Below are 57,671 nucleotides of genomic sequence, written 5' to 3'. Positions count from 1 at the left end.
AGGAAGCAGGCTTTGGCTCCATTGTATTCTTAGCAGCGATTGCGGGGGTTAACCCATCTCTGTATGAATCTGCGGTTGTTGATGGCGCATCGCGCTGGCAGATGATGTGGCGTATTACACTGCCGTGTATCTTACCGACTGTCATCATCATGCTTATCATCCGAATCGGTAACATCCTTGAGGTGGGCTTCGAGATGATCATCATGCTGTATCAACCAGCAACTTACGAAACAGCGGACGTTATCAGTACCTTCATTTACCGTCAGGGTATTCAGGCAGCGCAATATGATTTAGCCGCCGCCGCTGGTCTGTTTAATGCTGTTATCGCGTTCATCTTGGTTATGGCTGCCAACCGCATCAGCCGCCGCGTATCTCAAACATCGCTGTGGTAATGGAGTAAATTATGAGTCAAGCACAAAACATGAACCTCTACTCCCGTGGTGATAAGGCATTTGTCTATCTCAACATGTTCTTAGTAGCGGCGTTCACAATCAGTACCCTTTATCCGTTTATCTATGTCGCATCGATGTCGATAAGTGCGGGTAATGCGGTCAGTGCCGGTGAAGTGATCCTGACACCTGTCGATATCACGTTCGCCGCGTACGAAAAAGTTCTTTATGACCCTGCATTCTGGACCTCATATAAGAACACCTTTATCTATACCTTTGGCGGTACGCTAACCAGCTTACTGATTATTGTTCCGGGTGCGTATGCACTGTCTCGCCCACAACTACTGGGTCGTAAGTTTTGGAACATCCTAGTCGCGTTCACCATGTGGTTTAACGCAGGTATGATTCCGTTCTTCTTGAACATGCGTGATTTAGGTCTATTGAACAGCTACTTCGGTATCATCATCGGCTTTGCTTGTAACGCGTTCAACATCATCCTACTGCGTAACTTCTTTGAAGCCGTGCCTAAGTCTTTTGAAGAAGCCGCGCGAATGGATGGAGCGAACGATTTCCAAGTGCTTTGGAAAGTGTTTATCCCGCTTGCCAAGCCCGCACTCGCAACCGTAACACTGTTCTGTATCGTAGCGCGTTGGAACGGCTTCTTCTGGGCGATGGTATTGCTGCGTGATGAAGACAAGGTGCCGCTACAGGTTTACCTACGTCAGATCATTACTCAGCTGACCGACGATGACACCTTCGCAAGTACCTTGATGACCTCGGTCTACTCATTCGAAACGGTGAGTGCTGCCATCATGGTCTGCTCAATCATTCCAGTACTACTGATTTATCCGTTTATTCAGAAATACTTTAATAAAGGGATTATGTTGGGCGGCGTTAAAGAATAACCCTCACCCAATACTCACGGAGGCGCATCATAGGGGTTGTGCCTCCATAAAATAAAAAAAAGTTAGAAGTAATAATAAAGAAAGGAAACAAAAGATGAATGTAAAAATCACTGCGCTTTCCACTGTGATTGCAGCTACGCTTGCCGCTCCAACTTTTGCCGCATCTCCTGATGGTGCATACAAAGTGGCTGATAAGCCAATCAAGCTTGATATTCACCTGCACCAAAAGAAATTTGTATACAGCAACGATTGGCCGGTAGAGAAAGAAGCGGCACGTCTTACTAACATGCATCTAAACAACGTTGCTTCGATGGCAACGACAAAGAGTGAAGAAGCCTTCAACCTATTGATCGCTTCTGGCGAACTTCCAGCTATCGTTGGTGGTTCAAGCATGAAGAACAACGTTAACACCTACGGTCCAGAAGGCGCATTCGTTCCTCTTAACAAACTGATTGAAGAGCATGCGCCAAATATCAAAGCCTTCTTCGATGCTAACCCTGATATTGCTTCTTCTATCAAGGCTGCTGACGGCAACATTTACTACATCCCTTACCTACCAGACGGTAAGTATGGTCGTGGCTACTTCATCCGTTATGATTGGCTCAACAAGTTGGGTCTTAAAGCACCACAAAACGTCGATGAAATGTACGAAGTGCTGAAAGCGTTCCGCGACCAAGATCCAAACGGAAACGGTAAAAAAGATGAAGTCCCATTCTTTGCGCGCCACTGGCAAGAGATGGTTCGTCTCGTGACACTTTGGGACGGTCGTACATCGGGGTCTGACTCATTCCACGACTTCCACGTTGTAGAAGGTGAAATCCGTCACGGCTATGCACGTAACGAATATAAAGAAGGTATCAAAAACCTAGCGAAGTGGTACAAAGAAGGTCTTATCGACGCAGAAGTATTCACTCGCGGTAGCCGTTCTCGCGACTACCTACTGTCTAACGACACCGGTGGTATGACTCACGACTGGTTTGCTTCAACATCTGGCTACAACGACAAGCTAAAAGACAAAGTACCTGGCTTTGAGTTCAAAGCAATGATCCCACCAGCAGGTATCAGTGGTAAGCGCGTTGAAGAACACCGCCGTGCTAAAGTGAAACCTGATGGTTGGGCGATCTCTTATACTAACGAATACCCTGTAGAAACGATCAAATACTTCGACTTCTGGTTCACTCAAGAAGGTAAGCGTCTGGCTAACTTTGGTATCGAAGGTCAACACTATGAACTCGTTGATGGTAAAGCACAGTTCAAGAAAGAGATCTTAGAAGGTGATACGCCAGTCAACGCACAAATGTGGGCGATCGGTGCACAGGTTCAACGTGGTTTCCCAATGGACTACCAAAACGAAGTGCAATGGTCTAACAAATATGCACTTGAAGGTATTGAGCTTTACGACCAAGGTGACTACTTACTTGAACCGTTCATGGGTGTCTCTCTAAACGCGAAAGAAAAAGAAGTGTTCGATAAGCACTGGGTAACTATCCGTGACTATATGGTAGAGATGCAGCAAGCGTGGATCTTAGGCTCGCGTGATATTGAAGCGGACTGGGATTCTTACCAGAAGAGTATCGAGCGCATGGGCTACAGCAAGGTTATCGACGTGATGCAGTCTGCATACGACCGTGCTTATAAATAAATCCTTAACGTCTATCTGAGATAGTCGATATCAGCAAAAGGAAGAGCCAAGGCTCTTCCTTTTTTTGTTTAACTATAAACTAATTTAAAATCAAAACATCGTTTCATTTATTGCAAAATGCGCCATTTTTCGTTATTGTTTTTGTAGCGAAAATCGTCGAGACAATGGGCGATTCATGCGTCATTCATCACTAAATAAACCAAGGACTTGCTATGATTCTTAACACTTTCGATCTGTCTGGTAAAACCGCTATCGTTACCGGTTGTAACAAAGGACTTGGCCAAGCAATGGCCGTCGCCCTTGCTAGTGCGGGTTGTGATATTGTCGGCGTTAATCGCAGTGCGGCGAGTGAGACACAGCAACAGGTCGAAGCCTGCGGTCGTCGCTTTATCGACAAGCGCGTCGATCTAATGAAAACCGACGATATTCCTTCGGTTATTGAAACCACGTTGAGTGAATTTGGTAAAGTGGATATCTTAGTGAACAACGCAGGTATCATTCGCCGTAACGATGCTGTGGACTTTACCGAACAAGATTGGGATGACGTTATGGACGTCAATCTAAAAACCGCATTCTTCCTCTCTCAAGCCGTCGCCAAGCAATTTATTGCTCAGGGAGATGGCGGTAAGATCATCAATATTGCCTCTATGCTGTCTTATCAAGGCGGTATCCGCGTGCCTTCATACACGGCATCAAAGAGCGGTATTATGGGGCTTACCCGCCTCATGGCCAACGAATGGGCCAAACATAATATCAATGTTAACGGCATCGCACCCGGCTATATGGCGACCGACAACACCGAAGCGTTACGTAACGACAACCAACGCAACCAAGAAATCCTTGACCGCATCCCCGCACAGCGCTGGGGAACGCCCGACGACCTCGCGGGTCCATGTGTTTTCTTGGCATCAGACGCAGCGAACTATATCAATGGCTACACCATCGCCGTTGACGGCGGTTGGCTTGCAAGATAGGTCATGGACATAACGTTATTGCTAGCGACAACGTTGTTCCGCACCAGCACGTCAGCCCATAAGTAACACGTCGTTCCGCAATTACACGTCGCTCCACAGTCACGCGTCATTCCACAATTACACGTCATTTCACAGTTACACGTCATTCCTTCGTAGGAAGGAATCTACCCCAAGCGCATACCGTGCTTGTAACAAGCCCCCCTTCCTTCGAAGGGATGACGGCATATAAATAGTAGCGCTAAAGAGACTGACGAAAAAATAGCCCTATTACACATAGGGCTATTTTAATTTAGTCTGGTGAATCTTAAATCACGCTATTACGACTCAATCAGAGAACGAACATAGCTTGCGATCGCTTCATCTTGGCAGTGAGCGAAGAAACACTCTTGGAACTGAACACTGGTGACCGCTGTTTTAACCAACTCTTGATCAATCGCTTTCAGTGAAGAAACCACATCTTTCGCCACTGCCGCTTTTACTTGGTTTAAAATCGCGGCATTGCGTTGTTGAGGTTCAGCTCGCTCGATTGGGTAGCCGACACCGCGCTCACCCGTAAAAGCTTTTTCAAATATATAGCGAACATTGAGCTCACCAGCCCAACCAAACCCCTTAGCGAACGCTAAAGAAATCGCGTTGCCATTGTTGATTTGATTAAACAGAAACGCATCCGAAGGCTCCAAACAGTAACCGCACACAACACCTGGATGTAAGTTAGACGCCGCCATCGCTCCCTGACCCGTGCCGCAACCTGTCACCACAAAATCCACCGCTTTTGAGTTAAGCAGGATGCTGGCCATAATACCCAAGTGGATATAAGTCAGCGGATGATCATTCTCATCCGTCATGCCCACATTATAAACATCATGACCTAAACCACCCGCAACGGCGTTTAGCTCGCCTGCCACCATTGGGTTTTTCGCCGCTTGGCTGTTTTCCATCATCAGTGCAATTTTCATTTATCTACTCCCGTGGATAGCGCAAGAGTCGCTATCACTCGTTATAAAATTCGTTACCTAACCATAAGTCAAGTTAAACTCGAATCCGCTATTCATCAAGATGCTACCCAGTATACCCAGAAGTGCTCGTTACACAACAGTAAAATAAACCAGCGTTTTATTTTTCTTTGTGTTCATTTTGTTTTTTTGAACTTACTCAAAAGAATAGTTTTAAATTAAATGAACTCCCTTTTTAATTTTTGGCTGACGACATTAGAGATAGCCGTTATAATGACCAGGTTTTTAGTCACGCGAATCAGGGAATATGGAAAAATCAACTCAGCCAGAAGCCGTATCTTCGGTACTTAAAGTGTTTAACATCCTGCAAACTCTTGGTGAGCAGAAAGAGATAGGCGTCTCTGAACTGTCACAACGCTTAATGATGTCCAAAGCGACGACCTATCGTTTCTTACAAACAATGAAAGGTCTTGGGATTGTGGTTCAGGAAGGCGAAGCTGATAAATACGCGTTGACGCTAAAGCTGTTCGAACTTGGCTCAAAAGCGCTTGAACATGTCGATCTTATCGATCTTGCTGACACGGAGATGCGCAAGATAGTTAATGTTATTAACGAGACAGTGCATTTAGGCTGTATTGACGATGGCTCTATCTTGTATCTTCACAAAATAGATTCGACTTACCACCTGCGCATGCATTCACGCGTTGGTCGTCGTAACCCACTCTACAGCACCGCAATTGGTAAGGTCATGATGGCCGACATGGATCCCAACGAAGCGAAGCAATTACTCGAATCGGTCGACTTTATTAAGCACACGGCAAACACTCACGAAACACCAGAGCAAGTGATGGAAGAGTTGGATCGGGTGCGCGTTGAGCGCTTTGGCGAAGACAACGAAGAGCAAGAACCTGGCTTACGCTGTATCGCAGTGCCAATCTATGACCGCTTTGGTCACGCGATTGCCTCAATTTCAGTCTCTTTTCCTACCATTCGATTCGAACAAGACAAAAAACAGGATTACATTGCACTGCTACACCAAGCAGGTAAAAACGTCTCTGAGCAATTGGGTTTTCACCATTACCCTATGCCATTGACTGTCGAATAGACACAAGAGCAATCAATAAAAAACTCGGCATCAATAGCCGAGTTTTTTTATTTTAACGAGTACAAGTGATTAGAATTCATCACCTAAACCTCGAACTGATCACCTAGACAGTAGCATTAACACTGGCTCTCTCTGTCCGCTTCGCGCTTTTCAGCAGCAAACCGCCTACGGTCACAATCACCACACCACAGAACACAAACGCCATACGACCCCAGAATGGATTCGGTATCAATACCATCAGCATCACTAGACTACCGAAGACTAAAATGAGTTTACCCAGCATGTTTCTCTGCTGACGGTCTATCTCATCTTGACCCGCTTCTTCAATCACTGGTGTGTTAACATCATTCCAGAAGCTCTCTAGTTCTACTTTACGCTCACCTTGTGGCTGTTTATAGAACTTCGTTGTTAAGCAGAAGAATCCGCCAGTGATAAACAGGTGACCAACAATACCAAGCATCACCTTAAGATCGGAGGCCTCACGACTAGTAAATGGCACTTCTAAGTTCAGCCAATTGGCAACAACGTCCGCAGTGATAACAAAACTGACAAGATAAGACACCACCATACCGACCGCCAAGGTTGCCCAGCCTGCCCAATCTGGCGTCTTCTTAATAAAAATACCGAAGAACAGTGGGACTAAGATCGGCATTTGCAGCAAGGTACTGACATACATCATGGCATCGAACAGACTCAAGCCGCGCAATGAGTTAATAAATAACGCCACCATAATGATTAAGACACCAAAAACAAACGTCACAAACTGACTCACACGCATCAATTTTTTGTCATCGGCGTGTTTGTCCAATATTGGCGCATAGAAGTTACGGACAAAAATACCTGAGTTACGATTCAGCCCAGAGTCCATAGACGACATCGTGGCGGCAAAAACCGCAGACATCAGCAGACCAACCATGCCCACGGGCATTACATTTTCGACAAAAACCAAATACACCGCATCCGCAGACTTTTTACCCAGCGCTGCGGCATGGATAGTCGCAGCATCAGGATAGAACACGGCTGTAACCCAAGGCGGTAAAAACCAGATGGCTGGACCAATCAGCATTAACACAAAGGCAAGCAGTGCCGCTTTGCGGGCATTGGTTGAATCTTTCGCGGTTAGAAAGCGATAAGAGTCCTGCATGTTGTTAATGTTTTGCAGTTGTTTGACGAACATAAAGATAAACCAGGAGAAAAACAGCAGGCTATAATTCATGTTCGAGCCCATGATGGAATCCGCTGGAAATTGTTCGATAAGGTTTGAAGGACCACCAATTTTAATCAACGCCGCCACCGCACAGACCACGGTCACTGACATAATCACCACCATCTGTACAAAGTCAGACGCCACAACTCCCCACGCGCCACCAATGACCGAAATAAACAGTACAATAAGACCCGTGACAATGATGGTGGTTTGAATATCTACCTTGAATACGGCACTAACAAATAGCGCCAAACCGTTTAACCAAATACCAGTGTAAATAATACTGGTTGGCATGGTCGCCCAAGTAAACACTTGCTCATTGGTTGCGCCAAAACGACGCCTAACACCTTCAATGGGTGTAACAACACGCATTTGTCGAAAGCGATAAGAAAAGAATAACCACGAAAGCAAAAAGCCAAAGGCATTGGCCATAAAGACGACCATGATCGGAAAGCCATCAGTAAAGGCTTTGCCCGCCGCCCCGGTAAACGTCCATGCACTAAACTGTGTCATAAAAGCGGTGGAGCCCACCATCCACCACAGCATTTTGCCGCCGCCACGAAAGTAATCACTGGTAGAACTGCCAGCAAAGCGTTTAAAGATCACACCTATCGTGATCATAAAAACGAAATAAACGCCCACAACGAGCATATCGATATTCATCTGATACTCCTTAACTAAGTATGTTACCGCGAAAGTTGATTTTTAAAATACCGTTTCATTTTTACTTATATCTCGTATAAATAAACACCACATTCATGGTTATGTGATCGTCAAGCATGTATAGAAACAAAAATTCTTAATTTTTAAAACATTGATCGCATTAAAATCAAACCGACGTTTTATTTTTATGGTAACTTTAGTTATCCGCTCTTAACAGGTCGCTTAACTGGGTCACTTAACTATGTCCAATACCTACATCAGTGAACACTTTTTACTCTCTACTCCTCTGGCGATTGACTTATATCATGACTACGCCGCATCCTTGCCTATCATTGACTATCACAATCACCTTGAAGCAAAAGAGATCTGGGAAGATCACTGTGCGACCAATCTTGCTCAAGCTTGGTTAGACAAGGATCACTATGTATGGCGGGCGATGAGATGGAATGGCATTGATGAGCATTGGATTACTGGTGCTGCCAGTGATCAAGAGAAGTTTCAAAAGTGGACTGAGTGTATGCCTTACCTATTGGGTAACCCGCTGTATCAATGGTCACATCTTGAGTTGAAGCGCTTCTTCAATTGCTCAAAAACCCTCAGTCAACACACAGGACAAGCAATCTGGTCAGAGTGCCAGCCTCAATTTAATGACAAGCAGGTCAGTACACGAAAAGTGCTCAAGCAATGTAATGTGACCACGTTATGCACCACGGATTCTCCCTGTTCCGATTTGCGATACCACATTCATCTTCAACAAGACCACTGTTCGACCCAAGTTCTACCGACCTTTCGCGCCGACGAACTGTTTGCTATTGACGATCCACAAGCTATCGAGCAAACCATCGCGCAATTGGAGACGTGTGAACAGACAAAGATTGCCACCCTCGACGACTACTTATCCGTTATCCAAAAAAGAGTGGCGTTTTTCCACTCAACGGGATGCCGACTGGCCGATCTTGGTCTGCCTCTCGTCACCTTTGCTCAATGTAGCAAACAGCAAGCGGAACGGTGCTTCGATCTGCTTCGACGCGGTGGCGACCTGACTTCGGAACAAGTCATACAGCTAAAGAGTTTTCTATTTACCTATCTGGGAAAGCTCTATCACCACAATGAGTGGGCGATGCAACTACACATCGGAGTGCTACCCAACGTGAACGCAAGACGTAAAGCCGCACTCGGGGCGGGAACAGGTTTCAGTGTGATCAATGATCAACGCATTGCGGAAAACTTGACCCGCTTATTGGATTCACTCGACGACACTCGGCAACTGCCTAAAACCATTATTTACAGTGTGAATCCTGAACATAATAGCGTTCTAGCCAGTATTAGCGGCGCGTTTCAAGACAGCGACAGCGCAGCAGGCAAGATTCAGTTGGGTGCTGCTTGGTGGTTTAACGACCACAAGGATGGCATGGAAGCTCAACTGACCACGCTGAAAAACCTCGGTGCTTTAGGTCGATTTATCGGCATGTTAACCGATTCGAGGAATATTTTTTCAATGAGTCGCCACGAATACTTCCGCAGAGTGCTGTGTAACAAATTAGCCGAATGGGTTGACCAAGGTGAGCTCCCGAACGATATGGCATTGCTCAAAATGACCATAGAAAACATCTGCTACTACAACGCTCTGAACTATTTCAATTTCCCATCAGTGAACAAACAAGAGGCGGTTCAATGATTCAATTTACCTCTCAACAAATGACTCGTATTAAAGCTCGCGCAAGCGATGAGATAATACAACAACTTATCCAAGACAATCAGGTGGTACTTGAAAGTGATACCTTGGTGCCCCCTGATGGTCGAGCGACGTGGAACCTTTACTATTTCTGTCCTGAACATGGCGTGCGTTTACAGTGGGATCGTAATAAACCGACCTCGCACTGCTGCCCTATTGATAACAAAGCGTTCACGGGAGAGCCCTATGATGGCGCATGGTGGCGCTGGCTTAATGGATTGAATGCTAAAGCTTGCTATCAATTGGGGCTATTGTGGCAACTGACCGGAGAACAGCGCTATCTTGATAAAGTGACAGAGATATTAATGCTCTCGGCACAATATTACCCCGAGTATCAAGTTCATGGCGGCATCCCGTACAATGGTCCGGGCAAAGCGAATGCACAGACCCTATGCGAAGCCAATTGCCACCTCGATCTTGCCCGCGGCTATGACTTTATTAAATCCGAACTCAGTGACGAGCAGCAAGTCTATATTGAGCAGAGATTATTGCGTGAAGGTGCTGAGTTTTTGATGCAGCACCGCACGAAACAGTTGCATAACCATGAAATGAAGATCAATGCGACCATTGGTGTGATTGGTTTAATTCTTGATGATAATAGCTATCTCGATTTCGCATTAAATACGCCTTATGGCATCCACTACCAACTCAATCATGGGTCAAGTGAGGAAGGAATGTGGTTTGAAGGCTCCATTCACTATCACTATTACGCACTGCAAGCGCTGCTCAACTTTGAAAAAATGGCCTATAACACGCCCTACTCGGTCAGCAGTAATCGCCATTTTTTAAAAATGCTCAAGTTCCCACTCAACTTGGTTTTGAATACCGGAGACTTTCCTCGTCTTAACGACTGCATCGCGGGTCAGGAAAAACTTACTCATAGCCATTTATTTGAGTTCGCTTACCAGCACTATCCATGCGATGAATTTGCCCAAGCACTCACCAGCATTTACCGCAACATCCGCCGCAATAATATTGATGCCCTGCTCTACGGCGTAGATACGCTGCCACAAACCGCAGCGCTACAGTGCCAGTCGCTACACGCAGAACAAGCGGGGATCACCATAGAATATGATTCAGAACATCAGCATACGATGCTGCTCAAGCATTCCCCTTATGGCGGAGAACATGATCACTACGACCGACTTGGATTGATTATCGTCAAACAGGGCAAAGAAATCTTACCGGATCTGGGCACGACAGGTTATGGCGCACCGCTACATTACGGATATTACAAAAACTCCGCGACGCACAACACGCTGGTTGTGAATCAACAAAATCAATCACCGATTAACCCGGAGACACTGTGTTATCGCAACACCGAACAATATAGCCTTATCGATTGCCAAGTCGATTGGAGCAAACCTGCGGCGACGGTTGATAGTCATACCTTAGAACACTGGGATAGTGACGCTTATCAAGATATTCATTTTAGACGTACCATCATCCGTATTGGTGAGGCCTACATTGAATTAAACCAAGTCACTAATCCACATCAGCAACAACTGGATCTGACTTACCATGTAAGAGGTCAGCATCAATTATCGGAACATTGGCAGGTCTGCGCCAACCCATTGTCCGGGGTCTTAGCCAACATGACCAAAACGCATTGTCATCAGAAAAGTCGCCAGCACACCTTACACTATGCGATTGAAGAGCAACCCCATGGCTATCATCAACATATCGCCTGCGCGACAGAGTGTGAGATCTTAGTCGGTTACGCACCGGATAACCCAGCGACTTCCGATTTGGCTTATGCATTACTGCGCTCAACAGCACCACGCCTGCAAGCGATGGTGTTACATGATCTATCGAGTGAGCAATGTTACTCATTACAAGAGGTCATTTGGAAGCATAACGAGGTGCAGTTCACGTTACAAACGGCACAGAAAAAGCAACGTATTTGCTATCAGTTTGCAGAATGTCGGTTAACGATTGAGGCGTAGCGATCAACATATCCATCAAGCCAGCGATGGTGAGGATTAATGCGATTGAGTCACAGAGTTATCATCAGTAACGATGAAACTCTGTGACACCTGATGTGTTGTTAACTGTCATTATTCACTGAAAGTTTCGCCTGTCTTATCAGAGAAAATACGGTCAAAGTAGCGAATAGGGGCAACTCTTGCACTGGCTTTACGTTGCCACTTTGAACTATTCGCCACTAACCATTTTTGTTGGGCGCTGCCTAGTATCGCTTGACTTACTGAGGCTTCTCTTAGCTCATGTTCCATAACATAGTCTTCAAATTGTGTCTCTTCACAAACGGGGGTCAGCTTGGGTACTCGACTGATCGATGCACAGCTAACGATTGCAATATCCGCGATAAACTGGGCAAAAAATGCCTCGGCACCGTCACCGATCACATCACCATCATTGACGCGTATTCGACCACCAGGCAGCCAAGTTTCAATTTGTTCATACTGAGAAAGAATATGCGCCGCATGGAAATTGTTGGTCACGACTCGCAACTCTTTATGCTGACCCAACTGCTCTGCTATAGCGGCAATGGTGGTTCCAATGCCCAAAAACAGTGTACAGCCATCCGGGATAGCATTGACGACCTGCTGAGCTATTCGCTGCTTCTCATCCTGATTCGCTAGGCGACGAGAAACAAAACTGCGATTGCTCAATGTACTTGGCAATCCAACGCCACCATGATGACGTTGAGCTAATCCATAATGACACAGCTCATTGATATCACGGCGTATCGTTTGAGTGGTAACATCAAACTGTGCCGATAACTCTTCAATGGAGCAATATTCTTGTCGCTGAATAAGATCAATAATACTTTGCTGTCTGAGACTCAAGTTATTCATAGTTATGAGTAATTTTGTGATGGCGATAAGTTGATTAACAGATTAACACACTTGATTGATTACTGGCTGATAAGCTTGTGGCCTATCGCTAATCATCATATTCACACCCCAATCCCAATGTTGCTCCACTAACTCTGGAAAATTGGCGGTATAGCAGTAGAGCTGATAGCCCGCTTGTTTCATCTGCTGTGCTTGTTCAGGCAGCAAAAATCGGTAGTCGCAATGGACACTGTAAGCCTCGATACTATCCAGCTCTTCAAGAGCCTTCGGTGGAATAGACTGCCACAATTGTCCACGTCGGATCTGTGGCAAACAACGTTGCATCAACTGCAATGCTTGCCGATCAAAGCTAGAAAACAACAACTGATCCGTCGGTAACTTCGCTTCATCAATCACCTTTGCCACTTCAGCACAAAGTTGCGCCACATCATCTTGTGGGTAAACTTTCAATTCGATATTCACCCTACAACCTAGCGCTTGAACCAGCTTAAGCGTTTCATGCAAAGTCGGGATTTTTTCACCTCGATACTGCTCAGAAAACCAGAGACCCGCATCCAATTTTTTTAGTTGCGTCAATGTCATATCGGCCACCTTACCGCTGCCATTAGTGCAACGATTAACGGTTTGATCATGAATCACGACGGGGATCAAATCCTGACTCAGCTGAACATCTATCTCGATCCATTCACATCCGTATTGCGGCGCAAGTCGAAAGGCGGTCAAGGTATTCTCGGGAGCCAAACTAGACACCCCGCGATGCGCTGTTATGTTCATCATTTTCCTATTTGTTCATTTATGCTCAAGTGAAGAATTACACGGCTACATGACAATTTCATGGCAGAAAATGCGCCAAAAATAGTTTCAATTAAGTTCATTTAACTGTAATTGAAGCGTCATTTTATTCATTTAACTTTCAAGTGAACCTTTACTGGGTCAAGGGTGACCCGAACTAATCGACATCGTTAACCAACGATCAAATATACAAAGGAATCATTATGTCTATCATGCGCCTTACTGGTCTTGCAGTCACAGCAGCACTACTCAGCACACACGCACAGGCAAAAACCGAAGTGGAATGGTGGCACGCGATGGGTGGTGCTTTAGGTCAAAAAGTGAATGAGATTGCCGCGAACTTTAATGCCTCACAAGATGAGTATGAAATCAAACCCGTCTATAAAGGCAGTTACGCTGAAACGATGACCAGTGCCATCGCAGCGTTTCGCGCCAAAGAACAACCTGCCATTGTGCAAGTGTTCGAAGTGGGCACGGCAACCATGATGGGCGCGGAAAAAGCTATCTATCCTGTCTATCAGCTTATGGCTGACACCAAAGAACCGTTTAACTCAGATAACTATCTCTCTGCAGTGACTGGCTACTACACCAACACCCAAGGTGAAATGCTGTCGATGCCATTTAACAGCTCAACGCCTGTGATGTATTACAACAAAGACATGTTTGCTAAAGCAGGCATTGAGCAGGCGCCAAAAACTTGGAAAGAGATGGAACAGGTCTCGCGTAAGCTGTTGGATTCTGGTGCTAAATGCGGCTTTACCACAACTTGGCAATCCTGGGTGCAGATCGAAAACTTTGGGGCGCGCAACAACATCCCAGTGGCGACACAAAGCAACGGTTTTGCCGGGCTTAACACTGAATTTAAGTTCAATGACGCACCTTACGTAAAACATATTGAGCAGCTTGGTCAGTGGTCAAAAGAGGGCGTGTTCAAATATGGTGGTCGCCAATCTGATGGTATGCCACTGTTTTACACTCAAGAATGTGCCATGACGATGGGCTCATCAGCAGGTCTAGCGGGTATTCAAGAGAATATGAAAGGCATCAACATTGGTGTTGCTGAACTGCCTTACGACGATGAGTTGGTTAAAAAGCCTCAAAATACCATCATTGGTGGCGCGTCTCTCTGGGTTCTACAAGGTCACTCCAAACCAGAATACCAAGGTGTTGCTCGCTTCTTTAGCTACCTCTCTAGCCCAGAGGTTCAAGCAGACTGGCACCAATTCACTGGCTACCTGCCAATTACACAGCAAGCTTATGAACTGACCAAACAGCAAGGTTTCTATGACGCTAACCCTGGCACCGACACTGCGGTCGTGCAAATGACATCAACTCAACCAACGGAAAACTCAAAAGGTATCCGCTTTGGTAACTTCTTACAAACTCGTGACATTATCAACGAGGAGCTAGAAGGCGTGTGGTCAGGAAAAACAACGGCTAAAACAGCACTCAACAACGCGGTTCGCCGTGGTGACGAGCAGCTACGTCGCTTTGAGCGCGTTCAAAAGTAATTCACCCGTGAATCCCGCCGTCTCAATTGAGGCGGCGTCTTTACCCAAAATAATTGGAGTTGCCTCAAGGCGACAAGCAAACGAAGTCTCATGAGCTTAGTCCTATTAGCTTAGGTAATTGAGTGATTGGGATGAGTGAGCGCAGTCAACGCAGAAGCAACTTCAAGTATGAAGGGTATTTATTCGGTACCTTATATGTCTTCTCCTGTAGTATTTAACCACCGTTGGCTACCTATTGCCTTAATTACGCCTCAGTTAATCATTACCTTGGTGTTTTTTATCTGGCCCGCGGGTCAAGCGATCTTCCTATCTTCACAACTTGAAGATGCCTTTGGCATGAGCAGTGAATTTGTTGGCTTAGAAAATTTCACCAATCTAATGAACGATAGCTACTACCTCAGCTCGTTTTTCACCACCTTACAATTTAGCGCCTGCGTGGCCATATTAGCCTTAGTCAGCGCTCTTATTCTCTCCGCCTTTGCCGAGCACATCGTACGCGGCGCCACCGCCTATCGAACATTTTTAATTTGGCCTTATGCTGTTGCACCCGTCGTCGCAGGCTCATTGTGGCTGTTCCTATTTGATCCCACGATTGGCGTCATTAGCGAGATTTTGAACCACTTTGGCGTTAACTGGAACCCAACGTTAAATGGCAGCCACGCTATGTGGATGGTGATCATCACGTCGACATGGAAACAGATCAGCTACAACTTTCTGTTTTTCCTTGCGGCTTTGCAATCCGTACCTAAATCATTGATCGAGGCGGCTGCTATTGATGGCAGCGGACCGGTCAAGCGCTTTCTCACGATTAGCTTCCCGTTGATTTCACCGACCAGTTTTTTCCTGCTGGTCGTCAACTTTGTCTACGCCTTCTTTGACACTTTCGCCATTATTCACGCCATGACCCAAGGCGGACCGAGTAACAGCACTTCAACCCTTGTGTACAAGGTTTATAACGATGGCTTTATCGGGCTCGATTTAGGTTCATCAGCGGCGCAGTCGGTCATTCTGATGGCGTTAGTCGCGATATTAACGGTGTTCCAATTTAAATATATTGAAAAAAAGGTGGCTTACTAATGGTCGAAAGACGTCCGCTATTTAATCTATTTTGCCATCTCATTTTGATTGTTGGCATTGTCTCTATTGCTCTGCCTGTTTGGATTGCCCTAGTGGCGACCACACACGACAACACCGTATTTGCTACTGGTACACCACTCTGGTTTGGTGATCTGGGATTGAGTGTGTTTGGCGAGTTGTTGAGCAATGAGAGTTCTTTTAATAACAATGCATTACCTATCACTAGCATGCTAGTGAACTCGTTAATCATGGCGCTATGTATCACGATAGGTAAATTAACTATCTCGATACTATCGGCTTATTCCGTGGTGTTCTTTCGCTTCCCCGGTCGTATGTTGGCGTTTTGGATGATCTTCTTCACCCTGATGCTACCGGTTGAGGTGCGCATCATGCCAACCTTTGAGGTGATCACTAATCTCAACATGCTCAACTCATTTTCGGGCTTAACCATTCCATTGATTGCCAGCGCGACAGCCACGTTTTTGTTTCGCCAATTTTTTATGACGATTCCCGCGGAATTGGTCGAGGCGGCACGTATTGATGGCGCAGGACCCATTAAGTTCTTTATCGATATCTTGTTACCACTGTCACGCACCAATATCGCAGCGTTATTTGTGATCACCTTCATCTACGGCTGGAACCAATACTTATGGCCGTTGCTGATCACAACGGACGCTCAGTACTACACCATCGTCATGGGCATCAAACAGATGTTGGGTGTGGTCGACGGCGTCATTGAATGGAACAAGATTATGGCAACCACCATCATTGCCATGCTTCCCCCTGTAATTGTTGTCTTAGCGATGCAAAAAGCATTCGTTAAAGGCTTGGTAGATTCGGAGAAATAAATGTCTACATTAATGCTTAATAATATCGCCAAATGTTATCCCAACGGCTACCAAGCGATTCACGATCTCAATCTGACCATTGATGATGGTCAAATGGTCGTTCTAGTGGGTCCAAGTGGTTGCGGTAAGTCGACTCTGTTGCGCATGTTAGCGGGTTTAGAAACCATCACTTCCGGAACGCTGACCATCGATGACAAGGTGGTCAATCAGTTAGAGCCTGGAGAGCGCGATATCGCTATGGTGTTCCAAAACTACGCTCTGTACCCTCATATGACCGTGTATGACAACATGGCTTACGGTCTAAAAAACCGCAAAACCCCTAAGCCCGAGATTGAACGTCTCGTCAATGAAGCCGCAACAATGTTGGAATTGGCTCACCTGTTAGACCGAAAACCCAAACAGCTTTCTGGTGGTCAGCGTCAAAGAGTTGCGATGGGACGAGCGATTGTACGTGAGCCCAAAGTGTTTCTATTTGATGAACCTCTTTCCAACCTTGACGCTAAGCTAAGAGTCCAGATGCGTCTGGAGATCAAACGCTTACAACGAAGACTCAACACCACCTCGGTCTACGTCACTCACGATCAAGTAGAGGCGATGACTCTCGCCGATAAACTAGTGGTCCTTAACAAAGGTAATGTCGAGCAAGTCGGTTCACCACTAGAGATATACGACCAACCTGCTTCACTGTTTGTCGCAACGTTTATGGGTTCCCCTGCCATGAATATTGTGGATGCAACAATTACCCCCAACGGCATTGATGTTGGCAACGTCAGTCTAACTTGTAACACTCACCCTCTCGAACTTGGCGCAGTAAAACTTGGCTTAAGACCTGAGCACCTCCAACTGACGACCACGACCTCTTGGTTACAGGTTGAAGTGGAATTAATCGAAGCCCTAGGTGCCGATCTACTCCTTTACTGTCGCACTCTCGATAGCAGTCAACAAAATCTGGTTATACGAGCCGATGGGCACGCTAAGATTGCTATTGGCGACCGATATGGTGTTGAGATAAAACCAGAACATATACACCTGTTTGATACCAGTACGGAAAAGCGTATTAAACTGAAGCAAACACTCACTTACTCGCGAGTCATTGATGCAAAAGAAGTCCAGCATGCCTAAATCACTAAACCAACTCACCCTAGCCGAAGCAAAAACCATAGAGTGGTTATTTACCGATGTCGACGACACACTAACTTGGCAAGGGGCGATGCCACATGAAACTTTCACAGCATTGGCTCGCCTTAAACAAATTGGCATCAAGGTTGTCGCCGTCACCGGAGCTTGTGCAGGATGGTGCGATCAAATCGCGAAGCTGTGGCCGGTGCACGGCGTTATTGGAGAGAATGGTGCTTTCTGGATGCAGAAGCAGATCGATGGACTAAAGATTCATTCGCCACTCCCTCTCGACACCATGAGAGCGCAGCAGCAGCAACTCAAACAAGCGGTTAGCGATATATTGTCACACTATCCTGAGATTACCCTTGCCAGCGATCAGCCGTTTCGATTTTCTGATGTGGCCATCAATATCGGGCAAGACCGTCCTATGCTGGAATCGAACATAATCAATGAATTACTTAACAAGATCGCTTGTCTTAAAATTGATGGGCAATCCGTAACAGCGATGCCAAGCTCAATCCATATCAATGCTTGGGTTGGCGAACATAGCAAGCGAGCCACCACTCAACGGTATCTTGAGCAGCATCAGCATAGTGACTTATCGAAAATCTGCTATATCGGTGATTCCCTAAATGATCAGACCATGTTTGAGTGGCTACCATTGACCGTTGGTGTCAATAACATTCGACCGATACTCAACCAGCTAACCACAGCGCCAAGCTACATTACCCAAAGCAATGGCGGTTTTGGTTTTGCCGAATTTGCCGACTTGCTTATCGCAGCTAAAACTCAAGCGTAATTCAACCAAAACCCTGTTACTATCCATTCCGCTCATAAGACATATCTCTAACCAGCAAGAGCTCTAATGTGCAACAACACTAATGAGCAAGAGTCTAATGAGCAAAAAGAGTAACAGGGCTTGTATGTCACTATTTCACTTTTGAATGACTCGCTGTCCAAAGGTACAGCATCTCCAAAGCAATGGTCGCACCCGCTAACGCCGTGACATCGCTCTGATCGTAGGCAGGTGCTACTTCAACCACATCCATACCAACAATATCGATGCCCTTAAGACCGCGAAGAATCTTCAATGCTTTATCGGTGTTGATACCGCCGCAAACCGGCGTACCTGTTCCCGGTGCAAAGGCTGGGTCAAGACAATCAATATCAAAGGTGAGGTAAACGGGTTTACCGGCCACGGTTTGTTTGATCTGCGCAACAATCTCATCGGCTGACATATCATTGGCTTGCATGCCATTAATCACCTGAAAACGATGCCCTTCTCGGCTGTATTCGGTACGAATACCTATCTGCACCGAATGCTCGGGCGAAATAAGCCCTTCATTAGGTGCGTGGTAAAACATAGTACCGTGATCGAAGCGGCTTCCGTGTGGATACGTGTCGGTATGCGCATCAAAGTGAATCAGGGCCATTTCGCCATGCTTTTTATGATAAGAGCGCAACAGCGGCAAGGTAATAAAGTGATCACCACCGAAAGCCAGCAAGGTTTTACCACTCGCTAAAATGGCATCACAAGCGGCTTCCAATCGCTGAGTGAGATCTTCCGCATCGCCCGTGTCGAACACCAGATCGCCGGCATCGATCACGCTAGTATGGTCGAATAGGTTAAAATCCCATGGGAATTTTTTGCTTTCCCACGACAAGTTAACCGAGGCTCGACGCATTCCATCAGGTCCGAATCGTGCGCCTGAGCGACCTGACGTCGCCATATCAAACGGCACACCTAATACCACTACATCAGCGTCGCTTGTGGTTGGATCTGGTACCAAAGGACGACGCATAAAGGTCATCGCATTGGAGTACAAGGAGTAATCTGTTTTTGAAAATAGATCGTTCATTAGAAGTCCTCAAGATAGGTGTAACCCACCAAGCCCTGCTCTAATTCATTCAGTACATCTTGCTGCTCATCGGCCGGAACACGGCTTGCGACCATTTCGCGATAGTGGCTACGGATAAGTTCTACGTCGATATGCACGTAACGCATCATATCTTCTACCGTATCGCCTTGGTTGATGAAATCAATGTTCGCCTGACCTTGTTCGTCAACATTAACCACCACACTGTGGGTATCACCAAACAAGTTGTGCATATCACCCAATATCTCTTGATATGCTCCGACGAGGAAGAACCCCATCAAATACGGCTCATTTGGGTTCCATGCGGGGACTGGCAATGTCGTCTCGATACCTTGCCCATCGACGTATTGGTCAATCGCACCATCTGAGTCACAGGTAATATCCAGCACTACCGCGCGTTTTTCTTCTACGCAATCTAAGCCGCTCAGTGGCAGCACAGGGAACACTTGATCAATACCCCAAGCGTCCGGCAACGATTGGAACAGTGAAAAGTTAACAAAGAACTTATCCGCTAGGCGCTCACTCAATTCATCCAAAATAGGTCGGTGATAGCGGTTCTTGGTATTCATCGCCAAGCTCAACTCATAGTTGATTCTAAGTGACAACTGCTCTGCCCACGCTCGGTGTTGCAGATTAACCATGCCCGCCGCAAACTGGTTATGCACCTCAGCCACATCATTTTGGGTGCCGTTATAAACTTCGATCAAGGCTCTGTCATCATTACCATCACGAACAGACAGGAAGTTATCCCACATGTTGTGAAGTAGGAGTGGCGCATCCTCATCAGGGGCGATAACATCTTCCGGGATATAGGTTTCAGTGCCAATCACATTGGTAATCAACACAGCGTGATGAGCGGTAAGGGAACGACCCGATTCTGAGATGATCACTGGCATCGGCTGCTGATAAAGCTGGCAGATGTCCCCCACCGTGGTAACGATATTGCGCGCATACTCTCGCAATCCGTAGTTCATTGAGTTGGAGGACTGACTGCGCGTACCGTCGTAGTCAACCGCTAAGCCACCGCCGACATCAAGATACTTCAGCTGTGCGCCGTTATCACGCAACTCACAATAGAAACGTGCCGCCTCACTCACGCCGTTGCGTACATCGCGAATATTCGCCATTTGCGAACCAAGGTGGAAATGCACTAACTCAAGTGCGTCTAACTCCCCTTCGGCTTTGAGTTTGTCTAATACGGTAAGGACTTGTGATGCGGACAAGCCAAACTTGGACTTCTCACCACCACTGGCTTGCCATTTGCCTGCCCCTTGGGAAGCGAGTCGAATACGCAGGCCAAGGCGAGGTTTAACTCCCATTGCTTTGGCTTCTTGCAGCACTAAATCGAGCTCAGATAACTTTTCAAGCACAATGAAGACTTTATGCCCTAGCTTTTCACCAATCAGAGCTAAACGGATATATTCTCGATCTTTATAGCCATTACACACAATCACAGAGCTGGCTTTTTGCGCCAGTGCGAGTACCGCTAACAGTTCCGGCTTGCTTCCCGCTTCTAAACCGAGCTGTTTTTGCTCCAGTTTCGCTTGGCTTGCCAAGATCTCATCCACGACCTCTTTCTGCTGGTTGACCTTGATTGGGTAGACCAATAGATAGTGATTATCGTAATCGTACTCTTCAATCGCCTGATTAAATGCATCACAGATATTGTGAACTCTCTGATGAACAATTTGAGGAAAGCGAACCAAGGCAGGCAGTCCAATTTGCTGCTGTTCCAGTTGCTTAACGATGTGACTTAAGGGGATTTGGTGATCTTCACTCGAGGGAGAAACATACACTTCTCCATTATCATCAATACCGTAAAAACCTTGGCTCCAGTGCTTAACGTTGTACTCTGCACGGATGCGTTCTAGATTATTTTGTTGCAAAGCTAATGCCCTCAATATGCTTAGGCCATTGCAGAGAAATACGCTAAAAAGGAGTCTCGTGACTCTAGCTATTGCTTAGGGTTCTTGACAACGATTTCCCAAATCTCGGCCTATAAAACGGTGAAGTAACGCTAAATCTTTTCAGTATGTTATAACCATAGAACCGAGATCGGATCACCGCAATACTCCACCCGTCACTGAATAACTCAAATCTGAACAATTTGACGTACCCAGACGTTTCCATCTTTTGTATCACCAAACCATTAACCTGATACCTGATAACGAAAGCAGATACAGTCCAGCGATACAAAGACAGAACAATGCATCCCATACATCTTCATCAATTTTAATGCTGTTCGGTGTAAATCAAAGATGTAGGGCGGCACGCAATGGTATTGCCAGCTTTACGCTAGGTCGAGGGGAAAAACAACCGATGTTCTCAGCTGATGAATATCACGGCTAAATTTATTTGCTCTTGGCGTTCGACGGGGTTAGCTAGTGTTCAACTATGAGTCATCGCTCGAATATCAGGACATTAGATTTGATGGGGAATATGGCTGGCGGGCTAGAATAACCGGCAAAAAAAAGGTCGAACATGCTGTTCGACCTTAGTCATTATTGTATCACCAACACAGTTGGTATCACTTCACTTTAAACGCGTGCAAATGCACCGGTCCAAGTGTAGGTTGCGCCGTCTACAGTCACTTCGTGTGCTGTATCTTGCTCAGCTTCAGCACGGTTGCTGATAGCAAAGCGGTATACGTTACCTGTTGTGGTGTTGATTTCGATGAGGGTTGCGTCATCTGAATCAGACAGTGTTTTCACTGTTTCAACAAGACCGCGAGCACCGATAGAAGCTTCGATTGACTCGTTAAAGTAACCGTGCGTCTCTAGTACGGAAGCAAACACATGATCTTGACCAGATTGACGTAGGATCAGTGCAGGCTCGCTGCGTAGGTTGAAATCGGCATCATTCGCACCAGTGCGAGTGAAGATAACTTCAGACTCTTTCGCTGCGGTGGTGATCAAGCTGTAGTAGCTTGAACCGTGTAGCCATGAAACGAGCGAACTACCTTCAACCTTACCAGAACCTAGGTTCCATAGGTGTTGATAACCAAACTTATCACCCAGTGGGCGCAGTGTTGGCTCTAGGTCATACTCAAAGTCAGTACGCATGATTTGACCCTTGTAGTGAACAGGTAGGTCATACGAGTGCTCTTTGTCTGCCTTGATGCGGTAAACATCGATCACAAGCGGCTTCTCAAACTCTTCAATATCAGCAAGTAGCACTGAACGCTGCATATCTGTGCCTGCGTAGTACTCGCTGATCTTACCGCTCATACCTTGCAGTTTCGCGTCTTCTGTTTTGAAGAAGTGCTTAGAACCAAAACGGCTCTCTGCAATCGCAGTGTTGAACTCGTTTTGCGTCTCTTGATCAACCGTTACGGTGTTGTGGCTGACAGTCTGCTTACAGTAGCTCTTGTTCTCAGGAATGTAACGACCGCCGAACTTAGGTTCTACGTTAACCCAACGACCATAACCATAGTCGTGCAGCACTTCTTGACCACGGTTAAACACGCTTAGATGCAGACCGTCGTAATGACCGTGATCCAAAGCAGAGTGGTACTGGTGATCAGAACCGTGCTGACCAAACCATAGCAGCGCCATGGTGTCGTCATCTTGCTCGTCACGGTGACGTAGGATAGTTAGACCACCCTTATCGCCTTTAGGACCGTCTGTGACGAATAGGCTACCCCAGCTAAATGGCTTGATATCGGTCGCTACATCAACCGCATCGGATAGCGTTTTACCCGCAGCATGAACCCAAACGTTATCTTGGTGATCAGCCATGCTAACCAGCGTTTCGTTCTTCTCGTAGCGGTCATAGCACACACTTGTTGCAATGATAACGCCTTCATCTTTGATACTGATCGTCTTAGATGAATCGTTCAGTGCTGGTAGCGTACCGTCTGGGAACGCGGTACTCATAACGGCATAAGTGGTGGTCTTGATTACCGAGTCATTGTGCTCATAGATCTTAAGCTCTGGCTGACGACGCTCAATCGATTCTGCAAACAGGTAGATCGGACGCAGTGAGAAACGGTGATAATATGGACCTTCCATATAGTAACCGTCAGGCGAGAACAGTTGATCAAGCTGAGCAAGGAAACCGCCACTCACTTTGTCTAGTTTTAGACCGTAAAGCGCTTTATCGACTGACTCTTGATCATTGATTGCGTAACCACAGATACCGACTGCCGCTACCGCCCATAGACCGTGGTTATGAACGATATCGAAGTCATGCGCGTAAGTCACAACGAACATGTCGATCATCTGTTTGAACAGATCATTCTCGATGTGAGACTTCTGGTCATCCGATAGCGTGTGGTACACACAGCTATAAGCGCATGACGCATAAAGCATCCACATGTTTTCGTTCAGTGTTTGGTGGAAGATACGACCCGGAGGGTTAGTATCACGGCTCACGTTGCTTTCTAGCGTTGGATAAACGTTAGCGTACGCCGTTAGCATATCCACGATGTAATCGCGGTATTTTACATCTTCAGTGATCAGGAATAGGCGACCAGCAATATCCATATGGATGTAGTTTTGCTTGTGACGGTTATGCTCATAACCGCCCGCTTCACCGTGTCCTGGAACCTCGATGCCTACTTCTTCAGCATAAGCGGCAACTTGTGCGATGTCGCGAGCTAATGCTTTACCTAGAAGAGTCTCTTTACCTAGGTCTTTGCGAAGCTCTGCTGCTTCATCAAAATTAAGGAGTAGTGGTTGATAGTTCATTATAAAGTCTCCTGCTCAACAGCGAAGTAGCCAGCCCAAGTGTAAGTTTTACCTGCAACCTCAACAGAGTGAGTGCTGTCTTTGCTTGCTTCAGGGTTGTTACTTACCATCAGAGTAAAGCGAGTCTTGTCGGTTGCGAATGACACAACAGAACCTTGCGCATTATGACCAATCACTTCGATGCTCTGAACCAGACCACGTGCGTTCACTGACTGCTCAAACTCTTCATTGAAGTAGCCGTGTGTTTCTAGCACAGAAGCGAATAGCGTGCTTTCACCCTTAGAACGAAGAATGAAGCTTGGTACGCTACGTAGGTTAAAGCTTGGATCGTTAGCACCAGAGCGAGTGAAGATAACCTTACCGTTGTCGTTTGAGCTTGTGCCCAACCAAGTGTAATAAGTGTTGTTTTGTAGCCAGCTAACCAATGCCGTGTCTTTCGCTTCGCCTTCCGCTACGTTCCATAGGTGACGGTAGCCTAGCTCATCGCTTAGCGTGTTGAGCTCTGCGTGTGCTTGATATTCGAAGTTGGTGCGAACGATCTGACCTTCATACTGGTGAGAGTAATCGTACTGATGCTCACCTTCGCCTGTTAGGCGGAAAAGGTCGATAAGCAGTGGCGCTTCAAGCTCATCGTGTTTGAACATGAATACACTGCGTTGCTGACCGAAACCATCAAAGTGTCCATTCGCGAATGCGCTCATACCGACTAGGTTTTCACTTTGTGTTTCAAAGAAATGCGGTAGACCGTGAACACTGTCTGCGCGCTCAACGTCAAAGTAGTTTTGGCACGTTTCGTCAATCGTCACTAGGTTGTGAGCAATGGTTTGACGCGCGTAAGTCTTGTTTTCGTCTAGGTAACGACCGCCAAATTTTGGCTCAACGTTTACCCAACGACCGAAGCCGTATTCACGAAGGACTTCGTCACCGCGGTTGAAGTAAGAAATACCTAGCGTATCAAAGTTACCGTGACCCATGCCGTGCTGACCGTAGTTCATCACTAGCTGGAATACGTCTTTGTTTTTGTCTTGAACACGCATAAAGCCTTGAGCGCCACGGTCGCCATTTGGACCTTCGTTTAGCTCAACACTTGGCCAGAATGGTAGACCTACGTCTGATGCTTTTTCGTAAGCGCGAGAAAGCTCTAGACCACACTGGTGCATCCAAACTGAATCTTGGATCTTCGCCATGCCTAGTAGGTTTTCATCAACACCGTAGTGCGAAGCGTATTGGCTCACAGCTACCTGTACACCAATATCCGTAATACCCATTGTGCGAGACGCATCGTTTAATGCAGGGAACTCACCATTTGGATACGCAGTCGCAAGCAGAGCTTTCACTGTGGTACCAATCACGCCATCTTTGTAGTTAAAGATGTCCAGCTCAGGTCTGTGACGGTGTAGGATCTCAGCAAACAGACACAAAGGACGGATTGCGTAACGGTGGTAGTAAGGACCTTCGATGTAGTAACCAGAAGGTGCAAACAGTTGAGAAATTTGCGCTAGGAAACCGCCCGTGCCATTGTTAGCAAGACCGAAAACAGACTTTTCTAGGTACTCTGGACGATTAATCGCTAGACCACAAGTACCCACAGCAGCAACAGCCCAGATACCGTGGTTATGAATACGGTCAAAATCGTGGCCGTATTTTTCTACGAACATATCCAACATTGGTTGGAATAGACGATCGATCACGTTTTGACGCTCTTCTTCTGTCATTGAAGAAGCCACACAAGAGTAGGCGATACTTGTGAACATCAACCAAACGTGTTCGTTTAGAATTTGGTGGAATAGTCGACCGGTTGGGTTAGTGTTCTTTTGAACATGAAAACCAAATGTCAGATACAGTTCCGCGTAAAGCGCAAGAAGGTCGCGAACGAATTTACCGTAACGATCTTCACCTGTGATTAGGAAAAGACGAGCAGCAAGGTTCATATATTGGTAGTTTTGCTTGTGACGGTTATGTTCATAACCACCAGCTTCACCGTGCCCTGGAACCTCCAAAGGAAGTTTCATAAAGGCTTCAACGTCCTTGATGTTTTTCGCAATCGCCTTACCCATTAGGGTATCACGACCGACTTCTTTCCTAAGCTCAGCGATTTCACTTTCGCTTAGCAAAATGGGTTGAACTAATGTTGACATTTTAACCCTCAGCTTGAAATGCAGTTAATAATCTGACAATAAAGTAATACAACTAGCCTTATTGTCATACAAGAAAGTCATAGAAAGCTGACCTCAGTCACACTAAATTGAGACACAACTCAAGTTATTGCGTGAAATAAAGTCAGTTTTTCTTCATTTATGACGCTATTTTAAAATAGCGTTTTAGAAAATAATTGATCGCAATCACATTACTGTAAACTTATTGTATTACAATTTGGCAAATGCGCTTATGATAGCGTTAAGTTAAATTAACAGTCGACACTGTCTATGTCCGGGAGGCGTTGGTGTATAGTTTTTTTTCTGCTGATGAACACCCTTGGGAACAAGTTTCTGAAGGCATCAAGCGAAAAGTAGTAGGTTTCACCGACGATCTTATGGCAATGCATCTTTGTTATGACAAAGGTGCCAAAGGCGCGGTACGTAAGCGTGAGATCCATGATCAAATCGTCTATGTAGTCAGTGGTCGTTTCGAAGCAATTGTAGACGGTGAAAAGCAACAACTCAAAGCGGGTGACGCTTTCACTGTAAAAAAATTGCTCGACCACGGTATTACTGCCCTAGAGCAAAACAGTGTATTACTCGATATATTCTCTCCTTCTCGTGAAGACTTCTTAAGTTAATCACTCCAAAGTGGATAGCAAACTATGAATCAATTTAAAATCGCAATCATCGGCGAATGTATGGTCGAGCTACAGCGTAAAGGTGAACTACTCAAGCAGAGCTTTGGTGGTGATACCCTAAATACAGCTTTATACCTTTCTCGTCTTACTCAAAATCACAACCTAAAAGTTAGCTATATCACTGCTTTGGGTAATGACCCTTTCTCTGCGGAAATGATGAACGCATGGAACGACGAAGGGATCGACACAGAACAGATTCTGCGACTAGAAAATAAAATGCCAGGTCTGTATCATATCGAAACTGACGGCACTGGTGAGCGTAGCTTCTACTACTGGCGTAGCGACGCGGCAGCGAAATTTGTTTTCGATCAAGACGAGTCTGCGACTCTTATTGAAACACTATTAGGTTACGATGCGGTTTACCTAAGCGGTATTACACTTGCAATCCTAACTGACAATGGTCGTGACAAGCTATTTAGCTTCCTAAAAGCATTTAAAGAGAAAGGTGGTCAAGTCTTCTTTGACAACAACTACCGTCCTAAGCTTTGGGCTGACCAACAAACCGCTATCGATACTTATAAAACGATGCTAACTTACACTGACACTGCTCTACTGACTTTCGATGATGAGCAAGATCTATTCGGTGATGAGTTTGTTGAGCAATGTATCGAACGTACAAGCGAAGCGGGTGTTTCTGAAATCGCAATCAAGCGTGGCTCTAAAGACTGCCTAGTGATTGCTGACGAACAAGCCAATTACGTTGCTACAAAACCAGTTGCCAACGTAGTAGATACTACTGCTGCAGGTGACTCATTTAGTGCGGGCTACTTAGCAAAACGCCTAACGGGTGGTTCTGCAATTGAAGCGGCTGCAGTAGGACACAAAGTTGCAGGCACTGTAATTCAGCATCAAGGTGCCGTAATTCCAAAAGATGCCACACCCACTCTTGATTAGTAGGACTAAAAACATGACTACATTGAACGATAAGCTAGCTAGCTTGAAAGTAATTCCAGTTATTGCCATCAACAAAGTTGAAGATGCAATTCCACTAGGTAAAGCTCTTGTTGACAACGGCATGCCATGTGCAGAAATTACTTTCCGTACAGAGTGTGCAGTAGATGCTATCGCAGCAATGCGTAAAGAATTCCCAGAGATGCTAATTGGTGCTGGTACAGTACTGACTAACGCGCAAGTAGACCAAGCGATTGAAGCGGGTGTTGACTTCATCGTTAGTCCTGGTTTTAACCCACGCACTGTTCAGTACTGCCTAGACAAAAACGTACCGATCGTACCGGGTGTTAACAGCCCAAGCCTAGTTGAGCAAGCGATGGAAATGGGTCTGCGTACACTTAAGTTCTTCCCAGCTGAGCCATCTGGCGGTGTTGGTATGCTTAAAGCACTAACAGCAGTTTACCCAGTTAAATTTATGCCTACTGGTGGTGTTAGCCTGAAGAACGTTGATGAGTATCTATCGATCAAATCTGTTCTAGCTTGTGGCGGTACTTGGATGGTACCAACTAACCTAATCGACGAAGGTCGTTGGGAAGAGCTAGGTCAATTGGTTAAAGACGCGGTTTCACACGTTAACCAATAATTCAGTTTTTCATAATTGAATGCAAAAGCGAGCCAGTGGCTCGCTTTTTTAATTTCTCTGATAGGTATTATCGACGGTAAACGGATACATCGACGTTTCAGACCGCGGCCTTATTTTCCGTAGCAGCCAGTTCCAAATTACCGCTTTCCCTGACAGCTAGCCAGTGTTGTAAACTATCTGCCTTCCCTACAACTCAGCGTCTCTTTGCTGCTCTGCCGTCGGAATAGCCGCCTCATCTTGTGCTGATCATCAAGCGAATGAACACCGATTGCCATTTTATTGATTTCATTCATTTTATCGTTCTCGCTGACATTCCCCTGACAATTGTATGACAATTAAAAACATAAAATCACTTGAAACCTAATTAACAATAAGAACAAAAAATCAAGCAAAGCCTTTACTAGCAAGGCTTGAATAAAGCTTTGTTACAATTTACTCGCGACTTTCAATCACAAACTTGACCATATTGTAATACAACAACTTTTAATTTAATTATTATTAGTCGCAGATTTTAAGTAAATTAATTAAGGCTGAATAATGACTATTGATACTCTTGTTGTACTCGCCTACTTCTTCTTTTTGATTGCTATTGGTTGGATGTTCCGCAAGTTCACCACCTCTACCAGCGATTATTTTAGAGGTGGCGGTAAGATGTTATGGTGGATGGTAGGTGCTACCGCCTTCATGACTCAATTTTCAGCATGGACGTTTACCGGTGCCGCAGGACGCGCATTTAATGACGGCTTTGTCGTCGTCGTTCTATTCCTAGCCAATGCGTTTGGCTATTTTATGAATTACCTCTACTTTGCGCCTAAGTTTCGCCAGTTGCGCGTTGTCACTGCCATTGAGGCAGTTCGCCAACGCTTTGGTAAAACCTCGGAGCAATTCTTCACTTGGGCTGGTATGCCTGATAGCTTGATTTCAGCGGGTATCTGGCTAAACGGTCTGGCTATTTTCGTTGCCGCGGTTTTCAACATTCCTATGGAAGCGACCATCGTCGTGACCGGTCTAGTGTTGATGCTGATGGCAGTAACGGGTGGCTCTTGGGCGGTTGTTGCTTCTGACTTTATGCAGATGCTGGTCATTATGGCGGTCACCATTACCTGTGCGATCGCAGCCTACTTCCACGGCGGTGGTCTAGGCAACATCGTCGATAACTTCCAAGGCGACTTCATGCTGGGTAATAACCTGAACTACGTCAGCATCTTTGTCCTTTGGGTTGTGTTTATCTTTGTTAAGCAGTTTGGTGTGATGAACAACTCCATCAATGCTTATCGTTACCTCTGTGCTAAAGACAGTGAGAACGCGCGTAAAGCCGCGGGGCTTGCTTGTATCTTGATGGTTGTGGGTCCACTTATTTGGTTCCTACCGCCTTGGTATGTGAGCGCATTTATGCCTGATTTCGCTGACCAATACGGCAGCGTGGGTGGCGATGCTGCCTACTTGGCATTCGTACAAAACGTGATGCCAGCCGGTATGGTGGGTCTATTAATGTCAGCGATGTTTGCTGCGACCATGTCTTCAATGGATTCAGGTCTTAACCGTAACGCTGGCATCTTTGTGATGAACTTCTACTCGCCAATCTTGCGTCCAAACGCAAGCCAAAAAGAGCTGGTAGTGGTCAGTAAAGCAACCACCGTTATGATGGGCTTCATTATCATTGGTATCGGTCTGTTCATTAACTCACTGCGCCACCTAAGCCTATTCGATATCGTATTGAACGTTGGTGCACTCATCGGCTTCCCAATGCTTATTCCTGTACTTCTGGGTATGTGGATCCGCAAGACGCCAGACTGGGCGGGCTGGATGACACTGGTTGTTGGTGGTTTTGTTTCTTACCTCTTTGGTATTTCGCTACAAGCACACCACATCGAAAACCTATTTGGTCTTGAGCAAAGCTTCACGACTCGTGAATGGTCAGATCTAAAAGTGGGTCTAAGCTTAGCAGCACACGTTGTGTTCACTGGTGGCTTCTTCATTCTAACCACTAAGTTCTACAAAGGTCTGACACCCGAGCGTGAACAAGAAGTTGAGCAACTGTTCACTAATTGGAACACACCGATTGTGGCTGATAGCGAAGAGCAGCAAAACCTAGATACTAAACAACGCGGTATGCTAGGCAAGCTAATCAGTACGGCAGGTTTTGGTATCCTTGCAATGGCATTGATTCCAAACGAGCCTACTGGTCGTCTACTGTTCCTAGTCTGTGGTTCGATGGTACTGGCTGTCGGTATCTTGTTGGTGAATGCCTCTAAGAATGGTCAAGCGTCATCTTCAGAGCTATCGACTCAGTAATACGCTCGCGACTTTAGCGCAGTAATCAATTAAACGGCAACCAACATGATTTGGTTGCCGTTTTTTTTTGCATTTATCTGATGACAAATAACAAAAAAGGTCTGGAGAAGTTCCAGACCTTTTGCTGATATTGATAGCTAGCTATTTTTGATAGGTTGGATAATCGGTCAAGCCCTTCTCCCCACCACCAAACAGTGTGTTCGGATCGTGCTGTGCTAATGGGTAACCATGCTTAAGTCTATCAGGCAGATCTGGATTGGATACAAACGGGCGACCAAAGCCAATCATATCGGCTAGGTTATCCTCTATGGTTTTTTGAGCGGTTGCTGCGTTGTAGCGACCCGCATAGATGAGTACCCCGCTAAAGGCGTCACGCAATGCTTGTTTGAAGCTGCGTGGGGTTTCTGGTGCATCATCCCAATCCACTTCAGCAATGTGCAGGTAAGCAATATTGAGCGTATTCAGCAATGCTGCTGCCGCAGTGTAGGTCTCTTCGGGATTGGCATCGACAGTGCCGTTTAATGTGGTTAATGGCGCTAAACGCACTCCGACTCTGTCACTGCCCACCGCTTCATTTAATGCGGTGACCACTTCAGAAAGAAAACGCAGACGATTTTCCAAACTGCCACCGTATTCATCGCTGCGTTGGTTTGATTCTGAATCAATAAACTGATTCACCAAATAGCCATTTGCCGCGTGCAACTCAACACCGTCAAAACCGGCTGCCATCGCATTGTGTGCCGCCTGACGATATTCTTCGACCACCTTTGCGATTTCATCCACACTCAAGGCTCTTGGCTCAACCACATCAACAAAGCCCGGCTCATCACTGCCGTTATCAATAAACACTTTCACATTTTCGGCTTTTAGGGCAGAAGAAGATACTGGCTGTTGACCGCCAATATTGTCTGGATGAGTCACTCGACCAACATGCCACAGTTGAGCAAAAATCTTACCGCCTGCGTTGTGCACAGCATCGGTCACTTTACGCCAACCTTGGATCTGTTCCTGAGAATAGATGCCGGGTGTCCAAGCATAACCCTTACCCATTGGAGAGATCTGCGTGCCTTCAGCAACAATTAAACCCGCGCTGGCTCGCTGAGCGTAGTAAGTCGCCATCATCTCGTTGGCAACGTCTCCTGGCTGACTTGCTCTTGAGCGAGTCATGGGTGGCATAACAATACGATTTTCCAGACTAAGCTGACCAAGTTGAATCGGTTGAAAAAGGCTCATGGTGATTTCCTCTGCAAGTAGTATGAGTTAACAATTGGGGCAAAAAGCACTGATAACAAGCAATGAAACGGTTTTGTTTGCCATCTCATCGAACACAACGACTTCTAGGCACGTTTCTCTATAAAGAAACTCAATAGGTAAGCGTTTTTTATAGACGCACTTTCATCGGTTACCACAGCGCATCAAAAGGTAAATAAACCACATTCGACACAATCAGCACCACCATCACCAGCAAGGTCAGTTGCATTCCTAATACTCTGCCTTTGAAGCCTTGCTTAAGAATCGCTTTGGCGTGCATTATCCGCCCTGCCACAAACAACAGCCCCAAAACATGAATCAAGATAAGAGGCGCACCGTTGTATTCCACCAGCGCCATCAAGATAAGCGTAATGGGAATATAGTCCATCGCATTACTTTGGGCACTGCGGGCGATTTGCAACGCCTCAACACCGCCATCGGAAAATGAGACTTGATGTTTGCGTCGCTGCTTAATCACTTCAAAGGCTAACCAGATCATGATAACCGCCATTAATGACGCGTATAACGCTGTGATCATAAAGGTATGAACTCCTGTTTCTATAAACTTAATCTCATTGCGCGCAAACAGATACGACTTGCGAGCCAGTAAAAAGTGTAGCTTAAGCAAAACATTACGCATCTTTGAATGTAAAAATGCCTCAGCAAAGGGCTGAGGCATTTTATGTTCGCTATCTGCTCTCATTGAGCAGGTCAAGGTCGTTCAATCAACCTTGGTACTTGTAATAAACCGTTGAAAGCGGCGGCAAGCACAGCTGTAGCGACTGAGGTTGAGATTCGCTCTCGACCTTTTCAGTCTGAGCGGTTTCAATCACACTAAAGCCGCTTCCAGCAAACTGAGTATCATCGGTATTCAACACCAACTGATAACGTCCCGCTAATGGTACACCTAAACGGAATGAGTCATGGGGAACTGGGGTAAAGTTGCTAATCACCAAAATACGCTCCCCGTTCTCGCTGATACGCTCGTGAGCAAGCACACTCGCATCCGCCGCATCTTGTAAGCGCCACTCATAACCTTTTGGCTCTGAATCCAACTCATGTAACGCTTTCTCTTCACGGTACAAATGGTTGAGTGCCTTAGTCAGTGCTTTCACACCTTGGTGACGTTCAAAGTCCAGCAAGAACCATTGCAATTGATCATCATGGTTCCATTCACCGGTTTGACCAAATTCTGCGCCCATAAAGTTAAGCTTCTTACCCGGTTGAGCATACATGTAACCCATATAAGCTCTAAGGTTAGCTGTCTGCTGCCACTCATCACCCGGCATTTTATTGTGGATAGAACGTTTACCGTAAACCACTTCATCGTGAGACAAAGACAAGACATAGTTCTCACTGTGCGCATACACGAGCGGGAAAGTAATGGTGTCGTGATGATATTTTCTGTGTACGGGATCTTCTTGGATATAGGACAGACTGTCGTGCATCCAACCCATATTCCACTTAAATCCAAAACCAAGACCACCCATAAAGGTCGGCGCAGAAACACCCGGGAACGCCGTTGACTCTTCAGCTATGGTCATCGCATTCGGGAAGTGTTTATATACCTCTTCGTTCATCCATTTCATTGTGGCTATCGCATCGTAGTTCTCACGACCACCATCAATATTGGGCACCCACTGATCATGGCTACGGGAGTAATCGAGGTACAACATAGACGCCACCGCATCAACGCGGATACCATCAATATGGAACTGCTCAAACCAATACAGCGCATTGGCGACTAAGAAGCGTCGTACATGTTCACGGCTTAAATCGTAAATGTACGAGTTCCAATCTTGGTGCCAACCGCGACGTGGATCGGGATCATGGAACAGAGGAGTACCATCAAAGTTTGCCAAACCATGACCATCCGCCGGGAAGTGCGCTGGCACCCAGTCCAACACCACACCGAGACCTGCTTGGTGACATTTGTCGACGAAGTATTTGAAATCATCAGGAGCACCAAAGCGACTGGTCGGTGCAAACAGACCGACGGGTTGATAACCCCACGAACCATAGAAAGGGTGTTCGGATACGGGCATCAATTCAACATGGCTGTATCCCATCTCACACAGATAAGGCACTAACTCATCGGCCAATTCGCGATAGTTGAGAAAATCACCGTTCTCTTTGCGCTTCCAAGAGCCCGCATGTAACTCATAAAATGATAAAGGCTGCTTACGTTTTACGGTGACTTCACGATTCTGCCAGGTGTCATCCTGCCATTGATAATTGCGGTGGTTATAGGTGACCGAAGCCAAAGACGGGAACTGTTCGGAATAGAAACCCCAAGGATCGGCTTTATGCGGCAGTCCCTCACCATTAGGACCTTTAATTTCAAACTTATATTGCGTGCCTTCTGGCAGCTCAGGTAGAAACAGTCCCCAAATGCCATAATCTAGACGCTGCATTGGGTTACGACGACCATCCCAGCCGTTAAAATCGCCAACAATACTCACGGCGGAAGCATGAGGGGCATAAACCAAGAAACGCGTCCCTTCCACCTGCTTACCTTCACGCTCTAGCGAGACAAATTGAGCGCCGAGGTTGTGGTACATCTGTTTAGGTGTGTGCAGCTCTTCGTATTCTGCGTAGATGCCGTGATACTGATAGGGATCATCGATCAACTGCTCGGTACCTGCCCAATCAACGATCAATTTATAGTGCGTCCAACGTAGATCCTGATCTGATTTAAGAACAAAAATAAACTCTTGATCCTTGTCCTGCTCTAACGCAATACGCTCTCCTGAACTTAACACCGCGGTGACATTGTCAGCCCCTGGCATCCATACTCGTAGCGCAACGCCTTGCTGCTGTGCATAGGGTCCCAAAAAAGAAAATGGGTCTGCGAACGACGCGTTTAGCAATTGCTGGTGCGTCTGTTCTGAGTTTACTAGCCTTTTGTTCTTCAACGTCTATCTCCTGTGGCCAAGCTGCCTGTTATTATTCAAAGTTATGGGTGGTGCGCCTGCTGATATTGGATCATCGGCAATAATGACCACTTTTGGGGTACATGGGCTTGTTCGACATAAACTAAAATGCCCGCATACTGCTGCGGGCTTATACCCAAATCACTCTCACTAAACCTGACACATTGAGGTAACTTGGGCATATCAGTGCATTTCATTCTACTGAAAACCAATCACCCTTGAAGTGATAAAGCCCTGATTTTCAAGTTCCATCCCAGTTTGTATAGCTGGAAAACCGATTTCTTGGCTTTCGCTATCACCCAACCTGGCTACGCACTTGCGTTAATTGTTGCGCAATACGATTAACACTGTCTTGTTCAAACATCTGTTCAATCGGTAACGACAGTTTTCTGCGCCAGTTTTGATACTCTTGCGTGGTTCCTGGAATATTGACTGGCAAGTCCATTTCCAACCAATCTTCAAGCTGTACACTGAGGAGGTTGGTCGCACCCGACGCTAAGTGCAATTGCAACGCTTCACTGAGATAGCTGTCCATTGGCACCAGACTGGCGTCTCGACCAACACCGGAAGGCAAATAACCGTGCCATGCGATACTGTCTAAGATCCGTTGCTTATCACGCAATCTTTGCTCAAACAGTGGCGCTAATTTATCTTCAGGATAAATGCCAAGCGACTGTCCCATTTTAAGATCCTCGCAATGCCAATAGCCTCGCAAGGTAGGCATGTCATGGGTACAAAGCGCAGCCATTGATTGTGGCGCATAATGTTGAGGGGAAACAAACCCTCCATCATCTGCTGTTTCAAAAAAGAACACTTTGTAGGAATGTACTCCCGCTTCTCGCAAGATATGTTCAATTTCCACCGGAACCGTACCAAGATCTTCACCGATCACAGTGCATTGATGGCGGTGCGATTCTAACGCGAGGATCGCCAACATGGTTTCAACCGAATAATAGAGATAAGCCCCTTCTGTCGCCGCTTTGCCACGCGGGATCCACCACAAACGGAGCAACCCCAACACATGATCAATCCGCAAACAGCCACAATGCTTCATATTGGCGCGCAACAAATCAATATAGGCTTGATAACCCGTTTGCTCTAGAACCTGAGGATTGAGCGGCGGCAAACCCCAACTTTGTCCTTGTGGACCAAGAATATCCGGCGGCGCACCGATGCCGGCTTCCATCACCAAGTTGCCTTTGTCTGCCCATGTCTCAGAGCCAGAATCCGCGACGCCAACGGCCAAGTCGCGATACAGACCAATGGTCATGCCTTTTTGCTCAGCCAGTGCTTGAACACGGCTAATTTGCGTATCGGCGACCCATTGCAGGAACTGGTGAAAATGAATGCTATCTTGATTGTCACGAATAAACTTTTGTGTCCCAGCAAACTCAAAGTGGCGCAGTTTTTCAGGAAATACTGGCCATCCCCAAACCGCTTCGTCTTGGGCGCGCAGTTGGCAATGTATGGCATCAAAGGCGGCTTGATGCAGTAAACTATCTCCGCCTTGCTCAACAAACCCGAGGAAGGCTTCACCTTGTGGTGTCAAGCTATCGAGGTGCTGCTGTTTAAACTGTTTGAAGACCAATTCTAACGCCGACATTTTCAGCTCAGAGACTAAGCGATAGTCGACCCAATCGGTTTGACGTGCCTGCTGTAAGCGGTGATGAAACTCAGCACTTTGTATCAATGCTTGTGCCTCGCCATTCTCGGCAAAGCCCGGTGTCGCCGTCACGTCGATATAGAGAATGTTTAACCAACGTCTTGAAGATGGACTGTAAGGGCTTGCGGCTTCTGGGTTAGCAGGAAACAGCGAGTGTATCGGGTTAATACCCACAAAATCCCCGCCTCTATCGGCAATCTCACTGACCAGTTTTTTAAGGTCAGAAAAGTCTCCAATCCCCCAGTTGTCATCACTTTTTAGGGTATAAAGCTGGATACTGGGTCCCCACAGCTTCTTACCTTGCTCAATCGCAGTTGGCTTATAGCAGGCTCGGGGCGCTCGAATGAGCAGACTTTGATACGGCAGTTTTCGGCGTTTACGTGACACCTCAAGTTGATGATAACCCCACGGTAAATTATCCGGTAATTCGAACACCAAGGGACCGCCATTTTGACGCTCATCACGGCGGATCTGAGACTGTAGATAACCTTCAAACACCTCACCTTGTTCCGTCGTTAGACGCCAACTAAAGTCACTTTCTCTCGCACTGCTGCTGAGATATAAACTGACTTCCGTCGCGTCATCATCTTGAATCACACAGACAGGATCGAGTACCTCCTGTCTATGCTTTTTCTCAGCGGAGGCCAGCAGGCTATCACTGTCATTGGTATCATAGCCAAGCGCTTTCAATAGCTCGACGATGGTAGAAGCCTCAACTTGGGTCTCTTGACCCGTCGCATTAATATAGCGATCCGCAATCCTTGCCATATCGGCGACGTGCATTAATGTGTTGCTATCTATCATTTTGCTCTCCGGAGGCACCAGCTCCTCCATGAACGTTATATATCACACGAAAAATCGACCAAGCCAAGGCACTGCCTTGGCTTGAAATAGAACTAACGAGTGACCGATTCCAATTTCCAAATGTTATTCACATAGTCGCGAATACTGCGGTCAGAACTGAACTTACCGACTAAGGCGGTATTTAAGATCGCTTTTTTCGCCCAACCCGCTTGATCGCGATACTGCTCATCCATCGCTTCATGAGCAGAGACATAAGAGGCGAAATCCGCTAATACCAAATAAGGGTCGCCACCATCGATCAGACTGTCAAAGGTTGCTCTCAGTTTACCCGGTTCTCCAGGCGTGAACTCATCACCGAGCAAGAGATCCAAAGAAGATTTAAGCAGTGGATCCGCGTGGTAATAATCATAAGGGTTATAACCTTGAGCACGTAGAGCCTCAACACCATCCACTTCCAAGCCGAAAATATAGATGTTGTCATCGCCTACTTCTTCACGGATCTCCACATTAGCACCATCCATCGTTCCGATGGTTAATGCGCCGTTTAGTGCCAATTTCATATTACCGGTGCCTGAGGCTTCTTTACCAGCGGTTGAGATCTGCTCAGAAACGTCGGCGGCAGGAATAATAATCTCGGCAATGCTCACTCTATAGTCAGGAATGAACACCACTTTCAACTTGTCATTCACTCGTGGATCAGAGTTCACTTTCTCCGCAATTTTGTTGAGCGCATAGATGATCTCTTTTGCTAAGTGATAACCCGGCGCCGCTTTTGCTGCAAAGAAAACCACTCTCGGTACCATGTCAAAGTCAGGATCATTCAACAGGCGATAGTAAAGCGACAAAATGTGCAGCATATTAAGATGCTGACGCTTATATTCGTGCAGACGTTTGATCTGCACATCAAAGATGGCATCGGTATTCAGAGCAATACCCATGTTGTCTTGTACCCAATCAGCTAAGCGCTGTTTGTTGGCTTTTTTCACCGACATATACTGCTTTTGGAACTGCCCATCTTCTGCAAATTTGGCAATCCCTTGCAACTGGTCAAGATCCGCTGGCCATTCTGAACCAATTTTATCGGTGATCAGAGCGGATAGACCTGGATTACAATATTTCAACCAACGACGCGGCGTAATGCCATTGGTGACATTATGTAAACGTGTTGGATAGAGTTCGTGAAACTCGGGGAATAGATCGCGTTTCACTAATTCAGAGTGCAACGCCGCCACACCATTCACCGCGTAAGAGCCAACCACGCAAAGATTTGCCATACGCACCATTCGATGGAAACCTTCTTGAATAATCGACAGTTTTTGCTGTTTAGCAACGTCGCCCGGCCACTTGGCACGTACCTCTTGCAAGAACAAATGGTTGATATGATAGATGATCTCCATATGTCGAGGCAGTAGACGTTGAATAAGCGACTCGCTCCAAGTCTCTAGGGCTTCTGGTAGCAAGGTGTGATTGGTATAAGCGAAGGTTTTGGTACAAACCGCCCAAGCTTCATCCCAAGTAAACAGATGTTCATCCATCAAAATACGCATCAATTCGGGAATAGCGATTGTTGGGTGAGTATCATTGAGCTGAATGGTCTCATAGTCCGGCAATGAAGCCAGGCTATGACCCGACTGTATGTGGCGACGTAATATATCTCGTATGGATGCCGCACTATGGAAATATTGCTGCATCAAACGCAGCGTCTTGCCTTTCTCATGATTATCGTTGGGGTAAAGCACCTTGGTGATATTACCCGCATCGATGAGCGAGTGCTGTGCTTCAAAGTAGTCACCGTTGTTAAAGCTCGCTAGCGAGAAAGGTGCTATCGCTCGACATTCCCATAGACGAAGCGGGTATACCGTGTCGCTTTCATAGCCAACAATCGGCAGATCCCAAGGCATACTCTGTACCGTCATGCCCGGAACCCAGCGACGACGTTCAACACCCTCATCTTGGTACACTTCGACATGACCATAAAAGCCGATCTCTTGGGCTAATTCAGGGCGAGCCACCTCCCAAGGATAACCTTCTACACAACGCCAAGCGTCCGGCGCTTCTTTTTGATGACAATCTTGGAATGACTGCTTAAACAAACCATATTCATAGTGCAGACCATAGCCGACGGTTGGGAACTCCTGTGCGGCACAAGAATCCATAAAACAAGCGGCGAGTCGCCCAAGACCACCATTACCCAAAGAAGGATCGCGTTCCTCTTCCAATAAGTCCGTCAGATTGTGCCCCATCTCTTCCATTGCTTGCGCAACTTGCTGATACAGTCCCATGCTAATCAAGTTATTACCGGTTAAACGACCAATCAAAAATTCTAGAGAAAGGTAGTTAACACTTTTAGCATTCTGAATACGCTTGTCTGATTCGGTTTCCAAAAGATCGAGTGTGGTAAATTCAGCTAGCGCTCGCCCCATCGCCAAATACCATTGTTGAGGTGATGCATGCTCCACTGTGGTGGCATAGGTTGCCGATAGATGCTGTTTGACACTATTTTGGAAAGAAGTTTTATCGAACTGGTTTTGCTGCGTAGGTTTCATTGCGAAATCTCACTTTTCGTCCATTCGCCGCCATTTCCATAAATGGGAAGGTGGCTTTATTTACACCGTCCTCCGACTAAACACTCCATGGAGGGTGACTAATGGAAACTCGAATAAAACAGGCTCCTTGTCAAAAGGGGCGACAATCGTCACCCAAGCCTAAAGCTATTCAAGTTCCATACATTACCTTCACTCTAAAGGGTAAATAAGAAACTAGTGCTATATGGAAACCGTTCAAAGCAGCATTTTGATAGGTAGATCACAGAGTGTGATAATATTTGCTCCGCGCAACGGCATTTTGTCGTTATTAGTTACATCTTTAGCGCTTATATTCGCACCAAAGGTGATGATAATCACAAAAAACCTCTAATATTCAGTAATTTTTTAACAGCTTTATTAACAATTTTAGCCTTTACTCCCACAAAAAAGCGTGAAACTCACCTAGCAAACCCCATAAGAAAACCACTCTTTATTGAGTGAACAATTGATTGCATGCATTTCGAACTGAGACTGAAAAGTAGCGTAAAATCGCTCCCATCACCCCACATTTACAATAACGCCATATTATTATAATTATAAAAATTGATAATTTCTTATTGGCGCATCCTTTCCCTATACTTCTCCACATCGAAACGAAACACGAAACAAATAACACAGGTATTTGGAGCAGATAATGAAAATGAATCATATTGGCCTAATGGTCGGAGATATGGATAAAGCCGTAGAGTTCTACACTAAAGCGCTAGGTCTACGCATCGTTATGAACAACACTAAAGTGGTTGAAGAGCGTGAAACCGCAATCGGTCGCATGTGTATCGAGGTGTTTGGTGAGGGCTTCAAAGGCTTCAATATCGCTCACCTACTCACAACAGATGGCATTGGTGTTGAATTGTTCGAGATGAAAGAACGTCAAGAACGTCACGTTGTCGACTTCTCGCGTCTGGGTATCTTTCACTTCTGTCTACAAACTGATGATTTCGCAACAACCATTGCCAACGTTGAAAAGTTTGGTGGTAAAGCGCGTATGGATGTCATGCGCTACCACCCAGAAGACGATAACAAGCCAGCACAAATGATCTATATGGAAGACCCATTTGGTAACCTATTTGAGCTTTACTCGCACACGTATGAAGAGACTTACTCTTCTGATTACGAGTAATTCTCTCAGGTCGAAAATGACAGAAGCAGTATTGGCATTGTTGCCAATACTGCTTTTTTTGTATGGGCTATCGGATTACGGAAAAGGTTGAGCTTCTGCATCGCGCAGCATCTCTTTTGTCTTCAAGCAACGGTACTAGTGAAATTTGGTGATGGCATTAGTAATAAAGTAAAGTTAGGCAGTCATGTAATAAGTTAGATTTATTATTTATCAACAAATAAATAGCCATTTGTTATCAATGTTTTTTCTACTAAGAGTGTGTCAACATAGCGTTTCTGGAGAAGAACGTTTATTTTGAATAACGTTTATGCAGAACAATCTCATCTACGATGAGAAAGCCTTAACATACCTCTGTTAGTCTCTTCGCCATGACCCACATTACCTTAAGCGGTAGGATTTAAGGGTCTTGAGGTAATTTAGGGATAAAGAACGTATAATTATTTTACTTCCAACTATTTAAGTGAGCCAATGAACTACTTAACTACTTTTTTAAAGGGAATGGCCATGGGGGCTGCTGATGTCGTACCCGGCGTCTCTGGCGGCACTATCGCTTTTATCACTGGTATCTATGACACTCTATTAGAAAGCATTCGTCGCATTAACCCTAGCTTGTTCGGTATCATCAAAAAGCAAGGGGTTAAAGCTGCATTTACTCATATCAATGGTCTGTTTTTGATCTCACTGTTTGCAGGGATCATGACATCGATTCTGACGTTAGCTAAGTTTATTTCATGGGCGCTAGACACACACCCAATCCCTGTTTGGTCTTTTTTCTTCGGCCTTATTTTAGTTTCGGTTTATCACGTACTAAAACAAGTTCAGCAACGCAACTTGGTGCAAGGACTGTTTTTACTTCTCGGAGTCATCTTTGCTTATAGCATTACCATTCTTAGCCCACTGCAAATGGATCCAACCAGCTTTAATATCGTCATTGCCGGCGCTATCGCCATCTGCGCAATGATTCTACCGGGTATCTCAGGGAGTTTTATTCTACTGCTGATTGGTATGTATGGACCCGTTCTAGGCGCCGTCAAAAGCCTGCAGCTTGATGTTATGGCACTCTTTGGTATGGGGTGTGTGATCGGGCTACTTTCGTTCTCGCATCTGCTTTCTTGGTTGCTCAAACGCTACAGAGACTTTGCTCTGGTATTTTTAACCGGTTTGATGATTGGCACACTACCCAAATTATGGCCATGGAAAGAAACGATCAGCTGGAGAACTAACTCAAAAGGTGAACAAGTCCCTCTTCTACAAGAAAACCTTTCACCTTTCGGTTTTGAAAACATCACGGGCCAACCATCACAACTACTTGTCGCGATTATTTTGATGTTCACTGCTATCTTTTTGGTACTGGGATTGGAAAAAATTGCCGATAACGGTGAACCCGTTACAAACAAATAGTTTTATTTAGAGCTTTCTAGCAATTGGCTTTCTAACCGCTAACTTTCTATCAACGCTCAGCCCTGTGGTTGGGCGTTTTTTTTATCTAGCTCTAATCAATAGAGCCAAATCTTGGACGTTTACTGAATGGTTGAACAGCCTTTAATTGGCGTTTACAAATCGTTCAGCTTTTGCGAATAGTTTGTCGCAATGGACTTTCTGTTTAGCATACTCTGAAGAGCCTTCATCCATTGAATCAAGAACTTCTTTGGCTTGTTGGTATTCTTGAACCATATAAGAAAAACGCTCTTCAAATGCATTTTTGCTCATTTTGCTCGTTTTCTTACCTGTTCTTCTAGCTGGCTTTTTCATAATAACCTCATAATTTCCATAATTTTTCTTGTTCGCGTTCCAACAAAATATTTTCGATCTTTTTTCTTATCAAATGAATATTTTCATGGCGCTCACTTTTGGACTGATTGTCAGCGCTCACAACTGCCCGCTTAAGCCCTTTCGATTTTTTCAACGTCTGATCTCCATTACAGGTGAGAGGTAAATGATCCCAAGGCAGTACCTTGCGAATTTTTATTTCACCAATGTGTTCAGACTGACAAAATGAAAAAAGTTAAATCCAAATCGTTGGTGTTTACTTTGGGAAGGACATGACGCTTTAGCTCATCGCTATTTGCTGATTTGTGGCGGAAGACCAATAAGTCTCATTGCGGTGAAGGTAATAATTAACTAGGTACGATTAACTTTGGCTCATTCGCCGTTTTCTGCTCACGTAAAGCATAGTACCAATAAATTTTCCGATTGTTTTTTCGAGTCATTTTGCTCCTTTTTAATGCTTTAAAGAGAGACCTTACCTCACTGGAAAGTAAGCAAGGTCTCACCAAAAGCGCTTATAGCGTTGTAACGTTCGCAGCTTGTGGGCCTTTGCCACCTTGCTCGATGTTAAATGCAACTTTTTGGCCTTCATTTAATGTTTTGAAGCCATCACTCTCGATTGAACGAAAATGAACAAATACATCTGCAGTGCCGTTATCTGGAGTGATAAAACCGAAACCTTTTGATTCGTTGAACCACTTTACTAGACCAGTTGTTTTATTTGACATATATATCTCGATAGATTGATTGAGTAAAAAAAGAAAGCTACTAAATAAGAAATGAAGAAAAAGGGATCGCAGGATAGATATGACGAATCAAAAGAATACTGAGAAGAACTTGAACTAAATAGTTTATCAATAGCTCACTGTTTGAGCTGAGCGACACTATACATGATGTATACACAATAGATACCTATTTCTTGTTTTATTTTTATTTTCCCATCAATTCATACTGTTAGTACCACTGTCGGCAGAGCGTGGAGTTTTAAACCACTGAATTAAGCCCCTTTTCTACTTTTACGGAGTCATATCACCCCTAGCCCAAAATAAAAAAAGCCAGCGGATAAATCCACTGGCTTCTCATCATGTTTTGTTCTAGTTAGCTAAAAATTATTTACCCGCGTATTTACCGTGAGATTTCTCTAGCTTGTAGAAAGTTGCTTGAACGTAGTCATCTAGGTCACCAGAAATGTTCTGGTTGTATACGCCAGCTTTAAAGTACATGTACTTGCCACCTGCGTCATAACCACTCTCAGACATATCAACAACTTGAACTACATCGTCTTTGCCTTCACGCATTAGAGAGACTGTCATTGTGTTACCAACGACTTCGATACGGTAGCTGAACTTCTCACCAAGAGCGATACCCTCGTCACCGATCTCACCAGTCATACCACCAACAAGGTCAAAGTAGTTATCTGTGCCTTTTAGTGTATTCTCGTGAGCAAAGTAAACTGTACCTTTCTCGCGGTTTGGCAGTTTGCGGTAATACAGACGAATTGGCTCATCATCTTTATCGTGGATCTGACCGATGATAAAGCGACCAACTTCACCAAGTTCACCTGTCGTCGTTGTGTGGTCAATTTTTAGTGTTGCTTCTAGCACACCATCAACACCACCCGCAGCTTTCTGATCTTCTACCGGCGCAGAACTGAATACCCAGTTGTTTGCGTTAACGCCTTTAGTTGAAACCGACTTGTCACCTTGACGTAGCATTTCACGTAGTTCTGTACGCGCGTACTTAGTGTTCTTAGAAGTACGAACACCTTTAACGAATGACTTAAACGTTAGACCACCATCAGCGGCTGTAAAGAATACGTCTGGGTGCTCATAACCGTTTGCAAGATCCCATTCAAATACATCATCTGGACGGTTGTTCTTGTTGTGGTCAAATGGTTGAGATAGGTACCAAGACGTCAAGTCGAAGTTTTCGCTTGGCTTGTTGCCCGCTTTTGGTGTTGCTGGCAGTGACTTCGGCGTTTCAATACGCGCATTCCAGTCACACTTAGCTGTTGTTTCACACGGATAAACTGCAGGTGCACCGAAGTTACCTTTACGTAGGTCTTTACGTGCATCTTTTGCTTTCATGTCTGCTTTTTTCTTAGCAAGCATTGCTTGTTCAGCGGCAATCACTTCAGGAGTGATGATGTGCTCAGTTGGACATGCGTTGATATCACAGTTGATCGCTGCAAGCTCAGTCACACTGTTCCAACTGTTCTTGGTGTTGCCGTGACCAACATACTTAACGAAACGAGCTTTAACTGGGTTGAACTCAAAACGCTCATAACCCACTACACCACCAGAACTCAGCTGACCTTCAAGAACTGGAGCCCAGTTTTTGCCGTCTTCACTAACTAGAATATCAAAGCGAGTCTGACGTTCATTACCTTTGTGGAATGACGCTTGAATTGCATTGAACTCGTTGATTGAACCGTAATCGTACACAGCCCATTGTCCGTCACCATTCACTGACCAACGCGTGTTTGTCTTGCCATCGAATAGACGATCTGGACCGTTACCATCGTGACCACTTGCTTCAATTGAAACAGGCTTTAGGATTGGGGTACGTGGTAGTTCTTGATCAGAACAGTAGTCAGTTTTACAGTTAACACCAACAAATTCAGTCACACTGTTCCAAGCACTCTTAGAGTTGCCTTGACCAACGTAACGAATATAACGACCTGTGGTTTCTGCAAAGTCGAAACGCTCTAGGTTCGCTGAGATGCCAGAACTTGCGCCACCAGTAATAACTTTCGTCCAGTTTTTACCATCTTTACTCACTTCGATATCGAATAGAGTTTTGCGCTGATCGCCTTTGTGGAAAGACAGTTTTACTGCATCAAAAGCAATCTCTTGACCGTAGTCAAACGTCATTGTTTGGCCTTTACCGTTTGAAGACCAACGTGTTGAAGCATCACCGTCAATTGTTCTGTCTGGCGTGTTGCCGTCATGAGCAGAAGCCGTCACAGATTTTGGTGCCGGAGTTTTGATGTCCATTGAGTCAGCGAATGCTGTACCCGATAACGCAACCATGATTGAAGTCGCTAGTAAGCTTTTTAAGGTCATATGTTTCATTTCTACATCACTTTTGTGTTATAAAATTACAAACAAATCAAGAGAGGTTATTGCAACCGGTTGATTTAATTAAGTTTTCTTAACTTTACATATATTTTAACGTAATCTTGTATTACAAATAAGTACTTGTTTATCAAAACGAGACTGCCGTCAGCAAATTTCGCCGTTTAACCACCTGATATCCTACAAAAGTCTCGTTTTTATAAATAATTTACACAAATACTGGATAAAACCTTGGCTTTGTATCTAGTGATTATGGCTATTTTCTGCTTTTGATTGGTCTCATTACGCCACTTTTTAAGCTTCTCTAAACTGGACAATATTTTACCCAATCACTATCGGAAGATGTAAAAATGAAAAATATCATTTTAATTCAAGATATTATGAATAAGGGCACCAAATGATATTCAATAAAAACAAAAAGACGCTGCCCGAGGGCAGCGTCAGCACATAATAGATAAGGGAAAGAGGTTATGTCGAACTAATAACGACTAACCTATGATTTCTTCTTTTAAATCAATTAAAAAACAAAATTGACCATGACCGTAAACATATCCGCGTCACTATCAACAGGCGTCTCAACAAATGGACCCGATTGACCACCGAACGCGCTAAAAGTCTGCCATTCTGCATTTATCGAAACGCTATACATAACGTCATACCTGACACCTAACAACCAGCTCTCACCCGTTTTACCATCGTAAATAGACGTCGAAGTTGACCTAGCATATTTCTGGCCGAACTGGGTATAGGGAGTGAATTTGCCCATTCGATACGCGGCGCCTGTATACCAAGATTTCGTCAAGTCGTTGTATTGCCCTTCAGCGGTTAGCTTCAATTGACCGATTTCGTACTCCGCTCCAAGCGAATACAACGAGATTTCTTCATCATCAGATGAAGCTATCTGTTGATTATTCACTTTGACTTTCTGGTCATATGTTGAATCAAGATAAGTAAAGTTGATCCTGTAATTATCCCCAGTGAGTAAAGCGTTCACCCCCCACATAAACTCCGTTTCAAACTCCAAGCTAACCACTTTATTTAGCTCTACATCATTGTTATCTTTAAAGCCCACATAAGGCGTCAGTGATAACTGCATTTCATCTGATAATGAATGGTTCCAAATAATACTCGCACCATTGTAAGCCGTCACGCCGAGTATGCTGTTGTAAACCTCTTCGTTAGGTCTAGCAGAAGTATAAGCATGACCGACATAGTAGTATTCCGATGCTAAAAAGACCGGTAGCCTTAAACGTCCAACTCGAAATTCAAAGTCGTCATAAGCGGCACTTAAATAAGCCCATTCTACTTGAGGTTCACTCCAATGATCTTGAGGTCGCTTCACTAACTGCAACGACGCATTAAAAGCGTTGTAGTAATAATCGAACTGCAATCCGAAAGTGGTATCGCAATCAAAACAGTTGTCATCATTAATGTTACGGTTTACCAGTAAAGCCGTTTCATTCTGCGAACTCGCCCAAGAAGTCGAACCGAAACCACTGACGCTCAGGTTATCTGTCAAGTCTATGGCAGACCACGTAGGTAAACTAACACTCACAAGAGAAATGGCTAGAAGGCTATTTTTCATTATTATTTCTCCTTGCTGACAACATAAAGCACCTTCGCCTCTGCCGGAACAGCGTTAAGGGGCGCATAGCCAATACGATTGGGTTTGGCTTCCATCCAAACAATTAATGAATCAAGAGAGGCGCTATGGATTTCTTTTGGTGGTCGGGCTTTGCCAGCAAATGACAAACCCGCCCAATAGGCATTCATCTGCGCAATATCCTTCCCCAAAAGATATTGATAAAACTCTGAACGCTCTACAGAGGATTCAGGCCAATCGGAAAGTTCGATTCGTTTACCTTGCAATGATTTCGCCTTGCCTCGATATAACATCCTTGCTTTGCTATTGGAGAGCTGTTGAAAATCTGAGTTTAAGGTGAAGACCGCATATTGGTTGGCGGCGAATGCTCGACTATCAAACCATAGCATCGCGATGATAAGACCAAAAAGGTATACCACGCTGCGATACCACTGCTGTTTTATCTTGCACTCACGAATGATGTTAGGTTTCATTGAGTTAGATTCTTATCGATTCCATTCATAGTCATCTAATAGATTAGTTCACTCGTTAACAGGTTCAAATTTAATCTCAAAGTTTAGCGAGTCAACGAGCATCCAACACAACTAACACTTTTGCTGTGACGAATTTTTTTTTAGAATCGCCCGTATCCTAATAATTATTTTTGAAACTCACATGAACAAAAGCTTAGTTACTAATTTTATCGCGCTGGCTTTATTGGCAGCAGGCTATTTAACCCAAAATCACATTGTGCTTTATGCCGGACTCTTCGCCTTCTCTGGCGCCATTACCAACTGGCTTGCTGTTCATATGCTGTTTGAAAAAGTGCCTGGTTTATATGGTTCGGGTGTCATCCCATCCCGTTTTGAGGAATTTAAGCTGGCCATCAAACACCTTATGATGGAACAATTTTTTACCGATGAGAATATCGACCGCTTTTTAAGTCAAGAGTTGGGTTCTTCGAATCAATTAGATCTAGAGCCTATTATGGAATGTATCGACTTAAATCCTACCTTTGATTCACTAGTGAATGTGATCGAGCAATCTTCATTTGGCGGCATGATTGCCATGTTTGGTGGTAAAGAAGCACTCGAACCATTAAAAGCGCCATTCGTTGAAAAAATGCAACAGTCTATTGTGGAAATCAGCCAAAGTGACACCGTGAAGCAAGCCCTTAAGCAACAACTTGAATCACCGAGCATGCTGAAAGAAGTAAAAGAGAATGTCGAGGCGATTATCGATCAACGCTTAAACGAACTCACGCCTCAACTCGTCAAACAAATAGTACAAACCATGATAAAACAACACCTTGGATGGTTAGTGGTTTGGGGCGGCGTTTTCGGTGGTATTATCGGTGTCATTTCAGCCTGCGTTGTTTAACAGAATCGACTTGTCGCTTTTGCCTAGATTATTCACTTCTGACTAGATTATTGACCTCCCGCTACTGTTCAAAGCCGACATCGCAACTGACGTCGGCTTTTTAGTTCAATTTACACTGTAAACGCTATCCTTCGCTTGTTGAGTGATTAATATGTCCGACTTCAACCATCAGCCCCCCTAATCATGTAACCAACTGCAACTAACTTTAACCGTTTACCCTCACCCAACGAAACAAGACACGATACTGCTAAGCTACTGCACTTCTTATTCCAACCATCAGAGACAAATCACCTAGATGATGAACAAAGGACTCTCAGTCGCACTGGTTAGTTTATTGACACTAGCAGTGTCCGGTTGCAGTTCGCAGCAGTTGCACGATATAGGATTACCTAACCCCCCTATTAACCGTTACCCGGAAAACATGACTGATACACAATTGTGCGAAGTAGCGACTGGAAACAGAGCCACCAACCAGACGGTTGTCGCGCTCGAAGGAGAGATGTTTAGAAGAAGAATAACGTTGCCACAGTGCCATCAGAGGTTAAGAGAATTGTATTTAACACAATGGTGGGCAAGTTTTTCGAAGGAAGGCACGCAATCTGATGATAACGCTACAGAGCCAACTCCACTGCCTGCTATTGAACCAGCAGTGGAGAGCCATTGACTAGCAACTACATATTAAAATCTTCTGCTTTTAGTTTGCTAGCAAGATTGACGCTACTTCCATCATAGCTAAAGACTGTCGGTCCCCCGGTCTTCTTAGTGGTGACATGATCTTCAGAAAATACGACGGTGACACGGGTGTGAGTTTGGACCAAAGCTTCTACTGTTGTCACTGCTCTTTGTTTTTCCAACTCAAGATTAAGTAGGGCCTTTTCTTCATTAAGCTGATCGATAGCATCGGTATTAGCACTATTTAGCGCCTCTAATTCAGCATTTTGCTCTGCCGTGCGGTTTGACTTGGCAATCTTCTTAAGTTCAATTTCACGCCTTACCGACGCCATTTTACGCTCTTGTAAAACCGTATATTGACGCTCGAGTTCAGCCAACTTGTCAGCATAGACTTTGTAATTAGCAAAGGCTGTAATTTTAGTCGCAGTATCGCCCTCAACACCAAGCTGGTTACATAACACTTTTCCGCCTACTTCAGCAGCGCCGCCGCTCAATATTCCCTGCTTTTTATTGGTACCCACAACGGATAAATCGCCGTCACAGCGAATATCGTTATTCAGACAATGAACCGCAAACTGAATATCACCCTTTGCGCTTATATTAGAAAACTGTGCGTAGTTAGCGGTAAGATTCCCCCCACACTCAATAGTACAAGATTTAGGTTCGCCATCATCAACATTATGACCGATGATTCCTTTGCCAATCACGATATCTTGCTGCGACTTCAGTGTTGCAGATTCAACGAATCCACCCACCGTAATCATACCTGTCGCTTCAACATTCATATTGGCTTCAACGTTACCACTGATCACGACACTGCCGTTAAATTTGATGTGGCCAGTTGAGATATCGACATCTTTGACAACCATAGCTTCATCAATGTCGACTGTTGTCGGTTTGATAATCGGCATACCAGGCTCTATCGCAACTAAAACGTTCGGATTCTTAGAAGAGGGTTGAGTGCCTTTGCCTGGTGCAAATGGCGTATCTTTGACTTCTTTAGGCGGAATAACAACACCAGTAACGGTATAGCCGATTTCTCCTTCTTCCGCAGGGATTCGTTTCATAACCGGCGTGCCTCTATCGACAGTAACCACCGCACCCAAATCACGCATGTCTACCTTATCACCATCACCACTCGCTTGAGGCTTGAGGACTCGGTTTCTAGGGTCTTCGGTTAAAGGGACAAACCTAGAATCCTTGCCCTCTTTTGGCGGCTTACCAATCGCAATCGGCTGCACATACTCTTGACCCGCTTTAAGAGTATTACTCAGTAATATGACTTTCTTTAATGCTTTCTTGTTGATCCCTTTTACCACTTTGGCTTCGGCCAGCAAATTTATCAGTACCGCAGGCGTTGCTGGATTTCCCGCGTATGCACCTGTGACTTTCATACTGGCTAGCATATCTTGCTCAGACAAAATCACTTCTACTTTGGCATCTTGCACAAAGGCTATATCAATGCCTTGAAAGGCTTCCCCTTTGGCATCCTGTGCGCACTTCACAAACTGATTCACTGCTGATTGATCCAAGTAAAACTTATCAGCCTCCAACTCCGACAACATTGCGGAAATGATTCCCGGCTCGAGGCTCATACCTCGATCATGCTCTTTAGGGAGTTTGGCCGTAACGATAGTTTTATCTTCAGAAAGGGAGAGAACGGTTTTCCACATAGCAGAGAGACTTCCTTTAGCTAACAAAAGCGGACTACGCATTAAGTGATCATGCTTCAAAAACGTTATTTAGTTTAGATTAGAAAAGTTATTGACACTATTAACAACTTACAATTATTCAGACCACATCACGGTAATTTGCCCCAAAAGGTCCAACATAATAGGTACTTATACTCTTGCTTGTCATGAATTTACCAAATTAGCATCTATTTACAGTGTAAATATAAAATCAGGGCAATTTACACTGTAAAGATGAGATTAATATCGCAATGTCCTCACGGAGTCTCAACTCAGCTTGCTTCCTACCAATGAAACTAAATCGTTGACATACTTGCCCCCAGTCTAGTTCTTGCAGAGCAACGGTTTTTACTAATTCACTGTTAACGTCTAAGCCTGACTTAAGCACGGAGCGCAACAACAAAATCAGGTATGGTCGACAAGTATCAAGAGAGTTACCACCTCGACTATAGTTAGACAATAGTTGTACGCCAAGATGATCTATCGCTTGTTCGTTATCGCTGGTATGTTTGAATAGCGTCCATGCGGTAGCTATATCCATACTTTGACAAGCAAGACGCAATTGATAATTGAGACGAGCAGCAAACAAAGTACGAGCTTGTAAAACCCACGGTTCTGCTTTATTGGAAATAGGTAACACCATACTTAGACTATAAGTTCCACTTGATTTGTCGCGAGAACTGCCTAGCCTTGCTGCAACAAAATCATTCCTTAGCCAAAAGTCGACCAGTGATGACGTTGTCCCAAATGAAGTCCCTAGGTAGTCAACGTGAGAGCCAAGCTTTAACTTTAATCTGCTAAGCATCTCGCTACCAACACCACACCCTTGAATCGCAGGATGAACGGCAATTCGCATTATTCTGCCACAGCGTTGAACAGCGGGTGCTTCAAGTCCAAGATGATTGCTCAGATCTACTGGAATAAGATGACCTTGCGGGCGAGATTGTCCTATCAGGATATTCCCGACTTGGATTGATGATAGCTCCCCTTCTATATTAAGCAACACACTCCCAATCACGGTGCCATTCGATTCTAAAGTATAAAGTTGCATACTTTGGTTTGCTAAAAGCAACATCAAGTCATTGGGTGAGGTCTGATAATGCGCATTGACTAACAGTGCGAATGCCTGATTTAACCGACCATTAGGGATGACTTCTGTAGAATGTTGATAACGACTAAACTGCCAAGTGTCTTGTCGTAGATAGCGGCTAGTTTGCTCTGGTACGATATCCACCAACTCACTATTAAGCAAAAATGTCTCAACGCACCAACTTTCTAGCGGATCACCGTCTGCCCAACGAATAGGTTGCTGCATAGAATAGTGATTCATCCCCGGGCGCACGGATCTTAACCAAGGAATAAACTTCAAACTAAAGCCACGACCACACCCTTCATAGCCATGTATCGTGGTAGTGATCACGACGCGGTTGTATTTCTCGACCATAGCCATAAGCATAGCGACAGGTATCGCAGCCGCTTCATCAATTAGCAATAAGTCACAGTCTGGTTGTGTTGTGAGTAGATCATCTGGCGCAATAAAATCTAAGCTTGCCTCACCATCGCGCGCATTATAGTGCTCAAAAACAGGCGCGACTGCAGCTCGACTTGGCGCGGTAATCAAAACGTTGCAAGGACGCTGTTGTGAAATAGCGCTGACAGCCAATCCAAGCGCACTACTCTTCCCTCTACCTCGATCGGCAGTAATCACCAGTGGGCGTTTTCTATGACCAAACAATACTTTTTCGACCAAAGCAATGGCTTGTGTCTGCTGTTGGAAGCGTTGCGACCAATTCGAGTTATCCGAGGGCAATGATCCGTTCCATATCGAATGATTCATTTCGATATCGTTTTGTTGCTGCTTCAAGATCGGCAACTGTTTTAGTCGTTGCTGCAACCAAGGCAACAAAGTATCAAAATTAGGACATAAGAAGATAGCAATCCCACCTCCGACTAACGTTCCCATAGCCGCATTAAAACTATTAGCATCAAAATCGGAATCAATGCTGATCACCAGTAATTCACTCTCCTGCCCCAATAATTGCTTACCTTGCTTAGCACTAAGGTGTGAGATACCACAATGATCAACCCGTGCTCCACCAATCTGAGCAGCCTGCTTCAATTCAAAACGCTGCATCGCAAATTGGATAATCTCGCTCTGCCACTGGATATCACCTTGCAACACGAGGGCAGCGCGAGTGTGTGACTGTTGGCAAATATTTAAATAATCAGTGAGTGACTGATGTTGCTGGCAGGACATAGGCTTCCATTAAGAAGTTGTAAGCGTTAGATATTGAGATAATAACATAAAAAAATACCTCGCTTATTGCGAGGTATTGTACTGATTGAAACGTATTGCAGCCCGATTAACCAAGCTTAGATTTTACAAACTGAAGGATCTCTTCAACCGTCTGATCATCCAGTTTTTTTAAGTTGAGCGCGAGACTTGAGCCCTTACGACTATAACTCGCTCTGCCCTTAATCAAATCCACTTTCGTCGTTTGGCTTGGCTTTTCAGGCAGTAGTTCATCAATCCAAGATTCCAAAGTTTCAGTCACTTCTTTAGTAATACGCGCTACGCCTTGAACTGACGTGTTTTGCCATACAAAGCCTGCTTCCGATTGACAACGTTCTATTAGCTGCGCCTGTTGTTCCAACGGCAATTTGTAAAACTGTTTATGCAGCTTTACAATCGTTGGACGACCTAGGTCACTCACATTAGGATAAGCTTGAAGAAGTGGCAACGGCAGATCAGCAGCCTTAAGTGCACCGCTCACTAAAGCTTCACTACACTGGAACATCTTGGCGAGCGCTTTTTGGTCGGTGACCTCACCGCTTGCCAATTTCGCCTGCATCTCCTTACCTTTTTCATAAAGTGATAGCGGCTTATGAGCATTCGCGACGTCTGATAGAAATTTAGCATGCTCGCTATTGATGTTTTCAGCGACGTAAATCATGAATTCTTTTTGTGCCAGAATACATGACATACGACGGCGACTACCATCGAGAACTTCTATTCGCCCATCTTCACTACGACGACCAACGGCTGGATATTGCTGACCTTTATCTTTCAACGTCGCAAGAACATCCGACAGTGCATGCTCATTTAAAAACGATTGTTCACGTGCGTTTTCAGAGAAAACAAAGGTTTTGCTCTCTATATCTTGCGCAGCAATTCGAGTGAGTTCAAACTGAACCACTTCTTGACCTGCGACGGCTAATTCAATGACCTGTGCCTGCTCTTTGGCTGCCGATTGCGCCTCCTGAGGAGTCACAGCACGTCTTTTATTCGCTTTACCAAACAACTTAGCGTTCAGTTCAGAAGTTTTAATTGCCATGGTGATTATCCTTGTTTCAGTGAAGCCCAGTTGCTATGAAGTACACGTTCTAGTTCCAGCGCACTCTTTTGAACAGCATCTTGTGCGGTTGCTAAGGTCTTCTTACCGCCTTCAAAATCCGATGCTGTCAAATCAAACACTGTACTGTAGGTATCGGCGCAGGTTTCAAAAGCACGACTACGTGGAATCGTCGCCATCATCACTTGATCACCCAACAGATAATTCATCTCTGTTAATACCGACACTTGTTTCTTGTTGTCATCTTCGAACATGGTTGGCATCAAACGAACAAATTCAAGCCCCTTCCAATCCTCAGGGAACATCTCATATACCGTTGGTAAATGCTGGAAGAAGTTAACGGTCGAAGCCCAGTCAAGACGCTTGGCAGCACAAGGAATTAATAACGCATTTGACGCATACATGGCATTCCAGACTAAAGGATCAACGTGTGGACCTGTATCAATCATAATGATGTCAAAGTCATCAGCAATCTTATCGATAAGCTTCTCTTTCAGCAGTTTAACAATATCCAAAGATTGATTTTGAGATAAGTTCTGCCACGCCTCAGCATTAAACATCGCGTCTTCAGGGAATGCAGATACGGTTTTTAAATTAGGATACTGAGTCGGTAATAGAACATTACGACGCAAGAATTCAAGATCGATATCTGTACCTTCAGGAACGTTTTCTAGCATGATATCAACCGCTGAATAGATGTTTTCATGCTCTGCTATGCTGATCTGTGGATTTAAGAATAAGCGCAAAGACCCTTGTGGATCTAAATCGATCAAACAAATACGGTAACGTTTATCAAGGTTAAGTGCCAAACACGCAGCCAGATGTACAGCACTCATGGATTTACCAGTCCCACCCTTTTGGTTTTGGACGTTGATAACCCAAGGCTTTTTATCCATACCACCTTTACGCTCGTGAAACTTCGGCACTCCAGCCGATTCCATTAGCAAGTGAGCTTCTTGTAGTGAGATAGAATAATGGTTCGCATTGTTCTTAGTAAATTGATGACCTTCGGCTTCCATTTTAGTGATAGCATCATCGAGTTTTCGACGAGTTAACCCTGAGCGCGTTTCCATCATTGCTTTTGACATAGCAGGAAAATGTTCGTCACTTCTTTCTTCAAGAACGATCTCGATACGATCGGCTTGCACTTGCTGAGTTTGCTCAGCTAGTTGGTAGAGATTCTGTATTGTTTGTTCTCTTTTCATACCTTTGGTCCAACCCAATATTTTCACAATAACGTGTACAGCATTATCCTACAATTTCACAAAAAAGCTGTCCACACAATAAATGCAGATAACATCAAATATTCGACAATTTTTTGCCAAAAATTTGTAATTCAAGTAGAACATGAGCAGCACAGGTCAAAGTCACTATAAATTGGGTCAATTTTTATGTGTGAAACACGACGCGAAAACTATTACTTTTAAAATGATACAGTGTCACGTATTTACAATGTAAACAATTTTACGCGGAACGATTATAAAACCAAGATAAATTACGGTAAATGCAAAACCAAAACACCTACGCCAGCAAAAACCAATAAAACACAACAATGACTGAGGTGAATTGCTGAAAACGACTGATTCTGAACACAACAAAGCATAGGGTCGGGGAAGCGAGCGTAAGACAAAATCAAAATACAAAGTAAACTGACCTAATTGGGCTATTTTTGTTCACGATAACTTGATCATCGTTCCGTGCGCTATGAAGCATGATCAAGGGAACTATCTTTCATCATCGTTTCAAACAACACTCAGAATTGGATCCAATATTACGGAAAAATGATCAAGTGTAAATTGATGCTGGAAGCATGAGAAAATATCGACATCTTACGGACAATGCTTGTTCGAATAAGGGATTGGGGAAATTTGACAGCAACAAGCTTATGAATTGAAACACATTGATAGCCTCATAACGCCTTGATCATGTTTTCGAGTCATCAAAATCCCGCTGGGTCGCTGACTTATTACAAGCAACAATGTATTTGCATTTACAATATGGTCAATAATCACCCAACCACTCTCTGATCGGCTGTTGAACCTATATGAAATCGTCTATCTTGATCATGCTTTCGGATAAAAAATGCAATTACTCACACGATTACTCACAACTTTTCTACTTTTTTTGTGGATAACTTGTTGTTGCATCATGATCATCTATCCGAACTCGCAATGATCATGCTTTCAAATAGTGATGATCATCGTTTCAGAATGATTTGATCATGCTTTCAAAATTCAATGATCATGCTTTCTGGTTTCTCTTGATCATCGTTTCGATGTAATAAAAAATAAGATCATATTTAACAATAAGTTACGAGCAAAAATTCAGCCAGATCATATGATCACTTAATCATAATAGATCAATATAAACAGATGGATCAGTCTATAAACGAAAATAAAAAATATCGCTTTATTTATACTCTTATTTTCATTAAGCTATGGAACAATGACAGATTTACGGCAAATGTGATATAGATCCATAAATGAGTAGCGAACAGAAACTATTAATAAGATCACCAAGAGATCATAAAGGTGGTCATCTATTCGAGGTTACAGAAACCTCCATTGATTGGATCGAGCAATATCAACATTTCAAAGGAGTCACAAAAAGTATCCTTGAATTACTGAACTTGATCTCTTTACAAGGTTTCAGTTCTAAAGATGGCTTTGTGTCGACAACAGAATTGATTGATGCAACGGATGGCAAATTAACCCGAGCTGCAATTCAACAGCGCTTGCGCGCGGCCGTGAATATTGGTTTGTTTACTCAGCACGGCATTAAATTTGAGCAAGGTCTTGCCGGTAAAACCATGTTGCATCGG

At 44.9% G+C, this 57,671-nt stretch carries 42 protein-coding genes and 1 pseudogene (1 of these 43 running past the window's edge); 20 read left to right on the top strand and 23 right to left on the bottom strand.

The features are described 5' to 3' along the window. The 4 genes from L9Q39_RS13425 to kduD all read left to right on the top strand — a co-directional run. A protein-coding gene (locus tag L9Q39_RS13425) for an ABC transporter permease (RefSeq protein WP_237485622.1) crosses the window boundary here: on the top strand, positions 1 to 392 show its 3' end. It extends 577 nt beyond the left edge of the window; only the last 392 of its 969 coding nucleotides appear in the window; its start codon lies beyond the left edge, outside the window; the stop codon is at positions 390 to 392. Positions 393 to 403: 11 nt separating this feature from the next. Further along, a complete protein-coding gene (locus L9Q39_RS13420; RefSeq protein ID WP_237485621.1) occupies positions 404 to 1,294 on the top strand; it encodes a carbohydrate ABC transporter permease in 891 nt (296 codons plus the stop codon). A gap of 94 nt (positions 1,295 to 1,388) precedes the next feature. Then, positions 1,389 to 2,936: an extracellular solute-binding protein gene (locus L9Q39_RS13415; protein ID WP_237485620.1), complete on the top strand. Its 1,548-nt coding sequence runs from the start codon at positions 1,389 to 1,391 to the stop codon at positions 2,934 to 2,936. A gap of 212 nt (positions 2,937 to 3,148) precedes the next feature. Further along, on the top strand, positions 3,149 to 3,910 hold the full coding sequence (kduD, locus tag L9Q39_RS13410; RefSeq protein ID WP_237485619.1) for a 2-dehydro-3-deoxy-D-gluconate 5-dehydrogenase KduD: 762 nt from the start codon (positions 3,149 to 3,151) through the stop codon (positions 3,908 to 3,910). 317 nt (positions 3,911 to 4,227) lie between these two features. Here the strand turns inward: kduD and L9Q39_RS13405 are convergent, their stop codons facing one another. Further along, positions 4,228 to 4,866 carry an RpiB/LacA/LacB family sugar-phosphate isomerase gene (locus tag L9Q39_RS13405; RefSeq protein WP_237485618.1) on the bottom strand — a complete coding sequence of 213 codons (639 nt, stop codon included), beginning with the start codon at positions 4,864 to 4,866 and terminating at the stop codon, positions 4,228 to 4,230. A gap of 304 nt (positions 4,867 to 5,170) precedes the next feature. On the opposite strand from L9Q39_RS13405, the gene kdgR reads away from it, so the two are divergent. Continuing rightward, positions 5,171 to 5,968: a DNA-binding transcriptional regulator KdgR gene (gene kdgR / locus L9Q39_RS13400; RefSeq protein ID WP_237485617.1), complete on the top strand. Its 798-nt coding sequence runs from the start codon at positions 5,171 to 5,173 to the stop codon at positions 5,966 to 5,968. Positions 5,969 to 6,071: 103 nt separating this feature from the next. Here the strand turns inward: kdgR and L9Q39_RS13395 are convergent, their stop codons facing one another. Next, positions 6,072 to 7,838, bottom strand: a complete 1,767-nt coding sequence (locus L9Q39_RS13395; protein ID WP_237485616.1) for a sodium:solute symporter family protein — start codon at positions 7,836 to 7,838, stop codon at positions 6,072 to 6,074. A gap of 241 nt (positions 7,839 to 8,079) precedes the next feature. On the opposite strand from L9Q39_RS13395, the gene uxaC reads away from it, so the two are divergent. Further along, positions 8,080 to 9,516, top strand: coding sequence for a glucuronate isomerase (gene uxaC / locus L9Q39_RS13390; protein WP_237485615.1), 1,437 nt, complete (start codon positions 8,080 to 8,082; stop codon positions 9,514 to 9,516). Beyond that, positions 9,513 to 11,519 (top strand): heparinase II/III domain-containing protein, encoded by a 2,007-nt coding sequence (locus tag L9Q39_RS13385; protein ID WP_237485614.1) that lies wholly within the window; start codon positions 9,513 to 9,515, stop codon positions 11,517 to 11,519. Before uxaC ends, L9Q39_RS13385 begins: the two co-directional genes overlap by 4 nt. Before the next feature lie 111 nt (positions 11,520 to 11,630). Here the strand turns inward: L9Q39_RS13385 and L9Q39_RS13380 are convergent, their stop codons facing one another. Further along, positions 11,631 to 12,392 (bottom strand): DeoR/GlpR family DNA-binding transcription regulator, encoded by a 762-nt coding sequence (locus L9Q39_RS13380; RefSeq protein ID WP_237485613.1) that lies wholly within the window; start codon positions 12,390 to 12,392, stop codon positions 11,631 to 11,633. Positions 12,393 to 12,434: 42 nt separating this feature from the next. After that, positions 12,435 to 13,166 carry a glycerophosphoryl diester phosphodiesterase gene (locus L9Q39_RS13375; protein ID WP_237485612.1) on the bottom strand — a complete coding sequence of 244 codons (732 nt, stop codon included), beginning with the start codon at positions 13,164 to 13,166 and terminating at the stop codon, positions 12,435 to 12,437. A gap of 221 nt (positions 13,167 to 13,387) precedes the next feature. On the opposite strand from L9Q39_RS13375, the gene ugpB reads away from it, so the two are divergent. The 5 genes from ugpB (at position 13,388) to L9Q39_RS13350 (ending at position 18,538) form a co-directional block, all read left to right on the top strand. Further along, positions 13,388 to 14,695, top strand: a complete 1,308-nt coding sequence (gene ugpB, locus L9Q39_RS13370) for a sn-glycerol-3-phosphate ABC transporter substrate-binding protein UgpB (RefSeq protein ID WP_237485611.1) — start codon at positions 13,388 to 13,390, stop codon at positions 14,693 to 14,695. Between the two features lie 195 nt (positions 14,696 to 14,890). Further along, complete coding sequence (gene ugpA / locus L9Q39_RS13365) at positions 14,891 to 15,772, top strand: sn-glycerol-3-phosphate ABC transporter permease UgpA (RefSeq protein ID WP_237485610.1); 882 nt, start codon at positions 14,891 to 14,893, stop codon at positions 15,770 to 15,772. Beyond that, positions 15,772 to 16,620, top strand: a complete 849-nt coding sequence (gene ugpE / locus L9Q39_RS13360) for a sn-glycerol-3-phosphate ABC transporter permease UgpE (protein ID WP_237485609.1) — start codon at positions 15,772 to 15,774, stop codon at positions 16,618 to 16,620. The genes ugpA and ugpE overlap by 1 nt, the downstream gene beginning before the upstream one ends. Further along, positions 16,621 to 17,742, top strand: a complete 1,122-nt coding sequence (locus L9Q39_RS13355; protein ID WP_237485608.1) for a sn-glycerol-3-phosphate import ATP-binding protein UgpC — start codon at positions 16,621 to 16,623, stop codon at positions 17,740 to 17,742. It abuts the gene before it with no gap. Next, positions 17,735 to 18,538, top strand: coding sequence for an HAD-IIB family hydrolase (locus L9Q39_RS13350; protein WP_237485607.1), 804 nt, complete (start codon positions 17,735 to 17,737; stop codon positions 18,536 to 18,538). The genes L9Q39_RS13355 and L9Q39_RS13350 overlap by 8 nt, the downstream gene beginning before the upstream one ends. Positions 18,539 to 18,668: 130 nt before the next feature. On the opposite strand, the gene speB is transcribed toward L9Q39_RS13350, so the two are convergent. The 4 genes from speB to L9Q39_RS13330 form a co-directional block, all read right to left on the bottom strand. Continuing rightward, positions 18,669 to 19,598 carry an agmatinase gene (speB, locus tag L9Q39_RS13345; protein WP_237485606.1) on the bottom strand — a complete coding sequence of 310 codons (930 nt, stop codon included), beginning with the start codon at positions 19,596 to 19,598 and terminating at the stop codon, positions 18,669 to 18,671. Continuing rightward, on the bottom strand, positions 19,598 to 21,502 hold the full coding sequence (gene speA / locus L9Q39_RS13340; RefSeq protein WP_435532839.1) for a biosynthetic arginine decarboxylase: 1,905 nt from the start codon (positions 21,500 to 21,502) through the stop codon (positions 19,598 to 19,600). The genes speB and speA overlap by 1 nt, the downstream gene beginning before the upstream one ends. Positions 21,503 to 22,153: 651 nt before the next feature. Then, complete coding sequence (locus L9Q39_RS13335; protein ID WP_237485604.1) at positions 22,154 to 24,304, bottom strand: heparinase II/III domain-containing protein; 2,151 nt, start codon at positions 24,302 to 24,304, stop codon at positions 22,154 to 22,156. Further along, the gene (locus L9Q39_RS13330; protein ID WP_237485603.1) at positions 24,304 to 26,442 is read right to left on the bottom strand and encodes a heparinase II/III domain-containing protein; all 2,139 of its coding nucleotides are present in this window, start codon (positions 26,440 to 26,442) and stop codon (positions 24,304 to 24,306) included. The genes L9Q39_RS13335 and L9Q39_RS13330 overlap by 1 nt, the downstream gene beginning before the upstream one ends. Positions 26,443 to 26,747: 305 nt before the next feature. On the opposite strand from L9Q39_RS13330, the gene L9Q39_RS13325 reads away from it, so the two are divergent. The 4 genes from L9Q39_RS13325 to L9Q39_RS13310 all read left to right on the top strand — a co-directional run bounded on the left by L9Q39_RS13325 (position 26,748) and on the right by L9Q39_RS13310 (position 30,972). Further along, the gene (locus tag L9Q39_RS13325) at positions 26,748 to 27,083 is read left to right on the top strand and encodes a cupin domain-containing protein (RefSeq protein WP_237485602.1); all 336 of its coding nucleotides are present in this window, start codon (positions 26,748 to 26,750) and stop codon (positions 27,081 to 27,083) included. 24 nt (positions 27,084 to 27,107) lie between these two features. Continuing rightward, complete coding sequence (gene kdgK / locus L9Q39_RS13320; RefSeq protein WP_237485601.1) at positions 27,108 to 28,037, top strand: 2-dehydro-3-deoxygluconokinase; 930 nt, start codon at positions 27,108 to 27,110, stop codon at positions 28,035 to 28,037. Positions 28,038 to 28,050: 13 nt separating this feature from the next. Beyond that, positions 28,051 to 28,677, top strand: a complete 627-nt coding sequence (locus tag L9Q39_RS13315; RefSeq protein WP_237485600.1) for a bifunctional 4-hydroxy-2-oxoglutarate aldolase/2-dehydro-3-deoxy-phosphogluconate aldolase — start codon at positions 28,051 to 28,053, stop codon at positions 28,675 to 28,677. Between the two features lie 537 nt (positions 28,678 to 29,214). Further along, on the top strand, positions 29,215 to 30,972 hold the full coding sequence (locus tag L9Q39_RS13310; RefSeq protein WP_237485599.1) for a sodium:solute symporter family transporter: 1,758 nt from the start codon (positions 29,215 to 29,217) through the stop codon (positions 30,970 to 30,972). A gap of 141 nt (positions 30,973 to 31,113) precedes the next feature. Here L9Q39_RS13310 and L9Q39_RS13305 read toward each other — a convergent pair whose 3' ends face one another. The 5 genes from L9Q39_RS13305 to L9Q39_RS13285 form a co-directional block, all read right to left on the bottom strand. Then, complete coding sequence (locus tag L9Q39_RS13305; protein WP_237487019.1) at positions 31,114 to 32,211, bottom strand: alkene reductase; 1,098 nt, start codon at positions 32,209 to 32,211, stop codon at positions 31,114 to 31,116. Between the two features lie 163 nt (positions 32,212 to 32,374). Then, positions 32,375 to 32,761, bottom strand: a complete 387-nt coding sequence (locus tag L9Q39_RS13300; RefSeq protein ID WP_237487017.1) for an MAPEG family protein — start codon at positions 32,759 to 32,761, stop codon at positions 32,375 to 32,377. A gap of 187 nt (positions 32,762 to 32,948) precedes the next feature. Beyond that, a complete protein-coding gene (gene glgB, locus L9Q39_RS13295; protein WP_237485598.1) occupies positions 32,949 to 35,138 on the bottom strand; it encodes a 1,4-alpha-glucan branching protein GlgB in 2,190 nt (729 codons plus the stop codon). A 313-nt stretch (positions 35,139 to 35,451) separates the two neighbouring features. Further along, the gene (gene malQ, locus L9Q39_RS13290) at positions 35,452 to 37,623 is read right to left on the bottom strand and encodes a 4-alpha-glucanotransferase (RefSeq protein ID WP_237485597.1); all 2,172 of its coding nucleotides are present in this window, start codon (positions 37,621 to 37,623) and stop codon (positions 35,452 to 35,454) included. Positions 37,624 to 37,715: 92 nt separating this feature from the next. Then, on the bottom strand, positions 37,716 to 40,169 hold the full coding sequence (locus L9Q39_RS13285; protein WP_237485596.1) for a glycogen/starch/alpha-glucan phosphorylase: 2,454 nt from the start codon (positions 40,167 to 40,169) through the stop codon (positions 37,716 to 37,718). Between the two features lie 673 nt (positions 40,170 to 40,842). On the opposite strand from L9Q39_RS13285, the gene L9Q39_RS13280 reads away from it, so the two are divergent. Together L9Q39_RS13280 and L9Q39_RS13275 are read left to right on the top strand one after the other, a co-directional pair. Then, the gene (locus tag L9Q39_RS13280; protein WP_237485595.1) at positions 40,843 to 41,328 is read left to right on the top strand and encodes a VOC family protein; all 486 of its coding nucleotides are present in this window, start codon (positions 40,843 to 40,845) and stop codon (positions 41,326 to 41,328) included. Between the two features lie 468 nt (positions 41,329 to 41,796). Next, the gene (locus L9Q39_RS13275; RefSeq protein ID WP_237485594.1) at positions 41,797 to 42,729 is read left to right on the top strand and encodes a polyprenyl-phosphate transporter; all 933 of its coding nucleotides are present in this window, start codon (positions 41,797 to 41,799) and stop codon (positions 42,727 to 42,729) included. 141 nt (positions 42,730 to 42,870) lie between these two features. On the opposite strand, the gene L9Q39_RS13270 is transcribed toward L9Q39_RS13275, so the two are convergent. The 6 genes from L9Q39_RS13270 to L9Q39_RS13245 all read right to left on the bottom strand — a co-directional run bounded on the left by L9Q39_RS13270 (position 42,871) and on the right by L9Q39_RS13245 (position 48,164). Next, a complete protein-coding gene (locus tag L9Q39_RS13270; protein ID WP_237485593.1) occupies positions 42,871 to 43,080 on the bottom strand; it encodes a hypothetical protein in 210 nt (69 codons plus the stop codon). Positions 43,081 to 43,087: 7 nt separating this feature from the next. Continuing rightward, on the bottom strand, positions 43,088 to 43,234 hold the full coding sequence (locus L9Q39_RS13265; RefSeq protein ID WP_237485592.1) for a hypothetical protein: 147 nt from the start codon (positions 43,232 to 43,234) through the stop codon (positions 43,088 to 43,090). Between the two features lie 376 nt (positions 43,235 to 43,610). After that, a complete protein-coding gene (cspE, locus tag L9Q39_RS13260; protein ID WP_237485591.1) occupies positions 43,611 to 43,823 on the bottom strand; it encodes a transcription antiterminator/RNA stability regulator CspE in 213 nt (70 codons plus the stop codon). 381 nt (positions 43,824 to 44,204) lie between these two features. Then, positions 44,205 to 46,169, bottom strand: coding sequence for a polysaccharide lyase family 7 protein (locus L9Q39_RS13255; RefSeq protein WP_237485590.1), 1,965 nt, complete (start codon positions 46,167 to 46,169; stop codon positions 44,205 to 44,207). 520 nt (positions 46,170 to 46,689) lie between these two features. After that, positions 46,690 to 47,757: a sulfate ABC transporter permease gene (locus tag L9Q39_RS13250; protein WP_237485589.1), complete on the bottom strand. Its 1,068-nt coding sequence runs from the start codon at positions 47,755 to 47,757 to the stop codon at positions 46,690 to 46,692. A gap of 2 nt (positions 47,758 to 47,759) precedes the next feature. Next, positions 47,760 to 48,164 carry a hypothetical protein gene (locus tag L9Q39_RS13245; protein ID WP_435532858.1) on the bottom strand — a complete coding sequence of 135 codons (405 nt, stop codon included), beginning with the start codon at positions 48,162 to 48,164 and terminating at the stop codon, positions 47,760 to 47,762. A 265-nt stretch (positions 48,165 to 48,429) separates the two neighbouring features. Between L9Q39_RS13245 and L9Q39_RS13240 the strand changes: the two genes are divergently transcribed. After that, positions 48,430 to 49,134 carry a DUF445 domain-containing protein gene (locus tag L9Q39_RS13240; RefSeq protein ID WP_237485587.1) on the top strand — a complete coding sequence of 235 codons (705 nt, stop codon included), beginning with the start codon at positions 48,430 to 48,432 and terminating at the stop codon, positions 49,132 to 49,134. 671 nt (positions 49,135 to 49,805) lie between these two features. Here L9Q39_RS13240 and L9Q39_RS13235 read toward each other — a convergent pair. The 4 genes from L9Q39_RS13235 to L9Q39_RS13220 all read right to left on the bottom strand — a co-directional run bounded on the left by L9Q39_RS13235 (position 49,806) and on the right by L9Q39_RS13220 (position 56,055). Then, positions 49,806 to 51,479, bottom strand: a complete 1,674-nt coding sequence (locus tag L9Q39_RS13235; protein WP_237485586.1) for a FapA family protein — start codon at positions 51,477 to 51,479, stop codon at positions 49,806 to 49,808. 229 nt (positions 51,480 to 51,708) lie between these two features. Then, positions 51,709 to 53,754, bottom strand: a complete 2,046-nt coding sequence (locus L9Q39_RS13230) for a GNAT family N-acetyltransferase (protein WP_237485585.1) — start codon at positions 53,752 to 53,754, stop codon at positions 51,709 to 51,711. 106 nt (positions 53,755 to 53,860) lie between these two features. Continuing rightward, complete coding sequence (locus L9Q39_RS13225) at positions 53,861 to 54,832, bottom strand: ParB/RepB/Spo0J family partition protein (protein ID WP_237485584.1); 972 nt, start codon at positions 54,830 to 54,832, stop codon at positions 53,861 to 53,863. Between the two features lie 5 nt (positions 54,833 to 54,837). After that, complete coding sequence (locus tag L9Q39_RS13220) at positions 54,838 to 56,055, bottom strand: AAA family ATPase (protein ID WP_237485583.1); 1,218 nt, start codon at positions 56,053 to 56,055, stop codon at positions 54,838 to 54,840. A 1,277-nt stretch (positions 56,056 to 57,332) separates the two neighbouring features. Between L9Q39_RS13220 and L9Q39_RS13215 the strand changes: the two are divergent. Next, a pseudogene (locus L9Q39_RS13215) lies at positions 57,333 to 57,671 on the top strand (replication initiator protein RctB domain-containing protein); the annotation flags it as partial.

The sequence above is a fragment of the Vibrio hippocampi genome, from assembly GCF_921292975.1.
GTDB classification, from domain to species: domain Bacteria; phylum Pseudomonadota; class Gammaproteobacteria; order Enterobacterales; family Vibrionaceae; genus Vibrio; species Vibrio hippocampi.
This window is presented reverse-complemented; position numbering and strand designations above follow the sequence as displayed.

What these genes read in the sequence shown, in the direction of transcription:
- L9Q39_RS13420 (WP_237485621.1), top strand. Translation starts at nt 404, where the DNA reads ATGAGTCAAGCACAAAACATGAACCTCTACTCCCGTGGTGATAAGGCA.
- L9Q39_RS13415 (WP_237485620.1), top strand. Translation starts at nt 1,389, where the DNA reads ATGAATGTAAAAATCACTGCGCTTTCCACTGTGATTGCAGCTACGCTT.
- kduD (WP_237485619.1), top strand. Translation starts at nt 3,149, where the DNA reads ATGATTCTTAACACTTTCGATCTGTCTGGTAAAACCGCTATCGTTACC.
- L9Q39_RS13405 (WP_237485618.1), bottom strand. Translation starts at nt 4,866, where the DNA reads ATGAAAATTGCACTGATGATGGAAAACAGCCAAGCGGCGAAAAACCCA.
- kdgR (WP_237485617.1), top strand. Translation starts at nt 5,171, where the DNA reads ATGGAAAAATCAACTCAGCCAGAAGCCGTATCTTCGGTACTTAAAGTG.
- L9Q39_RS13395 (WP_237485616.1), bottom strand. Translation starts at nt 7,838, where the DNA reads ATGAATATCGATATGCTCGTTGTGGGCGTTTATTTCGTTTTTATGATC.
- uxaC (WP_237485615.1), top strand. Translation starts at nt 8,080, where the DNA reads ATGTCCAATACCTACATCAGTGAACACTTTTTACTCTCTACTCCTCTG.
- L9Q39_RS13385 (WP_237485614.1), top strand. Translation starts at nt 9,513, where the DNA reads ATGATTCAATTTACCTCTCAACAAATGACTCGTATTAAAGCTCGCGCA.
- L9Q39_RS13380 (WP_237485613.1), bottom strand. Translation starts at nt 12,392, where the DNA reads ATGAATAACTTGAGTCTCAGACAGCAAAGTATTATTGATCTTATTCAG.
- L9Q39_RS13375 (WP_237485612.1), bottom strand. Translation starts at nt 13,166, where the DNA reads ATGAACATAACAGCGCATCGCGGGGTGTCTAGTTTGGCTCCCGAGAAT.
- ugpB (WP_237485611.1), top strand. Translation starts at nt 13,388, where the DNA reads ATGTCTATCATGCGCCTTACTGGTCTTGCAGTCACAGCAGCACTACTC.
- ugpA (WP_237485610.1), top strand. Translation starts at nt 14,891, where the DNA reads ATGTCTTCTCCTGTAGTATTTAACCACCGTTGGCTACCTATTGCCTTA.
- ugpE (WP_237485609.1), top strand. Translation starts at nt 15,772, where the DNA reads ATGGTCGAAAGACGTCCGCTATTTAATCTATTTTGCCATCTCATTTTG.
- L9Q39_RS13355 (WP_237485608.1), top strand. Translation starts at nt 16,621, where the DNA reads ATGTCTACATTAATGCTTAATAATATCGCCAAATGTTATCCCAACGGC.
- L9Q39_RS13350 (WP_237485607.1), top strand. Translation starts at nt 17,735, where the DNA reads ATGCCTAAATCACTAAACCAACTCACCCTAGCCGAAGCAAAAACCATA.
- speB (WP_237485606.1), bottom strand. Translation starts at nt 19,598, where the DNA reads ATGAACGATCTATTTTCAAAAACAGATTACTCCTTGTACTCCAATGCG.
- L9Q39_RS13335 (WP_237485604.1), bottom strand. Translation starts at nt 24,304, where the DNA reads ATGAACTATCAACCACTACTCCTTAATTTTGATGAAGCAGCAGAGCTT.
- L9Q39_RS13330 (WP_237485603.1), bottom strand. Translation starts at nt 26,442, where the DNA reads ATGTCAACATTAGTTCAACCCATTTTGCTAAGCGAAAGTGAAATCGCT.
- kdgK (WP_237485601.1), top strand. Translation starts at nt 27,108, where the DNA reads ATGAATCAATTTAAAATCGCAATCATCGGCGAATGTATGGTCGAGCTA.
- L9Q39_RS13315 (WP_237485600.1), top strand. Translation starts at nt 28,051, where the DNA reads ATGACTACATTGAACGATAAGCTAGCTAGCTTGAAAGTAATTCCAGTT.
- L9Q39_RS13310 (WP_237485599.1), top strand. Translation starts at nt 29,215, where the DNA reads ATGACTATTGATACTCTTGTTGTACTCGCCTACTTCTTCTTTTTGATT.
- L9Q39_RS13300 (WP_237487017.1), bottom strand. Translation starts at nt 32,761, where the DNA reads ATGATCACAGCGTTATACGCGTCATTAATGGCGGTTATCATGATCTGG.
- malQ (WP_237485597.1), bottom strand. Translation starts at nt 37,623, where the DNA reads ATGATAGATAGCAACACATTAATGCACGTCGCCGATATGGCAAGGATT.
- L9Q39_RS13285 (WP_237485596.1), bottom strand. Translation starts at nt 40,169, where the DNA reads ATGAAACCTACGCAGCAAAACCAGTTCGATAAAACTTCTTTCCAAAAT.
- L9Q39_RS13280 (WP_237485595.1), top strand. Translation starts at nt 40,843, where the DNA reads ATGAAAATGAATCATATTGGCCTAATGGTCGGAGATATGGATAAAGCC.
- L9Q39_RS13275 (WP_237485594.1), top strand. Translation starts at nt 41,797, where the DNA reads ATGAACTACTTAACTACTTTTTTAAAGGGAATGGCCATGGGGGCTGCT.
- L9Q39_RS13270 (WP_237485593.1), bottom strand. Translation starts at nt 43,080, where the DNA reads ATGAAAAAGCCAGCTAGAAGAACAGGTAAGAAAACGAGCAAAATGAGC.
- cspE (WP_237485591.1), bottom strand. Translation starts at nt 43,823, where the DNA reads ATGTCAAATAAAACAACTGGTCTAGTAAAGTGGTTCAACGAATCAAAA.
- L9Q39_RS13255 (WP_237485590.1), bottom strand. Translation starts at nt 46,169, where the DNA reads ATGAAACATATGACCTTAAAAAGCTTACTAGCGACTTCAATCATGGTT.
- L9Q39_RS13250 (WP_237485589.1), bottom strand. Translation starts at nt 47,757, where the DNA reads ATGAAAAATAGCCTTCTAGCCATTTCTCTTGTGAGTGTTAGTTTACCT.
- L9Q39_RS13245 (WP_435532858.1), bottom strand. Translation starts at nt 48,164, where the DNA reads ATGCTATGGTTTGATAGTCGAGCATTCGCCGCCAACCAATATGCGGTC.
- L9Q39_RS13240 (WP_237485587.1), top strand. Translation starts at nt 48,430, where the DNA reads ATGAACAAAAGCTTAGTTACTAATTTTATCGCGCTGGCTTTATTGGCA.
- L9Q39_RS13235 (WP_237485586.1), bottom strand. Translation starts at nt 51,479, where the DNA reads ATGTGGAAAACCGTTCTCTCCCTTTCTGAAGATAAAACTATCGTTACG.
- L9Q39_RS13230 (WP_237485585.1), bottom strand. Translation starts at nt 53,754, where the DNA reads ATGTCCTGCCAGCAACATCAGTCACTCACTGATTATTTAAATATTTGC.
- L9Q39_RS13225 (WP_237485584.1), bottom strand. Translation starts at nt 54,832, where the DNA reads ATGGCAATTAAAACTTCTGAACTGAACGCTAAGTTGTTTGGTAAAGCG.
- L9Q39_RS13220 (WP_237485583.1), bottom strand. Translation starts at nt 56,055, where the DNA reads ATGAAAAGAGAACAAACAATACAGAATCTCTACCAACTAGCTGAGCAA.